At 63.7% G+C, this 53,167-nt stretch carries 69 protein-coding genes and 1 tRNA gene (1 of these 70 cut by a window edge); 60 read left to right on the top strand and 10 right to left on the bottom strand.

Features of this window, described 5'->3' with window-relative positions:
• The first annotated feature begins 3 nt into the window (after window positions 1–3).
• The 30 genes from tuf to H2509_RS12490 all read left to right on the top strand — a co-directional run bounded on the left by tuf (window position 4) and on the right by H2509_RS12490 (window position 18,798).
• Complete coding sequence (gene tuf / locus H2509_RS12345; protein WP_182164923.1) at window positions 4–1,179, top strand: elongation factor Tu; 1,176 nt, start codon at window positions 4–6, stop codon at window positions 1,177–1,179.
• A gap of 63 nt (window positions 1,180–1,242) precedes the next feature.
• Window positions 1,243–1,551, top strand: a complete 309-nt coding sequence (gene rpsJ / locus H2509_RS12350; protein ID WP_067216522.1) for a 30S ribosomal protein S10 — start codon at window positions 1,243–1,245, stop codon at window positions 1,549–1,551.
• Window positions 1,552–1,574: 23 nt separating this feature from the next.
• Window positions 1,575–2,294: a 50S ribosomal protein L3 gene (gene rplC, locus H2509_RS12355; protein WP_182165787.1), complete on the top strand. Its 720-nt coding sequence runs from the start codon at window positions 1,575–1,577 to the stop codon at window positions 2,292–2,294.
• On the top strand, window positions 2,294–2,914 hold the full coding sequence (rplD, locus tag H2509_RS12360; RefSeq protein WP_182165789.1) for a 50S ribosomal protein L4: 621 nt from the start codon (window positions 2,294–2,296) through the stop codon (window positions 2,912–2,914). Before rplC ends, rplD begins: the two co-directional genes overlap by 1 nt.
• Window positions 2,911–3,204: a 50S ribosomal protein L23 gene (locus tag H2509_RS12365; protein ID WP_182165791.1), complete on the top strand. Its 294-nt coding sequence runs from the start codon at window positions 2,911–2,913 to the stop codon at window positions 3,202–3,204. Before rplD ends, H2509_RS12365 begins: the two co-directional genes overlap by 4 nt.
• A 15-nt stretch (window positions 3,205–3,219) precedes the next feature.
• On the top strand, window positions 3,220–4,053 hold the full coding sequence (rplB, locus tag H2509_RS12370) for a 50S ribosomal protein L2 (RefSeq protein WP_182165793.1): 834 nt from the start codon (window positions 3,220–3,222) through the stop codon (window positions 4,051–4,053).
• Between the two features lie 12 nt (window positions 4,054–4,065).
• Window positions 4,066–4,344, top strand: coding sequence for a 30S ribosomal protein S19 (gene rpsS, locus H2509_RS12375; RefSeq protein ID WP_182165795.1), 279 nt, complete (start codon window positions 4,066–4,068; stop codon window positions 4,342–4,344).
• A 2-nt stretch (window positions 4,345–4,346) separates the two neighbouring features.
• Window positions 4,347–4,727 (top strand): 50S ribosomal protein L22, encoded by a 381-nt coding sequence (gene rplV, locus H2509_RS12380; RefSeq protein ID WP_182165804.1) that lies wholly within the window; start codon window positions 4,347–4,349, stop codon window positions 4,725–4,727.
• Entirely contained in the window at window positions 4,727–5,455 is a 729-nt protein-coding gene (rpsC, locus tag H2509_RS12385) for a 30S ribosomal protein S3 (RefSeq protein WP_182165806.1), read from the top strand. The genes rplV and rpsC overlap by 1 nt, the downstream gene beginning before the upstream one ends.
• Window positions 5,456–5,501: 46 nt before the next feature.
• Window positions 5,502–5,915 carry a 50S ribosomal protein L16 gene (gene rplP, locus H2509_RS12390; protein ID WP_182165808.1) on the top strand — a complete coding sequence of 138 codons (414 nt, stop codon included), beginning with the start codon at window positions 5,502–5,504 and terminating at the stop codon, window positions 5,913–5,915.
• Between the two features lie 22 nt (window positions 5,916–5,937).
• Window positions 5,938–6,132 (top strand): 50S ribosomal protein L29, encoded by a 195-nt coding sequence (gene rpmC, locus H2509_RS12395; RefSeq protein ID WP_182165810.1) that lies wholly within the window; start codon window positions 5,938–5,940, stop codon window positions 6,130–6,132.
• A gap of 10 nt (window positions 6,133–6,142) precedes the next feature.
• Window positions 6,143–6,385, top strand: a complete 243-nt coding sequence (rpsQ, locus tag H2509_RS12400; RefSeq protein ID WP_182165812.1) for a 30S ribosomal protein S17 — start codon at window positions 6,143–6,145, stop codon at window positions 6,383–6,385.
• 56 nt (window positions 6,386–6,441) lie between these two features.
• The gene (gene rplN, locus H2509_RS12405) at window positions 6,442–6,810 is read left to right on the top strand and encodes a 50S ribosomal protein L14 (protein ID WP_182165814.1); all 369 of its coding nucleotides are present in this window, start codon (window positions 6,442–6,444) and stop codon (window positions 6,808–6,810) included.
• Window positions 6,810–7,127 carry a 50S ribosomal protein L24 gene (rplX, locus tag H2509_RS12410; RefSeq protein WP_182165816.1) on the top strand — a complete coding sequence of 106 codons (318 nt, stop codon included), beginning with the start codon at window positions 6,810–6,812 and terminating at the stop codon, window positions 7,125–7,127. Before rplN ends, rplX begins: the two co-directional genes overlap by 1 nt.
• Window positions 7,120–7,677, top strand: coding sequence for a 50S ribosomal protein L5 (gene rplE, locus H2509_RS12415; RefSeq protein ID WP_182165818.1), 558 nt, complete (start codon window positions 7,120–7,122; stop codon window positions 7,675–7,677). The genes rplX and rplE overlap by 8 nt, the downstream gene beginning before the upstream one ends.
• Window positions 7,678–7,709: 32 nt before the next feature.
• Complete coding sequence (gene rpsN, locus H2509_RS12420; protein WP_182165820.1) at window positions 7,710–8,015, top strand: 30S ribosomal protein S14; 306 nt, start codon at window positions 7,710–7,712, stop codon at window positions 8,013–8,015.
• Window positions 8,016–8,027: 12 nt separating this feature from the next.
• Window positions 8,028–8,426, top strand: coding sequence for a 30S ribosomal protein S8 (rpsH, locus tag H2509_RS12425; protein WP_182165822.1), 399 nt, complete (start codon window positions 8,028–8,030; stop codon window positions 8,424–8,426).
• Window positions 8,427–8,473: 47 nt separating this feature from the next.
• On the top strand, window positions 8,474–9,007 hold the full coding sequence (gene rplF, locus H2509_RS12430; RefSeq protein ID WP_182165824.1) for a 50S ribosomal protein L6: 534 nt from the start codon (window positions 8,474–8,476) through the stop codon (window positions 9,005–9,007).
• 11 nt (window positions 9,008–9,018) lie between these two features.
• Entirely contained in the window at window positions 9,019–9,381 is a 363-nt protein-coding gene (rplR, locus tag H2509_RS12435) for a 50S ribosomal protein L18 (protein ID WP_182165826.1), read from the top strand.
• Window positions 9,382–9,422: 41 nt separating this feature from the next.
• A complete protein-coding gene (gene rpsE / locus H2509_RS12440; RefSeq protein WP_182165828.1) occupies window positions 9,423–9,986 on the top strand; it encodes a 30S ribosomal protein S5 in 564 nt (187 codons plus the stop codon).
• 42 nt (window positions 9,987–10,028) lie between these two features.
• Window positions 10,029–10,223, top strand: a complete 195-nt coding sequence (gene rpmD / locus H2509_RS12445) for a 50S ribosomal protein L30 (protein ID WP_182165830.1) — start codon at window positions 10,029–10,031, stop codon at window positions 10,221–10,223.
• A 19-nt stretch (window positions 10,224–10,242) separates the two neighbouring features.
• On the top strand, window positions 10,243–10,719 hold the full coding sequence (gene rplO, locus H2509_RS12450; RefSeq protein WP_182165832.1) for a 50S ribosomal protein L15: 477 nt from the start codon (window positions 10,243–10,245) through the stop codon (window positions 10,717–10,719).
• 39 nt (window positions 10,720–10,758) lie between these two features.
• Window positions 10,759–12,093: a preprotein translocase subunit SecY gene (secY, locus tag H2509_RS12455; protein WP_182165834.1), complete on the top strand. Its 1,335-nt coding sequence runs from the start codon at window positions 10,759–10,761 to the stop codon at window positions 12,091–12,093.
• Window positions 12,090–12,695 (top strand): adenylate kinase, encoded by a 606-nt coding sequence (locus tag H2509_RS12460; RefSeq protein WP_182165836.1) that lies wholly within the window; start codon window positions 12,090–12,092, stop codon window positions 12,693–12,695. Before secY ends, H2509_RS12460 begins: the two co-directional genes overlap by 4 nt.
• Before the next feature lie 159 nt (window positions 12,696–12,854).
• Window positions 12,855–13,223: a 30S ribosomal protein S13 gene (gene rpsM / locus H2509_RS12465; protein ID WP_182165838.1), complete on the top strand. Its 369-nt coding sequence runs from the start codon at window positions 12,855–12,857 to the stop codon at window positions 13,221–13,223.
• 180 nt (window positions 13,224–13,403) lie between these two features.
• The gene (gene rpsK, locus H2509_RS12470; RefSeq protein WP_182165840.1) at window positions 13,404–13,793 is read left to right on the top strand and encodes a 30S ribosomal protein S11; all 390 of its coding nucleotides are present in this window, start codon (window positions 13,404–13,406) and stop codon (window positions 13,791–13,793) included.
• A 37-nt stretch (window positions 13,794–13,830) separates the two neighbouring features.
• A complete protein-coding gene (locus H2509_RS12475) occupies window positions 13,831–14,898 on the top strand; it encodes a DNA-directed RNA polymerase subunit alpha (protein WP_182165842.1) in 1,068 nt (355 codons plus the stop codon).
• Window positions 14,899–14,979: 81 nt separating this feature from the next.
• The gene (gene rplQ, locus H2509_RS12480; protein WP_182165844.1) at window positions 14,980–15,408 is read left to right on the top strand and encodes a 50S ribosomal protein L17; all 429 of its coding nucleotides are present in this window, start codon (window positions 14,980–14,982) and stop codon (window positions 15,406–15,408) included.
• Between the two features lie 617 nt (window positions 15,409–16,025).
• Window positions 16,026–17,471: a DegQ family serine endoprotease gene (locus H2509_RS12485; RefSeq protein ID WP_182165846.1), complete on the top strand. Its 1,446-nt coding sequence runs from the start codon at window positions 16,026–16,028 to the stop codon at window positions 17,469–17,471.
• Between the two features lie 19 nt (window positions 17,472–17,490).
• Complete coding sequence (locus tag H2509_RS12490; protein ID WP_182165848.1) at window positions 17,491–18,798, top strand: replication-associated recombination protein A; 1,308 nt, start codon at window positions 17,491–17,493, stop codon at window positions 18,796–18,798.
• Here the strand turns inward: H2509_RS12490 and H2509_RS12495 are convergent, their stop codons facing one another.
• Window positions 18,799–19,308, bottom strand: a complete 510-nt coding sequence (locus H2509_RS12495; RefSeq protein WP_182165850.1) for an L-2-amino-thiazoline-4-carboxylic acid hydrolase — start codon at window positions 19,306–19,308, stop codon at window positions 18,799–18,801. It lies immediately after the preceding gene.
• Between the two features lie 197 nt (window positions 19,309–19,505).
• Here H2509_RS12495 and H2509_RS12500 point away from each other — a divergent pair, with 197 nt between their 5' ends.
• From H2509_RS12500 to H2509_RS12525, 6 genes are all read left to right on the top strand, one after another.
• On the top strand, window positions 19,506–21,938 hold the full coding sequence (locus H2509_RS12500; RefSeq protein WP_182165858.1) for a patatin-like protein: 2,433 nt from the start codon (window positions 19,506–19,508) through the stop codon (window positions 21,936–21,938).
• 91 nt (window positions 21,939–22,029) lie between these two features.
• Entirely contained in the window at window positions 22,030–22,410 is a 381-nt protein-coding gene (gene crcB, locus H2509_RS12505) for a fluoride efflux transporter CrcB (protein ID WP_182165860.1), read from the top strand.
• Window positions 22,411–22,539: 129 nt separating this feature from the next.
• The gene (locus H2509_RS12510; protein WP_182165862.1) at window positions 22,540–23,550 is read left to right on the top strand and encodes an RluA family pseudouridine synthase; all 1,011 of its coding nucleotides are present in this window, start codon (window positions 22,540–22,542) and stop codon (window positions 23,548–23,550) included.
• Window positions 23,551–23,562: 12 nt separating this feature from the next.
• Window positions 23,563–24,231 carry an HAD-IA family hydrolase gene (locus H2509_RS12515; protein ID WP_328805076.1) on the top strand — a complete coding sequence of 223 codons (669 nt, stop codon included), beginning with the start codon at window positions 23,563–23,565 and terminating at the stop codon, window positions 24,229–24,231.
• The gene (locus tag H2509_RS12520; protein WP_182165864.1) at window positions 24,231–25,010 is read left to right on the top strand and encodes an ATP12 family chaperone protein; all 780 of its coding nucleotides are present in this window, start codon (window positions 24,231–24,233) and stop codon (window positions 25,008–25,010) included. The genes H2509_RS12515 and H2509_RS12520 overlap by 1 nt, the downstream gene beginning before the upstream one ends.
• Before the next feature lie 98 nt (window positions 25,011–25,108).
• Complete coding sequence (locus H2509_RS12525) at window positions 25,109–26,641, top strand: acyl-CoA carboxylase subunit beta (RefSeq protein WP_182165866.1); 1,533 nt, start codon at window positions 25,109–25,111, stop codon at window positions 26,639–26,641.
• Between the two features lie 509 nt (window positions 26,642–27,150).
• On the opposite strand, the gene H2509_RS12530 is transcribed toward H2509_RS12525, so the two are convergent.
• The 4 genes from H2509_RS12530 to H2509_RS12545 form a co-directional block, all read right to left on the bottom strand.
• Window positions 27,151–27,468, bottom strand: coding sequence for a hypothetical protein (locus tag H2509_RS12530; RefSeq protein ID WP_209001942.1), 318 nt, complete (start codon window positions 27,466–27,468; stop codon window positions 27,151–27,153).
• Between the two features lie 29 nt (window positions 27,469–27,497).
• Window positions 27,498–27,710, bottom strand: coding sequence for a hypothetical protein (locus H2509_RS12535; RefSeq protein WP_235974905.1), 213 nt, complete (start codon window positions 27,708–27,710; stop codon window positions 27,498–27,500).
• A gap of 185 nt (window positions 27,711–27,895) precedes the next feature.
• Window positions 27,896–28,255, bottom strand: coding sequence for a dihydroneopterin aldolase (gene folB / locus H2509_RS12540; protein WP_182166099.1), 360 nt, complete (start codon window positions 28,253–28,255; stop codon window positions 27,896–27,898).
• Between the two features lie 153 nt (window positions 28,256–28,408).
• Entirely contained in the window at window positions 28,409–28,873 is a 465-nt protein-coding gene (locus H2509_RS12545) for a hypothetical protein (protein ID WP_182165870.1), read from the bottom strand.
• 236 nt (window positions 28,874–29,109) lie between these two features.
• Between H2509_RS12545 and H2509_RS12550 the strand changes: the two genes are divergently transcribed.
• The 4 genes from H2509_RS12550 (at window position 29,110) to H2509_RS12565 (ending at window position 32,739) form a co-directional block, all read left to right on the top strand.
• A complete protein-coding gene (locus tag H2509_RS12550; RefSeq protein WP_182165872.1) occupies window positions 29,110–31,122 on the top strand; it encodes an acetyl-CoA carboxylase biotin carboxylase subunit in 2,013 nt (670 codons plus the stop codon).
• A gap of 377 nt (window positions 31,123–31,499) precedes the next feature.
• On the top strand, window positions 31,500–31,910 hold the full coding sequence (locus tag H2509_RS12555) for a type II toxin-antitoxin system death-on-curing family toxin (RefSeq protein ID WP_182165874.1): 411 nt from the start codon (window positions 31,500–31,502) through the stop codon (window positions 31,908–31,910).
• Between the two features lie 53 nt (window positions 31,911–31,963).
• Window positions 31,964–32,389, top strand: coding sequence for a gamma-glutamylcyclotransferase family protein (locus tag H2509_RS12560; protein ID WP_182165876.1), 426 nt, complete (start codon window positions 31,964–31,966; stop codon window positions 32,387–32,389).
• A 74-nt stretch (window positions 32,390–32,463) separates the two neighbouring features.
• Entirely contained in the window at window positions 32,464–32,739 is a 276-nt protein-coding gene (locus tag H2509_RS12565) for an acylphosphatase (RefSeq protein WP_182165878.1), read from the top strand.
• A gap of 1 nt (window position 32,740) precedes the next feature.
• Here H2509_RS12565 and lipB read toward each other — a convergent pair whose 3' ends face one another.
• Window positions 32,741–33,442, bottom strand: a complete 702-nt coding sequence (gene lipB, locus H2509_RS12570; RefSeq protein ID WP_182165880.1) for a lipoyl(octanoyl) transferase LipB — start codon at window positions 33,440–33,442, stop codon at window positions 32,741–32,743.
• A gap of 129 nt (window positions 33,443–33,571) precedes the next feature.
• On the opposite strand from lipB, the gene H2509_RS12575 reads away from it, so the two are divergent.
• The 11 genes from H2509_RS12575 (at window position 33,572) to H2509_RS12625 (ending at window position 41,202) form a co-directional block, all read left to right on the top strand.
• Window positions 33,572–33,838 carry a FliM/FliN family flagellar motor switch protein gene (locus tag H2509_RS12575; RefSeq protein WP_182165882.1) on the top strand — a complete coding sequence of 89 codons (267 nt, stop codon included), beginning with the start codon at window positions 33,572–33,574 and terminating at the stop codon, window positions 33,836–33,838.
• 162 nt (window positions 33,839–34,000) lie between these two features.
• Window positions 34,001–34,085: transfer RNA gene (locus tag H2509_RS12580), tRNA-Leu, on the top strand.
• Window positions 34,086–34,343: 258 nt separating this feature from the next.
• Window positions 34,344–35,627: an adenylate/guanylate cyclase domain-containing protein gene (locus H2509_RS12585; RefSeq protein ID WP_182165884.1), complete on the top strand. Its 1,284-nt coding sequence runs from the start codon at window positions 34,344–34,346 to the stop codon at window positions 35,625–35,627.
• Between the two features lie 174 nt (window positions 35,628–35,801).
• Entirely contained in the window at window positions 35,802–37,250 is a 1,449-nt protein-coding gene (gene mgtE / locus H2509_RS12590) for a magnesium transporter (protein ID WP_182165886.1), read from the top strand.
• Between the two features lie 29 nt (window positions 37,251–37,279).
• Window positions 37,280–37,705 (top strand): VOC family protein, encoded by a 426-nt coding sequence (locus tag H2509_RS12595; RefSeq protein WP_182165888.1) that lies wholly within the window; start codon window positions 37,280–37,282, stop codon window positions 37,703–37,705.
• 23 nt (window positions 37,706–37,728) lie between these two features.
• A complete protein-coding gene (locus H2509_RS12600; RefSeq protein WP_182165890.1) occupies window positions 37,729–38,343 on the top strand; it encodes a GH25 family lysozyme in 615 nt (204 codons plus the stop codon).
• A gap of 86 nt (window positions 38,344–38,429) precedes the next feature.
• Window positions 38,430–38,849 (top strand): MerR family transcriptional regulator, encoded by a 420-nt coding sequence (locus tag H2509_RS12605; protein ID WP_182165892.1) that lies wholly within the window; start codon window positions 38,430–38,432, stop codon window positions 38,847–38,849.
• Entirely contained in the window at window positions 38,849–39,322 is a 474-nt protein-coding gene (locus H2509_RS12610) for a PaaI family thioesterase (RefSeq protein WP_182165895.1), read from the top strand. Before H2509_RS12605 ends, H2509_RS12610 begins: the two co-directional genes overlap by 1 nt.
• A complete protein-coding gene (locus H2509_RS12615) occupies window positions 39,319–39,738 on the top strand; it encodes an acyl-CoA thioesterase (protein ID WP_182165897.1) in 420 nt (139 codons plus the stop codon). Before H2509_RS12610 ends, H2509_RS12615 begins: the two co-directional genes overlap by 4 nt.
• A gap of 25 nt (window positions 39,739–39,763) precedes the next feature.
• On the top strand, window positions 39,764–40,030 hold the full coding sequence (locus H2509_RS12620; protein WP_182165899.1) for a hypothetical protein: 267 nt from the start codon (window positions 39,764–39,766) through the stop codon (window positions 40,028–40,030).
• Window positions 40,027–41,202 (top strand): isovaleryl-CoA dehydrogenase, encoded by a 1,176-nt coding sequence (locus H2509_RS12625; RefSeq protein ID WP_182165901.1) that lies wholly within the window; start codon window positions 40,027–40,029, stop codon window positions 41,200–41,202. The genes H2509_RS12620 and H2509_RS12625 overlap by 4 nt, the downstream gene beginning before the upstream one ends.
• A 770-nt stretch (window positions 41,203–41,972) precedes the next feature.
• On the opposite strand, the gene H2509_RS12630 is transcribed toward H2509_RS12625, so the two are convergent.
• Together H2509_RS12630 and H2509_RS12635 are read right to left on the bottom strand one after the other, a co-directional pair.
• The gene (locus H2509_RS12630; protein WP_182165903.1) at window positions 41,973–42,767 is read right to left on the bottom strand and encodes a hypothetical protein; all 795 of its coding nucleotides are present in this window, start codon (window positions 42,765–42,767) and stop codon (window positions 41,973–41,975) included.
• A 6-nt stretch (window positions 42,768–42,773) separates the two neighbouring features.
• The gene (locus H2509_RS12635; RefSeq protein WP_182165905.1) at window positions 42,774–43,130 is read right to left on the bottom strand and encodes a hypothetical protein; all 357 of its coding nucleotides are present in this window, start codon (window positions 43,128–43,130) and stop codon (window positions 42,774–42,776) included.
• A gap of 233 nt (window positions 43,131–43,363) precedes the next feature.
• Between H2509_RS12635 and H2509_RS12640 the strand changes: the two genes are divergently transcribed.
• On the top strand, window positions 43,364–43,978 hold the full coding sequence (locus tag H2509_RS12640) for an ATP-dependent Clp protease proteolytic subunit (protein ID WP_182165907.1): 615 nt from the start codon (window positions 43,364–43,366) through the stop codon (window positions 43,976–43,978).
• Window positions 43,979–44,159: 181 nt separating this feature from the next.
• On the opposite strand, the gene H2509_RS12645 is transcribed toward H2509_RS12640, so the two are convergent.
• Window positions 44,160–44,531 (bottom strand): globin domain-containing protein, encoded by a 372-nt coding sequence (locus H2509_RS12645; RefSeq protein WP_182165909.1) that lies wholly within the window; start codon window positions 44,529–44,531, stop codon window positions 44,160–44,162.
• A 128-nt stretch (window positions 44,532–44,659) separates the two neighbouring features.
• Between H2509_RS12645 and H2509_RS12650 the strand changes: the two genes are divergently transcribed.
• The 3 genes from H2509_RS12650 (at window position 44,660) to H2509_RS12660 (ending at window position 47,831) form a co-directional block, all read left to right on the top strand.
• Window positions 44,660–45,481 (top strand): aldo/keto reductase, encoded by an 822-nt coding sequence (locus tag H2509_RS12650; RefSeq protein WP_182165911.1) that lies wholly within the window; start codon window positions 44,660–44,662, stop codon window positions 45,479–45,481.
• A 7-nt stretch (window positions 45,482–45,488) separates the two neighbouring features.
• Window positions 45,489–46,289 carry a YdcF family protein gene (locus tag H2509_RS12655; RefSeq protein ID WP_182165913.1) on the top strand — a complete coding sequence of 267 codons (801 nt, stop codon included), beginning with the start codon at window positions 45,489–45,491 and terminating at the stop codon, window positions 46,287–46,289.
• 297 nt (window positions 46,290–46,586) lie between these two features.
• On the top strand, window positions 46,587–47,831 hold the full coding sequence (locus H2509_RS12660) for an adenylate/guanylate cyclase domain-containing protein (RefSeq protein WP_182165915.1): 1,245 nt from the start codon (window positions 46,587–46,589) through the stop codon (window positions 47,829–47,831).
• Here H2509_RS12660 and H2509_RS12665 read toward each other — a convergent pair.
• On the bottom strand, window positions 47,714–48,472 hold the full coding sequence (locus H2509_RS12665) for a DUF599 domain-containing protein (RefSeq protein ID WP_182165918.1): 759 nt from the start codon (window positions 48,470–48,472) through the stop codon (window positions 47,714–47,716). The genes H2509_RS12660 and H2509_RS12665 overlap by 118 nt on opposite strands.
• Window positions 48,473–48,825: 353 nt before the next feature.
• Between H2509_RS12665 and H2509_RS21080 the strand changes: the two genes are divergently transcribed.
• From H2509_RS21080 to H2509_RS12685, 5 genes are all read left to right on the top strand, one after another.
• On the top strand, window positions 48,826–48,960 hold the full coding sequence (locus tag H2509_RS21080) for a hypothetical protein (protein ID WP_268925985.1): 135 nt from the start codon (window positions 48,826–48,828) through the stop codon (window positions 48,958–48,960).
• A 147-nt stretch (window positions 48,961–49,107) separates the two neighbouring features.
• Window positions 49,108–49,497: a rhodanese-like domain-containing protein gene (locus H2509_RS12670; protein WP_182166101.1), complete on the top strand. Its 390-nt coding sequence runs from the start codon at window positions 49,108–49,110 to the stop codon at window positions 49,495–49,497.
• Between the two features lie 70 nt (window positions 49,498–49,567).
• Window positions 49,568–50,215 carry a glutathione S-transferase family protein gene (locus tag H2509_RS12675; protein WP_182165920.1) on the top strand — a complete coding sequence of 216 codons (648 nt, stop codon included), beginning with the start codon at window positions 49,568–49,570 and terminating at the stop codon, window positions 50,213–50,215.
• Window positions 50,216–50,432: 217 nt separating this feature from the next.
• Complete coding sequence (locus H2509_RS12680; RefSeq protein ID WP_408022677.1) at window positions 50,433–52,034, top strand: carboxyl transferase domain-containing protein; 1,602 nt, start codon at window positions 50,433–50,435, stop codon at window positions 52,032–52,034.
• Window positions 52,035–52,095: 61 nt separating this feature from the next.
• Window positions 52,096–53,167, top strand: partial view of an acetyl-CoA carboxylase biotin carboxylase subunit gene (locus H2509_RS12685; RefSeq protein WP_182165924.1) — the 5' portion only. It continues 875 nt past the right edge of the window; 1,072 of the gene's 1,947 nt are visible here — the first part of the coding sequence; it begins with the start codon at window positions 52,096–52,098; the stop codon falls past the right edge of the window.

Below are 53,167 nucleotides of genomic sequence, written 5' to 3' on the forward strand. Positions count from 1 at the left end.
CCGATGGCGAAAGAGAAATTTGCGCGCAACAAGCCGCATGTGAACATTGGCACGATTGGTCACGTTGACCATGGCAAGACGACGCTGACGGCTGCGATCACGAAGCAGTACGGCGAGTTCAAGGCGTATGACCAGATCGACTCGGCGCCGGAAGAGCGAGCTCGCGGCATCACGATCTCGACGGCGCATGTGGAGTACGAGACGGAAGCGCGTCACTACGCCCACGTGGACTGCCCGGGCCACGCCGACTACGTGAAGAACATGATCACGGGCGCGGCGCAGATGGACGGCGCGATCCTGGTTGTTTCGGCGGCCGACGGCCCGATGCCGCAGACGCGCGAGCACATCCTGCTTGCCCGCCAGGTCGGCGTGCCGGCGCTGGTCGTGTTCATGAACAAGGTTGACCAGGTCGACGATCCGGAGCTGCTGGAGCTGGTCGAGGTCGAGGTGCGCGAGCTCCTGTCGTCCTACGACTTCCCGGGCGACGACATTCCGATCGTTGCCGGCTCGGCGCTTGCGGCGCTGGAAGGCCGTGACGAGGCGATCGGCACGCAGAAGATCGCCGAACTGATGAAGGCGGTTGACGACTACATCCCGACGCCTGAGCGTCCGCGCGACCTGCCGTTCCTGATGCCGATCGAGGACGTGTTCTCGATTTCCGGCCGCGGTACGGTGGTGACGGGGCGCGTCGAGCGCGGCGTGGTGAAGGTCGGCGAGGAAGTGGAAATCGTGGGTATCCGCGACACGCAGAAGTCGACGGTGACGGGCGTTGAGATGTTCCGCAAGCTGCTCGACCAGGGCGAGGCGGGCGACAACATCGGCGCGCTGCTTCGCGGCATCGGCCGCGAGGACGTTGAGCGCGGCCAGGTGCTGTGCAAGCCGGGCTCGGTGACGCCGCATACGAAGTTCAAGGCGGAAGCCTACATCCTGACGAAGGAAGAGGGTGGCCGTCATACGCCGTTCTTCACCAACTACCGTCCTCAGTTCTACTTCCGCACGACCGACGTGACGGGCGTGGTGGAACTGGCCGAGGGCACGGAGATGGTGATGCCGGGCGACAACGTGTCCGTGACGGTCACGCTGATCGTGCCGATCGCCATGGAAGAAGGCCTGCGTTTCGCCATCCGTGAAGGCGGCCGCACCGTCGGTGCCGGCGTCGTCGCACAGATCATCGAGTAATCCACGGACGAGGGGCGCCCGAGGCCCGATCCTGGGGCGCCTTCGTCTTTTGGGGACTGAGACATGAACGGTCAAAACATTCGGATCCGCCTCAAGGCGTTCGACCACCGTGTTCTCGACGCGTCTACGCGCGAGATCGTTAACACGGCGAAGCGGACCGGTGCACAAGTGCGCGGTCCTGTACCGCTGCCGACGCGGATCGAGAAGTACACCGTGCTTCGCGGCCCGCATATCGACAAGAAGAGCCGTGATCAGTTCGAGATGCGCACTCACAAGCGCCTCCTCGACATCGTTGATCCGACGCCCCAGACCGTCGACGCTTTGATGAAGCTCGACCTGGCTGCTGGCGTTGACGTCGAGATCAAGCTGTAAGGCGCTCACAAGGGGACACGCCGATGCGTTCTGGAGTGATCGCACAGAAGGTGGGTATGACCCGCATCTACAACGATGCGGGAGAGCAGGTGCCGGTGACGGTTCTGAAGCTCGAAAACTGTCAGGTCGTTGCCCACCGGACGGAAGAGAAGAATGGCTACACCGCGCTGCAGGTCGGCGTCGGTACGGCCAAGGTGAAGAACACGCCCAAGGCCCTGCGCGGACATTTCGCGACGGCCAAGGTCGAGCCGAAGCGCAAGGTCGCCGAGTTCCGCGTGTCGACCGACAACCTCATCGACGTGGGCGCGGAGATCACTGCCGACCACTTCGTCGAGGGGCAGTTCGTCGACGTCACGGGCACCTCGATCGGTAAGGGTTTCGCCGGTGCCATGAAGCGGCACAATTTCGGCGGCCTTCGAGCGACGCACGGTGTGTCCGTCTCTCACCGCAGCCATGGTTCGACTGGCGGTCGCCAGGATCCGGGCAAGGTGTTCAAGGGCAAGAAGATGGCCGGCCACATGGGTGCCGAGCGCGTCACCACGCAGAACCTCAAGGTCGCCCGGACGGATGTCGAGCGCGGCCTGATCATGATCGAGGGTTCGGTTCCCGGCGCCAAGGGCGGCTGGATCCTGATCCGCGACGCGGTCAAGAAGGCTCTGCCGCAGGGCGTTCCGCAGCCGGGCGCGTTCCGCATGCCGGCTGTTGCCGACAGCGTGGCGGTTGCCGAGAAGGAGAGTGAGTGATGGAACTCGAGGTAAAGACCCTCGACGGCGCCAGCGCCGGTTCGATCACCGTGTCTGACGAGATCTTTGGTCTCGACCCGCGCGTCGATCTGATCCATCGCGTGGTCCGCTGGCAGCTCGCCAAGCGTCAGGCCGGTACCCACAAGTCGCTGGGCCGCTCCGAGGTCACTGGCACGACGAAGAAGTTCGTCCGCCAGAAGGGCACCGGCGGCGCGCGTCACGGCAACCGAAAGGCCCCGCAGTTCCGCGGCGGCGGCAAGGCGTTCGGCCCGGTCGTCCGCAGCCATGAGCACGACCTTCCCAAGAAGGTCCGTGCGCTCGGCCTGAGGCACGCGCTCTCGGCCAAGGCGAAGGCGTCGAGCATCATCGTCGTCGATGCGGTGAATGCGGCGGAAGCCAAGACCAAGGCGGTCAAGGATCGTCTTGCCAAGCTTGGCCTGTCCAATGCGCTCGTCATCGACGGCGCCGATGTGGATGCGAATTTCCGCCTGGCGGCCCGCAATATCCCGGCGATCGACGTGCTGCCCGTCCAGGGCATCAACGTCTACGACATTGTCCGGCGCGACACGCTGGTTCTGACGAAGGCAGCGGTCACGGCGCTGGAGGAGCGGTTCAAATGAGCGACCTCAAGCATTTCGATATCATCCGTTCGCCGGTGATTACCGAAAAGTCGACCGTGGCTTCCGAGCAGAACAAGGTCGTCTTCAAGGTCGCGAACAACGCGTCCAAGCCGGAAATCAAGGCTGCGGTCGAGGCGCTGTTCGGCGTCAAGGTCACGGCAGTGAACACGATCGTCCGCAAGGGCAAGGTCAAGCGTTTCAAGGGCCGCATCGGCCAGCAGTCCGACGTCAAGAAGGCGATCGTGACGCTGAAGGATGGCGACTCCATCGACGTGACGACGGGCCTGTGAGGCGGAGTAGGATAGATGGCACTCAAGACCTTTAATCCCACATCGCCGGGCCGTCGCCAGCTGGTGCAGGTGGACCGCTCCGGCCTCTGGAAGGGCAAGCCGGTCAAGACGCTGACCGAAGGCCTGAGCAAGTCCGGCGGTCGCAACAACCTCGGCCGTCGCACGTCGCCGAACCGCGGTGGCGGTCACAAGCGGACCTACCGCCTGATCGATTTCCGCCGCAACAAGCACGACGTCGTCGCGACCGTCGAACGGCTGGAATACGATCCGAACCGGACCGCGTTCATCGCGCTCATCAAGTATGAGGACGGTGAACTGGCCTACATCCTGGCGCCTCAGCGCCTGGGCGAGGGCGACAAGGTCGTCGCCGGCCAGTCCGTCGACGTGAAGCCGGGCAACGCCATGCCGCTTGCCTCGATCCCTGTCGGCACGCTGGTCCACAATGTCGAGCTGAAGCCCGGCAAGGGCGGTCAGCTCGCCCGGTCCGCCGGCGCCTATGCCCAGATCGTGGGCCGCGACCAGGGCTACACCACGCTTCGCCTGATGTCGGGCGAGCAGCGTCGGGTCCTCGGCACGTGCTTTGCGACCGTCGGCGCGGTGTCCAACCCGGATCACGGCAACATCAACCTTGGCAAGGCCGGCCGTTCGCGCTGGCTGGGCCGTACCCCGCATGTCCGCGGCGTCGCGATGAACCCGGTCGACCATCCGCACGGCGGTGGTGAAGGCCGCACCTCCGGCGGCCGTCACCCGGTCACCCCGTGGGGTAAGCCGACCAAAGGCAAGCGCACGCGCAGCAACAAGGCGACGGACAAGTTCATCGTCCGCAGCCGTCACGCGCGCAAGAAGTAAGAGGGACCGACCATGACACGTTCTGTTTGGAAGGGCCCGTTCGTCGATGGCTTCCTTCTCACGAAGGCTGCGAAGGTTCGCGAATCCGGCCGCAACGAGATCATCAAGATCTGGAGCCGGCGCTCGACCATCCTGCCGCAGTTCGTTGGGCTGACCTTCGGCGTTTACAACGGCCAGAAGCACATCCCGGTTCTGGTGTCGGAAGACATGGTTGGGCACAAGTTCGGTGAGTTCTCGCCGACGCGCACCTACTACGGTCACGGCGCCGACAAGAAGGCGAAGAGGAAGTAACGATGGGCAAGCCGAAGCGTGAGCGGGTGCTCGCCGACAACGAGGCCCGGGCAATGACCCGCATGCTGCGCGTTTCCCCGCGCAAGCTGAACCTTGTCGCGGCTTCCATCCGTGGCAAGAAGGTGAGCTCGGCCCTGGCCGACCTGACCTTCTCCCGCAAGCGCATCGCCATTGACGTCAGGAAGACGCTCATGTCGGCGATTGCGAATGCGGAAAACAACCACGATCTCGACGTCGACAGCCTTGTGGTCGCCGAGGCGCATGTTGGCAAGGCTTTCGTGATCAAGCGGTTCCAGGCACGGGCCCGCGGCCGCGTCGGCCGGATCGAGAAGCCGTTCTCGAACCTGACCATTGTTGTCCGCGAAGTCGAGGAGACTGCCTGATGGGACAGAAAATCAATCCGATCGGTATGCGCCTCGGCATCAACCGCACCTGGGATTCGCGCTGGTACGCGGACAAGGGCGAGTACGGCCAGCTGCTGCATGAAGACTTCAAGATCCGCGAGTACATCCTCAAGGAGCTGAAGCAGGCCGCGGTTTCCAAGGTCGTCATCGAACGTCCGCACCGCAAGTGCCGCGTGACGATCCACTCGGGCCGCCCGGGCGTGATCATCGGCAAGAAGGGCGCCGACATCGAGAAGCTCCGCAAGGCGCTTTCGTCGATGACGTCCTCCGACGTGCACATCAACATCGTCGAAGTGCGCAAGCCCGAAATCGACGCGACGCTGGTCGCCGCTTCGATCGCCCAGCAGCTGGAGCGCCGCGTCGCGTTCCGCCGCGCCATGAAGCGCGCCGTGCAGTCGGCGATGCGGCTTGGCGCCCAGGGCATCCGCATCAACTGCGGCGGCCGTCTCGGCGGTGCGGAAATCGCCCGTCTGGAGTGGTATCGCGAAGGCCGGGTGCCGCTGCATACGCTTCGTGCCGATATCGATTACGGCACGGCGACGGCTCATACCGCCTATGGCGCCTGCGGCGTCAAGGTGTGGATCTTCAAGGGTGAGATCCTCGAGCATGATCCGATGGCTTCCGAGCGCCGCGCCAATGAAGGCGGCGATCAGGGGCAGGGTGGCGGCGGACGTCGCGACCGGGGTGATCGCGAGCGTGCTGCCTGATAGGCAGCCGACCGCGTCGAGGCTATAGAGAAACGAGAGAGAAACGATGCTGCAGCCAAAGCGAACGAAGTTCCGCAAGCAGCACAAGGGCCGCATCCACGGCGTCGCCAAGGGTGGTACCGATCTCAATTTCGGCGCCTTCGGCCTGAAGGCGGTGGAGCCGGAGCGCATCACAGCGCGCCAGATCGAGGCAGCCCGTCGTGCCATGACCCGTCACATGAAGCGTGCGGGTCGCGTCTGGATCCGCATCTTCCCGGACGTGCCGGTTACGAAGAAGCCGACCGAAGTGCGCATGGGTAAGGGCAAGGGCTCGGTTGAATACTGGGCGTGCCGCGTGAAACCCGGCCGCGTCATGTTCGAAATCGACGGCGTTTCCGAAGAGATCGCGCGCGAGGCCATGCGCCTGGCCGCGGCCAAGCTGCCGATCAAGTGCCGTTTCGTTCAGCGCATCGCTGAGTGACGCACGTTCCAGGAGAAAAGCCATGAAGGCGACGGACGTTCGGGCAAAGACCGAAGACGAGCTCAAGACCGAGCTCGAGACGCTGAAGAAGGAGCAGTTCAACCTGCGCTTCCAGCGTGCCACGGGCCAGCTCGAAAACACGGCGCGGGTACGGCAGGTTCGCCGTGACATCGCGCGGATTCAAACAATCATGCGCGACAAGCGCGTGGGCGCGTAAGGAGACAGCGATGCCGAAACGCGTGCTGCAGGGCGTCGTCGTCAGCGACGCCAACGACAAGACGGTCACGGTTCTCGTGGAGCGCCGCTTCACGCACCCGCTTCTGAAGAAGACTGTCCGCCGCTCGAAGAAGTATCGGGCGCACGACGAGAATAACCAGTACAAGGTTGGCGACACCGTTCAGATCGAAGAGTGTGCGCCGATCTCGAAGTCGAAAAGTTGGGTCGTGGTCGAAATTCCGGTCGCGAACTGAGGTGAGCTTGCGGTGCTCCGCTCTGGAGCACTGGAAAGAGAACAAGGCAGCCAGTCATGATTCAGATGCAAACAAACCTCGACGTGGCGGACAATTCCGGCGCCCGTCGTGTCATGTGCATCAAGGTGCTCGGCGGCTCCAAGCGGAAGTATGCCAGCGTTGGCGACATCATCGTCGTCAGCGTCAAGGAAGCTAACCCGCGCGGCCGCGTGAAGAAGGGCGACGTGATGAAGGCGGTCGTCGTGCGCACGGCGAAGGACATTCGCCGCGCCGATGGATCGGTGATCCGGTTCGACCGCAATGCGGCCGTTCTGGTCAACAACAACAAGGAGCCGATCGGCACCCGTATCTTCGGGCCGGTTCCGCGTGAGCTTCGTGCGAAAAACCACATGAAGATCATTTCGCTTGCACCGGAGGTGCTCTAATGGCCGCGAAGATCAAGAAAGGCGACACCGTCGTCGTGCTGACCGGTCGTGACAAGGGCAAGACCGGCGAAGTTATCCAGATGCTGCCGGCTGAAGACCGGGCTGTTGTGCGTGGCGTGAACCTGGTGCGTCGTCACCAGCGCCAGACCGCTCAGACCGAAGGTGGCATCATCACCAAGGAAGCGCCGATTCACGTGTCGAACATCGCGATCGCCGATCCCAAGGACGGCAAGCCGTCCCGCGTCGGCTTCAAGATCAAGGAAGACGGCACGAAGATTCGCGTGGCCAAGCGTTCGGGAGATCTGATCGATGGCTGATACGAACTACGTGCCGCGGCTGAAGACGCACTACCTCGACGTGGTGCGGCCGCAGCTCCAGGAAAAGTTCGGGTATTCGAACCCGATGAAGATCCCGTCGATCGAAAAGATCGTGCTCAACATGGGCGTGGGCGAGGCTGTCGCCGACAGCAAGAAGGCGAAGATCGCCGCCGACGACCTGATGGCGATCGCTGGCCAGAAGCCGGTCATTACACGGGCGACCAAGTCCATCGCGACCTTCAAGGTGCGCGAGGGAATGCCGCTCGGTACCAAGGTGACCCTGCGCCGTGAGCGTATGTACGAGTTCCTGGATCGCCTGATCACGATCGCGCTGCCGCGCGTTCGCGACTTTCGCGGCCTGAACCCGAAGAGCTTTGACGGTCGTGGCAACTACGCCATGGGTATCAAGGAGCATATCGTTTTCCCGGAAATCAACTACGACAAGGTTGATCAGATCTGGGGCCTGGACGTGGTCGTCTGCACCACGGCTGAAAACGATGATGAGGCGCGCGAGCTGCTGCGCGCGTTCAACTTCCCGTTCCGCAAATAAGCGACGATACGGGAAAGGAACGAGGATCCACGATGGCGAAGAAGAGCGCGATCGAGAAGAACAAGCGGCGCGAGCGTCTTGTCAAGAAGTATGCCGAGAAGCGCGCGGCCCTGAAGGCGATGGCGAAGGACGAAAGCCTTTCGCTTGAGGAGCGTTTCAACGCACGCCTCAAGCTGGCGAGCCTGCCGCGCAACTCGTCGGCGGTGCGCGTGCGCAACCGCTGCGAGGTTACCGGCCGTCCGCGCGGTTTCTACCGCAAGCTGAAGATGTCGCGCGTTGCGCTGCGCGAGCTTGGCTCGCTGGGGCTCATCCCCGGCCTCGTCAAGTCGAGCTGGTAAGGAGAGACTCCCATGGCGATTTCCGATCCTTTGGGGGATATGATCACCCGCATCCGCAACGCGCAGATGCGCCGCAAGACGAAGGTTTCCACACCTGCGTCGAAGCTGCGGGCGAGGGTGCTCGACGTTCTCCAGAAAGAAGGCTATATCCGCGGCTATTCGACCGTCGAATTCGACGGCGGCAAGTCGGAGCTTGAGATCGAGCTGAAGTATTTCGACGGCGAGCCGGTGATCCGCACCATCGAGCGGATCTCCAAGCCGGGCCGCCGCGTGTATTCCTCGGTCAAGAACATTCCGCACGTCAACAACGGCCTGGGCGTGTCGATCCTTTCGACGCCGCGGGGCGTGTTGAGCGACCACGAAGCTCGTGAGCAGAACGTGGGCGGTGAAGTGCTTTGCCGCGTCTTCTGACGCGGCATCGTGCCTGATTGTAAGATAAAACTGGACAGGTTGGTCATATGTCTCGCATTGGCAAAAAGCCAGTCCCCGTGCCTAGCGGGGTAACGGCAACGATCAACGGCCAGACGGTTGAGGTAAAGGGCCCGAAGGGAACGCTTTCCTTCGTGCTCAACGACCTCGTTCTGGCCGAAAAAACGGATGATGGCATCAAGATCGATCCGCGCGACGAATCGAAGCGCGCCCGATCCATGTGGGGCATGAGCCGCACGATGGTTGCCAATCTCATCCATGGCGTCAGCAGTGGGTTCGAGAAGAAGCTCGAGATCACCGGCGTCGGTTACCGTGCCCAGGTTCAGGGACAGAACCTGCAGCTTGCGCTCGGCTTCTCGCATGACGTTCTGTACCCGATCCCGTCGGGTATCCAGATCCAGTGCCCGAAGCCGACGGAAATCCTGATTTCCGGTATCGACAAGCAGCAGGTCGGCCAGATCGCGGCCGAAATCCGCGAATTCAGGCCGCCCGAGCCGTACAAGGGCAAAGGCGTTCGCTATGCGGGTGAATACATCGCCCGCAAGGAAGGCAAGAAGAAGTAACGGACCTGGTCATGTCGAAGGGCAATTCAAGTTTCGAGCGTCGCCGCGATCGCGTCCGCCGCTCGCTCAAGAAGGTGGCGAACGGTCGTCCGCGCCTTTCCGTGTTCCGTTCGTCGAAGCAGATCTATGCACAGATCATCGACGACGAGCGGGGCCATACCGTAGCCTCTGCCTCAACGGTCGAGAAGGACGTCAAGGGTCAGCTCAAGACCGGCGCGGATTCGGCTGCGGCCGCCGCTGTCGGCAAGCTGATTGCCGAGCGCGCCAAGGCCGCCGGCGTCACCAAGGTCGTGTTCGACCGCGGTGGCTACTTGTTCCACGGCCGCGTGAAGGCGCTGGCCGATGCGGCACGCGAAGGCGGGCTGGAATTCTGACCAGCGTCGGGAGACGCTCTTAAGAACGGAAGACGGATATTATGGCGAGACAGGACAAGCGGGAACGTGAAGAGCACGACAGCGAATTTGTCGACAAGCTCGTTCACATCAACCGCGTCGCTAAGGTGGTCAAGGGCGGCCGGCGGTTCGGGTTTGCCGCGCTCGTCGTCGTCGGCGACCAGAAGGGCCGCGTCGGCTTCGGCCACGGCAAGGCGCGCGAAGTGCCGGAAGCTATCCGCAAGGCAACCGAGGCTGCAAAGCGCAGCATGATCCGGGTCGCCCTGCGCGAAGGCCGCACGCTGCATCACGATGTCGAAGGCCGGCACGGCGCGGGCAAGGTCATTCTTCGTGCGGCTCCGGCCGGTACGGGTATCATTGCCGGCGGCCCGATGCGCGCCGTGTTCGAGACCCTCGGGGTCCAGGACGTGGTTGCGAAGTCGCTTGGCACTTCGAACCCCTACAACATGGTTCGCGCGACGTTCGACGCGCTGAAGCGTGAAGACAGCCCGCGTTCGGTCGCGGCGCGCCGTGGACTGAAGGTTTCGACCCTCCAGGCACGCCGTCGTGATAACGACGAGGCTCCGGCGGCTGCTGCCGAGGCTTGACCTCGGCGGCAACGCACACCAGCTTGAATGAGGGTTTGTTCCATGGCGAACACCGAAAAGACCGTAACGGTCGAGCAGACGGGCAGCCCGATCCGGCGCCCGAAGGATCAGCGCGCGACGCTGATCGGCCTCGGCCTTAACAAGATGCACCGCCGTTCGACGCTGAAGGATACTCCTGAAGTGCGCGGCATGATCCGCAAGGTCCAGCATCTCGTGCGCGTCGTCGACGAGGCGTAAGGGATCCGGGAGAGAAACAATGAAGCTCAACGAACTCCGGGATAATCCGGGCGCTTCCAAGGATCCGATCCGCGTCGGCCGTGGTATCGGCTCCGGCAAGGGCAAGACCGGCGGACGCGGCGTGAAGGGCCAGAAGTCCCGTTCGGGTGTGGCCATCAAGGGCTTTGAAGGCGGTCAGATGCCTCTGCATCGGCGCCTGCCGAAGCGCGGCTTCACCAACATCTTCGCCAAGTCCTACAATGTCGTTTCGCTTGGCCGCGTGCAGCAGGCTATCGAAGCCGGCAAGCTGGATGCGAAGGCCGTGGTGACGGCGGAGGCCCTGAAGGCCGCCGGCGTCGTGAAGCGACTGAAGGATGGCGTGCGCCTGCTTGCCGATGGCGAGCTGAAGGGTGCCGTCCAGTTTGAGATCGCCGGCGCATCCAAGGCCGCGATCGCCGCGGTCGAGAAGGCCGGCGGCAAGGTTACGATCCTGGGAGCTCAGGCCGAGGAGGCCTGAGCTTTTTTCATTCGCGCATTATAATGACCGGAGCACGGTATGGCATCTGCGGCCGAACAGCTTGCGGCTAATCTGAATTTCTCTGCTTTCGCCAAGGCCGAGGAATTGAAGAAGCGTATCTGGTTCACACTGGGTGCGCTTCTTGTGTATAGGCTTGGTACTTATCTGCCGCTGCCGGGAATTAATCCGTCGGCGCTGGCCCAGGCCTTCGGCCAGGCGCAGCAGGGCATTATCGGCCTCTTCAACATGTTTGCCGGAGGCGCCGTCGAGCGCATGGCGATCTTCGCCCTCGGCATCATGCCCTACATCTCCGCCTCCATCATCATTCAGCTCATGACGTCGGTTGTGCCGTCGCTGGAACAGCTGAAAAAGGAAGGCGAGCAGGGCCGCAAGGTCATCAACCAGTATACCCGCTACGGCACCGTGCTGCTGGCGACGTTCCAGGCCTATGGCATTGCCGTCGGCCTGGAGGGCGCGGCCAACGTGGTCGTCGATCCGGGCTGGTTCTTTCGCATCTCCACGGTGCTGACGCTGGTCGGCGGCACCATGTTCCTGATGTGGCTTGGCGAGCAGATCACCTCGCGCGGTATCGGCAACGGCATCTCGCTGATCATCTTCTCCGGTATCGTGGCCGGCCTGCCGACGGCCATCGCCTCGACGCTGGAACTCGGCCGCCAGGGCGCGCTGGCGACGCCGATCATCCTGGCCATCATCATTCTGGCGGTGGTCGTCATCGGCGTGATCGTGTTCATGGAACGGGCGCAGCGCCGGCTGCTGATCCAGTATCCGAAGCGCCAGATGGGCAACCGGATGTTCGAAGGCAATACGTCCTTCCTGCCGCTGAAGCTCAACACGTCCGGCGTGATTCCGCCGATTTTCGCGTCGTCGCTGCTGCTGGTTCCGGCCACCGTCTCGGGCCTTGCGACGCCGGATGCGGCCGGGGGCTGGATCACCACGGTCACGGCGCTGCTTGGCCACGGCCAGCCGCTCTACATGCTGCTCTACGCCGCGTTGATCGTCTTCTTCTGCTTCTTCTACACGGCGATCGTCTTCAATCCGACCGATACGGCCGATAACCTGAAGCGCCATGGCGGCTTCATTCCGGGTATCCGGCCGGGCGAGCGGACCGCGCAATATATCGACTACGTGCTGACGCGGATCACCGTGGTGGGCGCTGCCTATATCGTCATCGTCTGCCTATTACCCGAATTCCTCATTTCCGCTACGGGCGTTCCGTTCTATTTCGGAGGGACCTCGCTGCTGATCGTGGTAAGTGTGACGATGGACACGGTTTCCCAAATCCAGGGCCATCTGCTTGCCCACCAGTACGAGGGTCTGGTGAAGAAGGCGAAGCTCAGGGGGAAGCGTAGATGAGGCTGATTTTTCTCGGACCACCGGGCGCGGGCAAGGGTACCCAGGCTGTGCGCCTGGTCGAGAAATACGGCATTCCGCAATTGTCGACCGGTGACATGCTTCGTGCGGCCGTCGCCGCCGCCACACCGGTCGGTTTGAAGGCAAAGGCTGTCATGGACGCCGGCGGCCTCGTGTCCGACGACATCGTCATTGGCATCGTTGCCGACCGGATCGAAGAGGACGATGCCCGCAAGGGCTTCATCCTCGACGGTTTCCCGAGGACGGTGGCCCAGGCCGAGGCGCTGGACAGGATGCTGGCCGAGAAGGGTTTGAAGCTCGACCTGGTGCTTGAGCTTGTGGTCGATCAGTCGGCGCTGGTGGATCGGATCATCAAGCGCGCGGAAGAAGCGAAAGCTCAGGGCCTGCCGGTCCGCAAGGACGACGATCCGGAGGTCTTCAAGCAGCGGCTTGCCGCCTATAATCGGGACACGGCGGTGGTCGCGCCCTATTACAAGGCCCGTGGCCAGCTGAAGGCGATCGATGGCATGCAGCCGATCGATGCGGTGACGGCGGATATCGCGAAAGCGCTGTCCGGTCTTGACGGAGATGCGCAGAAAAGCTAAGGCTCCGCGCGAAGTCTGAAAGATGGCGTTCCGGCAGGTTGCGCGGAGCGGCATCTTTTTTCGCTTGAAATCATGCCCCGCAAGGGCCGGCCTCCACCGGACGCGGGGAAATACTGGCGCGGCGATCCCGTTGGACGCCGCATGAAATGGAGACGGCCCGTGGCCCGTATCGCAGGTGTAAATATCCCGACCAACAAGCGCGTCGTCATTGCGCTTCAGTACATTCACGGCATCGGCTCGAAGTTCGCCCAGGAAATCATCGAGAAGGTGAACATCGATTCCGCTCGCCGCGTGAGCGAACTGACCGACGCCGAAGTGCTCGCGATCCGCGAGACCATCGATCGGGACTACATGGTCGAGGGCGACCTGCGTCGCGACACCGCGATCAACATCAAGCGCCTGATGGATCTCGGCTGCTACCGCGGCCTGCGTCACCGTCGCGGCCTGCCGGTTCGCGGCCAGCGCACGCACACCAATGCGCGCACCCGCAAGGGTCCGGCGAAGCCGATCGCCGGCAAGAAGAAGTAATCTCGCGCCACGACGCGGCTTCTCTTCGGCTTGCCGTCGAGGGGCCGCCAGCGCAGATGCGGTTTTTGAGTTGACCCGGTCCGGGGCCCTGTAGGGCGGAAATTTCCGGAGCGAGGCTCAAAGTCCGGTGGAGCCGCCGGTGTTACGGCGGTGAAGAGATCGAACAAGGAACTGAAATCAATGGCTAAAGATACCACGCGCGTGCGTCGCCGCGAGCGCAAGAATATTTCGTCGGGCGTCGCGCACGTGAACTCGACGTTCAACAACACGATGATCACCATCACCGATGCCCAGGGCAACACGATTTCCTGGTCTTCGGCGGGTGCGCTCGGGTTCAAGGGCTCGCGCAAGTCCACGCCTTATGCTGCGCAGGTTGCCGCCGAGGATGCCGGCAAGAAGGCCGCCGAGCATGGCGTCCGCACGCTCGAGGTCGAGGTTCGTGGCCCGGGTTCGGGTCGTGAGTCGGCTCTGCGCGCGCTTCAGGCCGCCGGTTTCGTCATCACGTCGATCCGCGATGTGACGCCGATCCCGCACAACGGTTGCCGGCCGCGCAAGCGTCGTCGCGTCTGACCGTATTCACCGTTCCCTTTTTCTCTCATGGCAAAGAATGGCCGGAACCGAGGTTCCGGCGGGAAAGCCGGAGGAAGTTACTGTGACGATCCAGAAAAACTGGCAGGAACTGATCAAGCCGACGAAGCTTGAGATCAAGCTCGGCGCCGACCCGCGTTTCCACGCGTCGGTGGTTGCCGAGCCGCTCGAGCGCGGCTTCGGTCTGACGCTGGGCAATGCGCTGCGCCGCATTCTCCTGTCGTCGCTTCAGGGCGCGGCCGTGACGGCCGTGCAGATCGATGGCGTTCTGCATGAATTCTCCTCGATTCCGGGTGTGCGCGAGGATGTCACCGACATCGTGCTCAACATCAAGGAAATCGCGCTGAAGATGCAGGGCGAAGGCCCCAAGCGCATGGTCGTGCGCAAGCAGGGACCGGGCGTGGTCACCGCCGGCGACATCCAGACGGTTGGCGATATCGAGATCCTCAACCCGGAACTGCAGATCTGCACGCTCGACGAGGGTGCCGAGATCCGCATGGAGTTCACCGTCGATACCGGCAAGGGCTACGTGCCGGCCGACCGCAATCGTCCGGAAGATGCGCCGATCGGCCTTATCCCGGTCGACAGCCTCTATTCGCCGGTCAAGAAGGTTTCCTACAAGGTCGAGAACACCCGCGAGGGCCAGGTTCTCGACTATGACAAGCTGACGCTCAGCGTGGAGACCGACGGTTCGGTGAAGCCTGAGGATGCGGTTGCCTATGCGGCGCGCATCCTGCAGGACCAGCTCTCGATCTTCGTCAACTTCGAGGAACCGCAGCGCGAAATGAAGGAAGAGCTCGTTCCCGAGCTTGCCTTCAATCCTGCGCTTCTGAAGAAGGTGGACGAACTCGAGCTGTCGGTGCGTTCGGCCAACTGCCTGAAGAACGACAACATCGTCTATATCGGCGACCTCATCCAGAAGACCGAGGCGGAGATGCTTCGCACTCCGAATTTCGGTCGCAAGTCGCTGAACGAGATCAAGGAAGTTCTCGCCCAGATGGGTCTGCATCTCGGCATGGAAGTGGCCAACTGGCCGCCGGAGAACATCGACGAGCTCGCCAAGCGCTACGAAGATCATCAGTATTGAGAGACGGCCCGCACCGTCTTGCACCATCAACCGGGCGGCATCGTATAGCGGCCGTCTAGAGAAACCTGGAAGGAGAGGGCCATGCGCCACGCAAACCGCGGCCGCAAGCTCAACCGGACTGCAAGCCACCGCAAGGCCATGTTCGCCAACATGGCTGCGGCGCTCATTCAGCACGAGCAGATCGTCACGACCCTGCCGAAGGCGAAGGACCTTCGCCCGATCGTCGAGAAGCTCATCACCCTCGGCAAGCGGGGCGACCTGCATGCCCGCCGTCAGGCGATCTCCGAAATCCGCGACGTGGAAATGGTGCGCAAGCTCTTCGACACGCTCGGCCCGCGCTACAAGGAGCGCAACGGTGGCTACACCCGCGTTCTGAAGGCCGGTTTCCGCCATGGCGACAACGCCGCGCTGGCCGTGATCGAGCTCGTCGACCGTGACGAGAGCGCCCGCGGCGCCGGCGATCGCGCCCGTCTCGCCGCCGAAGCCGGCGAGGCCGAGGCTGCGGCGTAAGGCTTTGCGCCTTCGGCGTCGGATGGACAAAGGCGGTCTTCGGGCCGCCTTTTTCTTTTGCCCGCCTGACGTCCCGGCCGATGGCGGTTTGGACAAATTGCGGTCATCTTGTCGCTCAAAGGTGGCGATCAAGATATTGATTCCCGGGTGATTCGCCGCTGCGGCCCGGCTTAGACTGGGATTGGTGGCGGGCAGAGCGGATACCGCGTGCGCCGACCTCTCCCGCCCGAAGTCGGATGTTTCCGACTTCGGCATTCTGGCAGCCCAACCGGGGAACACCCCGGTTGGAGGGAGAGGTCGGCGCATTAGCGCCGGGTGAGGGGAAATCGACATCGATGAATTTCAACGGCCTTTATGCACCCTCACCCTAACCCTCTCTCTGAAGGGAGAGGGGATTGCGCCGTCCGCCTAACCTGCTCCGTGCCTTGAATTCAATTTGCCTGGGGGGCACATCAAAAAATCGCGCAGCCGTATCCCAAGTTGGGGGAAATATAGAAACGAGCGACCTTTTAATGGCGTCTGCCGCACGATCAAAACTACACCGGACAGCAGTTGGTAGTTCCCGTCCATTGACGGCCTATCTAAATTGCCGGGCAAAGGAATATGGAGAAATGGCAATGAAAAGGGGCCTGCTGCAGGACGCGCGCAATCTTGTTCTGGCCGGCGCAATCGCGGCGGGCGTGGGAATGCCGGCGACCGCTTCGCATGCCGAGGAGCGAGCCGTGCCGCTTTCCCAGGCGCAGATCACGCTCTCCTTCGCGCCGGTGGTGGAGCACGTGGCGCCGGCGGTGGTCAACGTCTATGCCAGCCGCACGGTGCTGCAGCGCCAGCGGGTGTCGCCCTTCTTCGACGATCCCTTCTTCCGGCGGTTCTTCGGCAACCCGGAAGGTCTGGGCGGGGGGAGGCCGCGCGAACGTGTCGAATCCTCGCTCGGCTCCGGTGTGATCATTTCCGCCGACGGCATCATCGTGACCAACCACCACGTCATCAAGGATGCCGATGAGGTGCGGGTTGCGCTTGCCGACCGCCGCGAGTTCGACGCGGAAATCGTGCTCAAGGACGAGCGGACCGACCTTGCCGTCCTGAAGGTAAAGGACGCGTCCGACAGCTTTCCCTATGTCGATTTCGCCGATTCCGACGAGTTGAAGGTTGGCGACATCGTGCTGGCGATCGGCAATCCCTTCGGCGTCGGGCAAACGGTCACGCAGGGCATCGTTTCCGCCCTGGCCCGCACACGGGTGGGCGTTACCGACTACCAGTTCTTCATCCAGACGGACGCCGCGATCAATCCGGGCAATTCGGGCGGGGCCCTCGTCGATATCCAGGGCAGGCTGGTCGGCATCAACACGGCGATCTTCAGCCGATCCGGCGGTTCGAACGGCATCGGCTTTGCCATTCCCGCCAATATGGTGGACTTCGTCGCCGCCGCGGCGAAGGGAGACGGCGTGGTCCGCCGGCCCTGGCTTGGCGCCAGCGTCCAGGTGGTCAGCTCCGAGATTGCGGAGGCGCTCGGCCTCGACCGTCCGCGTGGCGTGCTGGTCACCGGCATCTACAAGGGCGGCCCGGCCGACCGCGCGGGCCTCAAGGTTGGCGATCTGATCGCGGAGGTCGGCGGTGTCGAGGTGACGGACCCCGACAGCTTCGGCTACCGGTTCGCGACCAAGCCGATCGGCAAGACCACGGCTTTCAAGGTGTTGCGGGAGCATGAGGAACTGACGCTGACCATTGCCCTTTCCCCGGCACCCGAGGCGGTCAAGCGCGATGCCCGCACGTTGGAGGGGTATTCGCCCTTTGCCGGCAGCACGGTGATGAACCTCTCGCCGGCGGTGGCGGAGGAACTTCGCCTCGACGGTCTGGAGGAAGGTGTGGTGATCGCCGGGATCGAGCCCGGTTCCCCGGCCAATCGCGTCGGCCTTCAGGTCGGCGATATCATCCTTTCCGTCAACGACGAGAAGGTGGACAATACGAGACGGCTGGAGCGGCTGGCGAGTGGAGATCCGAGGCTCTGGCGGCTGGAGATCAAGCGCGGCGGGCGCGTGCTGCGGATCGCGCTGCGCGGCTGAGCTTCTACGGGTAAGGCAAATGGGTGATCTGTTCCAGGCAGCCGGTCTCGACAAGGTGGGCCCGCGTCCGCTGGCCGACCGGCTGCGTCCGGCCAAGCTTGCCGATGTGGTCGGGCAGGATCATCTGCTCGGCCCGGAAGGCACGCTGTCGCGCATGCTGGCGACGCGCACCCTCGGGTCCCTCGTCTTCTGGGGCCCGCCCGGCACCGGCAAGACGACGGTTGCCCGGCTGCTTGCCGACGCGACGGACCTGCATTTCGAGCAGATCTCGGCAATCTTCTCAGGCGTCGCGGATCTGAAGAAGGTCTTCGAGGCCGCCCGCGCCCGCCGCCTGACCGGCCGGGGCACGCTGCTCTTCGTCGATGAGATCCACCGCTTCAATCGCGCGCAGCAGGACAGCTTCCTGCCGGTGATGGAGGACGGCACCATCACACTGGTCGGCGCCACGACGGAAAATCCGAGTTTCGAACTGAATGCAGCTCTGCTGTCGCGCGCCCATGTGATGGTGTTCCATTCCCTTGGCGTCGAGGCAATCGGCAAGCTTCTCGCCAAGGCGGAGGAGGTGGAGGGCAAGCCCCTGCCGCTCGACGAGGAGGCGCGGGCCGCGCTCGTGCGCATGGCCGATGGCGACGGCAGGGCGTCGCTGACACTCGCCGAGGACGTCTGGCGGGCGGCGCGGGAAGGCGAGGTCTTTGACGCGGCCCGACTGCAGGAGGTGGTCCAGCGCCGGGCGCCGATCTACGACAAGTCGCAGGACGGGCACTACAACCTGATTTCCGCGCTTCACAAGTCGATCCGGGGCTCGGACCCGGATGCCGCCCTCTACTGGATGTCGCGTATGCTCGATGCCGGCGAGGATCCGCTCTACGTCGCGCGCCGGCTCATCCGCATGGCGGTGGAGGATATCGGGCTTGCCGATCCGCAGGCGCTCGTACAGGCCAACGCGGCACGTGACGCCTATCAGATGCTGGGATCGCCGGAGGGAGAACTGGCGCTTGCCCAGGCGGCGGTCTATCTCGCCACTGCGCCGAAGTCGAATGGCGTCTATGTCGCCTACAAGGCGGCGATGCGTGCGGCCAAGCAGAACGGCTCGCTGCTGCCGCCCAAGCATATCCTCAACGCGCCGACGAAGCTCATGAAGACGGAAGGTTACGGCGAGGGCTACGAATACGACCACGACGCCCCGGAAGGCTTCTCGGGCCAGGACTATTTTCCCGAGGCGATCGGCCGGCAGACCTTCTACGATCCGCCGGAGCGAGGCTTCGAACGCGAGATCCGCAAGCGGCTGGACTATTGGGCGCGACTGCGCCGGGAGCGCGGCGGCTGATCAGGCCGGCTTGTCATCCGCGCCGACACCGAAGTCGTAGCGGAAGGTGCAGCACGGCGCGCCCTGCATGATCGTCTGCTCCCGGGTGAGCTTCGCATCCTCGTTGAAGCCCTCGATGAGTGCGAAATCGCGATTGCAGCTCAGGATCGCGCCGAGCTCGGGTATGCCGAGCGCGCGGTACATCTCCGCGTAACGGCATCGGGTGACGTTGAAATCGAGATGGCGGCCGTCATCGCGCAAGGTCTCGATCTCAAGCGCATTGTCCTTCGTCCAGAATTGCAGCGTTTCCAGGAAAGCGGCCGAGTCGGCGCCGAAATCGTCGGCAAGCGCCTTGCCCTGACGGCGCGCGATCTCGACGATCGTCTTGCGCAGGATCGCATGCACTTCCTCCTTGCCGAAGGCTTCCGCCATCGCCTCGATGACGGGGATCAGGATGCGGGCTTCCGTCTCGCGGCGGGTCAATACGCCGAGGCGTTCGGTAAGGGTGTCTTTCAGCGGCACGTCGGTCATGGTCGGTACTGTCCGGTAGGTCTGTTTCGCCAGCGGCGTTTGCGGGAGCGGACTGTCGCACGGGGCGCTGCATGGCTTCAACCACGACCGGCGATACTCGCCAGACTTTGAAGGCGGCGAAACGTTGCCGGTTTGTCATTGCGGCAGACCCCAAAGGGACGGCATCATGAGAATCACGGTTCCGGGTAGTCCGTCCCATGAAACAGATCGAACTGCGCCTGGCGCTCGTGCTTTATGGAGGCGTTTCGCTCGCCGTCTACATGCACGGCGTGACGCGGGAATTCCTCAATATCGTACGCGCCTCGCGCAAGCTGGAGCGCGAGATTTTCGGCAATGCCTCCGGGCTTCGGGAGGAAATCGATGCGAAAGCCGAACCGGTGACGGCGGCTCTTTATCGCAGCCTGCTTGAAAAATTCACGCCCGAGGTCAGCCTTCGCGTCGTCGTCGACGTGGTCGCGGGCGCTTCTGCGGGCGGCATCAACGGCGTCATGCTGGCGCGCGCGATCGCGCACGACCTCGACATCGACATGCACCGCGATTTCTGGCTGCAGAATGCCGATGTCACCGAGCTTTCCAACGAGCCTGTCGGCCTGACGCGCTATCTCAAGGGCTCGATTGCGCCGGTGATCGACCGCCTTGTCGCCATGGGCCTGAAATCCGAGACCACCGACCCGGAAACGCGCGAGAAGCTGCGCCAGTTCGTGCAGGCCCGCTGGTTCACGCCGCCTTTTTCGGGAGAGCGTTTCGTCGGCTGGATGCTCGATGCGGCAGCCGCCATGGGCACGGCGGTCGGCGACAATGACGAAGCGGCCGGCAGACGCGGCACCCTCATCCCGCAGGGCCAGAGGCTCGACCTGTTCGTGACGCTGACCGATTTCCACGGCCAGCGCCGGCGCTTCGACATCGACAATGCGGGGGTGATCGAGGAGAAGGAGCACCGCCGCATCCTGCGGTTCAAGGCCCGCCACCGGGCGGCGGGCGATGTGACGTCCGAGTTCACCGATCCCTTTATCCCGGCGCTTGTCTTCGCCGCACGGGCGACGAGCTCCTTTCCCGGCGCCTTTCCGCCGATGACGGTCGGCGAGATGGATCACGTCTTCCTGGAGCGCGGCGAGCCCTGGTTCAACGAGGCCGATCCCCTGGAGCGTCGGCGCATCCTCCTCGACAAGCTCGCCGGAGACCGGGATACCGATCCGGCCGCCCGCGTCTTCGTGGACGGCAGCGTGGTGATGAACAAGCCGTTCCAGCCGGTGATCGATGCGATCGCCAAGCGCCCGGCCTCGCGCGAGGTGGTGCGCCGGCTCGTCTATGTCGATCCGCTGCCGGCCGACATCAACACGGCCGAAGCGGTGGACGGACCCGACGTGCCGGGCTTCTTCCGCGTCATTTTCGCTTCGATGGCGCATATCCCCCGCAACGAACCGATCGGCGACGCGCTCCAGCATGTGGCGGAGCTCAACCGCGAGGTTCACCACGTGGCCGACGTGATCGCCGCGGCGGAGCCGGTGGTCGAACGCGAGGTCGCCGAGATCATCCGGCTCGACCCGCGCACGCCGCCGACCGTCAACGAACTGACCCGCGCGCGGATGGAGGCGAACGAGGCGGCGCATCGCGCCGCCGGCTACACCTATTTCGGCTACCAGCGGCTGAAGCTCAGGGTCGTCACCGAAAGCCTTTCCATCCTGGTTTCGCGGCTGGCGGCTCTGGGCGGTGCCGAAATCGGCGAGCAGGAAGTAGCGGCACGCATCGCCGCATGGCTGGAAAAGGGGCTGGAAAAGACCTCCCGGACGAGCCGCACCTCGCCGGAGATCGTCATGTTCCTCCGCCATCTCGATGTGGACTATCGCATCCGCCGCCTGCGCTTCGTGATCCTTCGGCTGAACCGCCTGTATCGCGGTGGGGAATGGCAGGCCGGCAACGGCTCCGTGGCGATGGACGAATTGAAGACCACGCTCTACGAGCAGGTCGACCACCTGACGCGGCGCTGGTCACGCGAGTTCTACGGCGAGGAGACGTGCCGGGTTGCCGCCGAATTCGCCCGGTCCAGCGCGGACGACGGGGCAACCCTTGCGAATTTGCTGGAGCTTCTTGGTCAACGCATGGGGCTGTCGGATCTCGATCGGCTGAGCGACGACGTCTTCTCGGTGATGGCCTACAACTACCTGCCGCCGGAGCGTCGCGCGCAGCTGACGAGCGCCTATGTCGGCTTTGCCTTCTACGATCTGGTGACCTTGCCGGTCCTGCGGCGCCCCGATGCGGTCGAAGTGAACGAGATCCGTATCGACCGCATCAGCCCCAGCGATCCGCATACGCTGCGTCCGGGCGGGCTGACATTGAAGGGCACGACGCTGAGTGCTTTCGGCGCCTTCTTCAATCGCCGCTGGCGCGAGCACGACTATCTCTGGGGCAGGCTCAATGCCGCGGATCGTCTGGTGACGCTCGTGCTTTCCGCCGCCGGGCCGGAGAAGCAACTGGATGCGTCCGTCTGCGAGAGCCTGCGGCACGAGCTTTTCCTGGCGATCCTGCGGGAAGAAGCTCCCCATCTCATTGCCGATCCCGATCTCGTGCCGTCGCTGATTGCCGAAGTGGAAGCGCGGCTCGCCGAATGGCCTGTCGGTATCGCCCTGTGATCCGGGTCCCGCAAGCCGGCTGCATCCGCCGGTTTTCGCCCGAGCGCTTTGATGGTAAATGGAGATTCGGGCGCAAGATCGGGCGAGGGGCATGCAGCATCTGTTGCTGGTGATGTTGGGTGGCGGCATTGGCGCGGGGCTTCGCCACCTCGTCGGCATGGTCAGCCTCAAGCTGCTCGGGCCGGGCTATCCCTATGCGACGCTGACCGTGAACCTCGTCGGCTCCTTCGCCATGGGCGTCTTCATCGGCTGGCTCGCCGCGCGCTCAAGCGGCGATCAGGCCGTGCGCTATTTCTTCGCGACCGGCGTGCTCGGCGGGTTCACCACCTTCTCGGCCTTCTCGCTGGACTTCGCCACGCTCTGGGAACGGGGGCAGCAGAGCCTCGCCATCTCCTATGCCGGCCTTTCGGTCGCGGGCGCGTTGCTGGCCATCTTCGCGGGGTTGAGCGTCGTGCGGTTGTTTGGCCACTAGAATCTTTCAAATCCTCCGAAACATCCCTATACCGGACACGGAAATTCCGACCCTTCCGAAACCTTGCCACCCTGCGTGATGCGGGCTGCGCGGAAGCGTCGATCGCCTAATCGGGGACTTCCGGCGCAAATGGCTGGCATCGAAAACAAGACCATCACCGCGGATGAGGCTGGCATGCGCCTCGACCGCTGGTTCAAGAGCCACTATCCGGACCTCGGTTTCGGCCACCTGCAGAAGCTTCTGCGCACGGGGCAGGTGCGCGTCGACGGCAAGCGCGTGGATGCGGCGACCCGCGTGGCGCCGGGGCAAAGCGTGCGCATCCCGCCGCTCCAGACCGATGCGAAGGTGGAAGCTCAGGACAAGGCCAATGCCAAGCCCCGCTCGCGCAAGCTCGACGCCGACGACCGCCGCGCCGTGGAGGCGATGATCCTCTACGAGGATCGCGAGGTGATGGTGCTGAACAAACCCGCCGGCCTCGCGGTACAGGGCGGCTCGGGCCTGTCGCGCCATCTCGACGGGATGCTGGAGGCCTTTCGCGACGAGAAAGGCAACAAGCCGCGTCTCGTCCATCGCCTCGACCGGGAAACCTCCGGCATCCTGCTTCTGGCCAAGACGCGCCGCGCCGCGCAGGAGCTTTCCAAGTCCTTCCGCGCGCGCCAGACGCGCAAGATCTACTGGGCGCTGGTTGCCGGCGTGCCGCGACCGCGCCAGGGCCGCGTGTCGACCTATCTCGCCCGCGACGAGGGCATGGAGCGCATGCGCATCGCCCGCCACGGCGAGGATGACGCGCAGCATTCCGTCTCGCTCTATTCGGTCGTCGATCAGGCAGGCCCGAAGGTTTCCTGGGTGAGCCTGCGCCCGATCACCGGCCGTACGCACCAGCTTCGCGCGCATGCGGCCCATATCGGCCATCCGATCGTCGGCGATCCAAAATATTTCAACGTCGAGAACTGGGAAGTCCCGGGCGGCGTGCAGAACAAGCTGCACCTGCATGCCCGCCGGATCGTGATCCCCCATCCTGCCGGCAATGGTTCGATCGATGTATCCGCGCCCCTGCCGCCGCATATGCAGCAGTCCTGGAACCTGCTTGGCTTCGACGCCTCGCAATATGACCCGGATATCAACGAGCCGGAGGATTGAGCCCTGTACCTTGTGATTTTCGATTGCGACGGCACGCTCATCGACAGCCAGAACGTGATCTATTCCGGACTGGAACATGCTTTTCGGCAGGAGGGCATCCCGGTTCCCGACCGCAGGACGGCACTGTCGATCGTTGGCTTATCGCTTGAGGTCGCGATTGCCGAACTCGTCGGCGAGGCTCACCTTGGCCGCGTGCCGCATATGGCCGATACTTATCGCAATTTCCAGCTTGGCCTGCGGGCGGAAGGCGTGGTCGATCCGCTCTATCCGGGCGCACGCGAGGCGCTGGACGCCTTGTCGGCGCGTGAGGATGTGCTGCTTGGCGTGGCGACCGGCAAGGCGCTGCGTGGCGTCGTGCACATGGAAGAAAGCCATGGTCTGGTCGGACGCTTCGTGACGCGCCAGACGGCGGACCGCGCGCCGTCCAAGCCCCATCCGGCGATGATCTTCCAGGCGATGGAGGAAACCGGCGTGGAGCCGTCGCGAACCGTGATGATCGGCGACACCAGCTTCGACATGGAAATGGCGAAGAACGCCGGCGTCGCCTCGATCGGCGTGACCTGGGGTTATCATGACGAGGCCCGTCTGCGGGCGGCCGGCGCCGGGCAGGTGATCGGCCATTTCGATGCGCTGGAGAGCACGATCTCCGGGCTCTTCGGCTGGAACAGGGAGGCTGCGTGATGCGCGATATCCTCGAGGACCTCTCCGGCGAACCGCCCATCGATCCGGTGGAGCGGGCCAAGGAACTGTCGCGGCGCGAATTGCCGAAGCGCTTCTACGAAAAGGTGAGCGTGGAGGAACGCGACGGCGGCCACGCCATCCTGCTCGACGGTCGCCCGGTCAGGACGCCGGCGCGCCGGGTGCTGGCCTTGCCGGGCGCGCGGCTCGCGCAGGCCGTGGCAGGGGAATGGGAACGCCAGGAAAAGGTCATCGACCCGGCGACCATGCCTTTGACGCGGATTGCCAATTCCGCCCTCGACGGCGTTGCCGACCGTCTCAAGGACGTTGCCGACACCATCGCCGAATATGCCGGCAGCGATCTGCTGTGCTATCGCGCCGACAGCCCGGAAAAGCTGGTGGGCCGGCAGAATGCGGCCTGGGATCCGGTGCTTGCCTGGGCCGAGACGCGTCTCGGGCGTCCGTTCAGCCTTGCCTGCGGCCTGATGCCGGTGGCCCAGGATGCGGCACTGCTTGCCGCTTTCCGGGCGGCGCTGGACGAACGCGGCCCGCTGGAGATAGCGGCGCTTCACACCGTAACGACCTTGACCGGCTCGGCGGTTCTTGCTCTGGCGCTCGGCGAGGGGGCCTTCGAGGCGGAGGCCGTATGGTCGGCCGCCCATGTCGACGAGGACTGGAATATAGAGCAATGGGGCGAGGATGCCGAGGCGGCCGCCCGGCGCGCCGCGCGCCATGCCGAATTCGCCGCCGCCGCGCTTATCCTCGCGGATGCGCGGGTCTGATATCGTCTTTCGATTACGTCCATCCTTAGACTAGGTTACGGGTTCCGGCCGTGCGTGCTACGACCGCAGTTGGAAGTTATGCAAGAGGTAGAGCGGCGATGAAAGAGGTCCTGGCCGAACTGGAACGCCGGCGTGCGATCGCGAGAGTGGGCGGCGGCGAGAAACGCATCGAGGCGCAGCACGGGCGCGGCAAGCTGACGGCGCGCGAGCGTATCGAAGTGCTTCTGGACGAAGGCTCTTTCGAAGAATTCGACATGTTCAAGGTGCATCGCTGCACCGACTTCGGCATGGGCGACAGCCATATTCCGGGCGACGGAGTGGTGACCGGATGGGGCACGATCAACGGCCGCACGGTCTACGTTTTCTCCAAGGATTTCACGGTTTTCGGCGGATCGCTTTCGGAAACCCACGCCCAGAAGATCATGAAGATCCAGGATATGGCGCTGCAGAACCGTGCGCCGATCATCGGTCTCTTCGACGCCGGCGGCGCGCGCATCCAGGAAGGCGTTGCCGCTCTCGGCGGCTACGGCGAGGTGTTCCAGCGCAATGTGCTTGCCTCCGGCGTCATCCCGCAGATCTCCGTCATCATGGGGCCTTGCGCGGGCGGCGACGTCTATTCGCCGGCGATGACCGATTTCATCTTTATGGTCCGCGACACGTCCTACATGTTCGTGACCGGGCCGGACGTGGTGAAGACGGTGACCAACGAGACGGTGACGGCCGAGCAGCTCGGCGGCGCATCCGTCCACACCACCAAGTCGTCGATCGCCGACGGTGCCTTCGACAACGATGTCGATGCCCTGCAGCAGATGCGCCGGCTGGTCGACTTCCTGCCGATGAACAATACGGCCGACCTGCCGGAGCTTGCCTGCTACGACGATCCGGCGCGGGTGGACATGAGCCTCGACACGCTCATTCCGGACAATCCGAACAAGCCCTACGACATGAAGGAACTGATCCTGAAGACGGTCGACGAGGGCGACTTCTTCGAGATCTCGCCGTCGCATGCGGGCAATATCATCACCGGTTTCGGCCGCGTCGAGGGCCGCACCGTCGGCATCATCGCCAACCAGCCGATGGTGCTTGCCGGCGTGCTGGACAGCGACGCGAGCCGCAAGGCCGCCCGGTTCGTCCGCTTCTGCGACTGCTTCAACATCCCGCTCGTCACCTTCGTGGATGTGCCGGGCTTCCTGCCGGGCACCGCGCAGGAATATGGCGGCCTCATCAAGCACGGCGCCAAGCTGCTGTTCGCCTATGCCGAAGCGACCGTGCCCAAGATCACGGTCATCACCCGCAAGGCCTATGGCGGCGCCTACGACGTCATGAGCTCCAAGCATATCCGCGGCGACATCAACTACGCCTGGCCAAGCGCCGAAATCGCGGTGATGGGGGCCAAGGGGGCGGTCGAGATCCTCTATCGCGCGGAACTGGCCGACAAGGACAAGATCGCCAAGCGCACCAAGGACTACGAGGACCGCTTTGCCAATCCCTTCGTCGCGGCCGAACGGGGCTATATCGACGAGGTGATCCTGCCGCACTCGACCCGCCGCCGCGTGTCGCGCGCGCTGGCCCTCCTGCGCGGCAAGCAGCTGCAGAACCCCTGGAAGAAGCACGACAACATTCCGCTGTGAGCATTGTCCGGGGGGCGCTCGTCACCCACTCTGCCATGCCCACCTGGATGGGCATCCAGTAACCGCCGAAATCCGCGATCTTGCCACTAAGGCATGTGTCTACTGGATCCCCGGTCGAGCCGGGGATGACAGCCGAGTGCGGGGCAGGCGGCTGCCCCAACCCTCAACCGTCGGAGGACGCACAGCCTCTCCCCTCGTCATCGCCGGGCTTAGACCCGGCGATCCATTGAGCGACGGCGAAATATGCTGGCGCCGCATGGATACGCGGGTCGAGCCCGCGTATGACGAAGCGAGGGGTTGCGGCGGAGAAGTAGCCACACACTCTGTCATGCCCGGCTCGACCGGGCATCCGGTAATCATTGTGGCCGGAGATTCAGCCGCTGACACGAGCGATTACTGGTTCCCCGCCTGCGCGGGGATGACAGCCGCCAACAGGGCGCTTTCCGACCGGATGGGATCATCCTGTCGATAAGAAATCGCCCCAGAATCAAACGCCTAGGGCAATTCGATCAGTCATCCCAGAACGGGAAGAGGGGCTCCGCGCATTCGTATCCGACGATGCATTTCGGGTGGTCCTTCGTCGGGGCGGTCTTGGGACGAAGCTGTTCCCAGGGGTCGCAATAACCGACATTCGAGACGAAGCGGAAATAGGTGTACTGGCCGGTGGTCATGACGACGGCGCCATATTGGCGAACCAGGTTCTGGGCCGCCGCGCAGCTCATCCGCCGCGTATCGGGTCGGGCGGCTTCAGCGATGCTAAAGGATATCGCGACCGCAATCGCTGCAATGCCGATCATCGCTCCGGCCTTCCTCGAAAACCCAGTCATGCAACCTCCTTTCGGCCGCGCGGGCTCAGCTAATCGTTGCCCCGGGTCGGCCGTCCGCGGCAGCCGTAACCGACGAAACATTGCGCATTGTCACGGGTCGGGGCGAATTCAGGCTTGAGCGCGGGGTTCAAATCGACGCAATAGGCGGCACTTGCGACGAAACGGGAATAGAGCCCGTTCCCGGTCGTCAGCACCACCGCGCCGGACGACTTGACCAGGGCCTGCGCCTGGGAGCAGGTCAATTTTCGGGTATCGGCTTTCGGTGCGGCGAAAGCGGCTGGCACGGTAGAAAGCAAAGCGGTGGCCGCAAACGCTGCCCGGCGAAGATGCTTGCCCATCCGGAACCCCGATAGGTCTGACCGTATCCAAGATAGGGCGAAACGGCTTCCGTTTAAACCTAACGTAAGTTTTCGGGTGGCGCCCCGCTTCAGCGCTCCCTGGTGATCTCGACGCTGACGCGGCCGGATGCGATGGGCAGCGGCGCGCCGGGCTTGTGCACGCGTACCCGTACTTTCTGGATGCGGGCGTCGGCGGCCAGTACCGTTTCCGCGATGGCGCCGGCCAGTCGTTCGATCAGGTAGAAGCGCGATTTGGTAACGGTTTCCTCGACCGCTTTCGTCAGCGAGCCATAGCAGACCGTATCGGCGTATTCGTCGGTGCGGCTGGCCTTGTCGAGATCCAGCCAGCAGGTCAGGTCGACGTGAAAGCGCTGGCCGAGGCGGGCCTCCTCCTCGTGAAGGCCGTGAAACGCATAAAATGCGAGGTCTTCCAGATGGATGGCGTCCATTGCCGTCATGCCTTGCCGAAATCAGTGCTTTTTCTGTCGCATCCTGTCCGATCTTGCCCATATCGGGCCGGATCGTGCCTCGTCTTTAGGCTCGACAGGGTGCGCGCGCAAGGGCTGCCACCATCGCAAACAGGGCGGAGAGCAAGCCGCCGGCTATTTCCCGGTGCAGACCGCGTGGCCCAGAACGCTTGGAGCGGTGGTCAGGCCGAAGGCGGCATAGCGATCGTCGTCGAAAGCGACTTGAAGGGTGCGACCGCTCCTGAGCTTGCCCCAGATCCAGGTCATCTGGTCTGCGCAATAGGGACAGTTCATGCGTATGTTGCCTTCGCTGTCGGCGCGCAGCTTCAAGAGCGCGCCATCGAAGACGACATGGATGAGCTGATCGGCAGGCGCCGAGCGGCCGTCGATGTCGATGTCCAGGATCGCCGCGTAACCGTCTTGCATCTTCTTGCACCAGATCGTGAAGCTGGAACTCGCCTGGATGTGGACGCGGAAACGCTCGACGCCGGAGACCGTGTTGTGTTCCCAGAAGCCGAGGGGATCGTCCTCGGCGGCAGCGCAGGTAGAGGCAAAGGCCAGGGCCAGAAACAGGCCGGCAAGGATCGGTCGCTTGATCATCGTCTCCCCGGTCTCGTGAAGCCGGGAGAGTGTTGCCGCACTTTCCTAATATTTCATGTTTCGTACCTTTGAACATTGCGAGGCGGGCCGGTTTCCCGTGCTCGTCCCTTTGACCAGTTGCGGGGCCTTCGGGCAGGGCCTAAAAAGCGAAAGACCCTCCGGCAGTACCACATCGCATGATCTGGCGAGCGGGCCGAGGGGGTATCGTTTTCGCCATTTCCGGGAGCGCCTGTCGCATGTTTTCCAAGATCTTGATCGCCAATCGCGGAGAAATTGCCTGCCGCGTCATCAAGACCGCGCGGCGCATGGGCATCAAGACGGTTGCCGTCTTCTCGGATGCCGACCGCGACGCGATGCATGTGGAGATGGCCGACGAGGCGATCCATATCGGTCCGCCGCAGGCCGCCCAGTCCTATCTCGTCATGGACAAGATCATCGCCGCCTGCAAGGCGAGCGGCGCGGAAGCGGTTCACCCCGGCTACGGTTTCCTGTCCGAGCGCGCGGCGTTTCCCGAAGCGCTGGCGGCGGAAGGCATCGTCTTCATCGGCCCGAACAAGCGCGCCATCGAGGCGATGGGCGACAAGATCGAATCGAAGAAATTCGCCAACGAAGCCAGGGTCTCGACGGTGCCGGGCTATCTCGGCGTCATCGAAACGGCCGATGAGGCGGTCACGATCGCCGAGGAGATCGGCTATCCCGTCATGATCAAGGCTTCGGCTGGCGGTGGCGGCAAGGGCATGCGCGTCGCCTGGAACGCTGCGGAAGTGCGCGACGGCTTCGTGCGCTCGAAGTCGGAGGCGGCATCCTCCTTCGGCGACGACCGCGTCTTCATCGAGAAGTTCATCCAGAACCCGCGCCACATCGAAATCCAGGTGCTGGGCGACAAGCACGGCAATGCGATCTATCTGGGCGAGCGCGAATGCTCCATCCAGCGCCGCAACCAGAAGGTGATCGAGGAGGCGCCGTCGCCGCTGCTCGATCCCGAAACGCGCCGCAAGATGGGCGAGCAGGCGGTGGCGCTCGCCAAGGCGGTCGACTACGATTCCGCCGGTACCGTCGAATTCGTCGCCGGGCAGGACAAGTCCTTCTTCTTCCTCGAGATGAACACCCGCCTGCAGGTGGAGCATCCCGTCACCGAACTGATCACCGGCATCGACCTGGTCGAGCAGATGATCCGCGTCGCGGCCGGTGAGAAGCTGTCCATCACGCAGAGCGATGTGCAGCTGAACGGCTGGGCGGTCGAGAGCCGCATCTACGCGGAGGACCCTTACCGCAATTTCCTGCCCTCCATCGGCCGACTGGTGCGCTATCGCCCGCCGGCTGAAGAAACCAGCAATGGCGTGACCATTCGCAACGACACGGGCGTCTCCGAGGGCTCGGAGATTTCCATGTATTACGATCCGATGATCGCCAAGCTGATCACCCATGCGCCGACGCGCGAGGAGGCGATCGACGCGATGGGCGACGCGCTGGACGGCTTCGTGGTCGACGGCATCCAGCACAACGTGCCGTTCCTGACGTCGCTGATGAAGCACCCGCGCTGGCGCTCCGGCGCGCTGTCGACCGGCTTCATCGCCGAGGAATATCCCGACGGTTTCGCACCCGCTCACCCGGACGATGCGGCGAAGCGGGTGCTGGCCGCCGTGGCGCTGTCCATGGAAGCGCTGCGCCGCGAGCGCCTCGACCATCTACCGGGGCGTCTTCGCCCGCATTCCGGCGCGGTGCGGGAGGACTGGGTCGTCCGTCTCGATGACAGCTACCTGCCGGCGAAGATCGTCACCGGCTATCCCGGCACGCCGGTCGAGCTCGATATCTCGGTCGATGGCGGCGCGGTGGAAACGGTGGTTGCCGACTGGCGTCCGGGCGACGGATTGTGGCAGGGCCGCGTTGGTTCTCAGGAAGTGACCGTGCAGGTGCGCCCGATCCAGAACGGCTACCGGCTCGACTGGCAGGGCTACTCCGTGGTCGCAAAGGCGATGACGCCCCGGATCGCCGAGCTCGACAAGCTGATGCCGGTCAAGCTGCCGCCCGATACTTCCAAGATGCTGCTGTGCCCGATGCCGGGCCTGGTCGTGTCCGTCAATGTCGCAGTCGGCCAGGAAGTGAAGGCGGGCGAAACGCTCGCCGTGGTCGAGGCGATGAAGATGGAAAACGTGCTGCGCGCCGAGCGCGACCTCGTCGTTTCCGCGATCAACGCCACTGCCGGCGACAGCCTTGCCGTGGACGCGGTGATCATGGAGTTTGAGTAAGCGATCGGTCTGATTGTTATGCCGGAAGGATTTGCTGAACACATGCGGCGCCCGGACCGTTCCGAATAGGTATGCCCTGTGTCTGCAAGGGTTGTCGATGAAATGTGACCAATGTTGCGTTTTGCGGCACTGTTCCCCATGATCGCAAATGGCATTCTGGGAGTCCGTCATGGTGAATATAGTGGACGGCGCAAGGAACGGTCGGCGGGACGGTGCCCGCCGCCACGGCGATAAAGATCATCCTGAGCGGCCTGAATTTTCCGCGAAGGAAGCTGCGCGCCGCCGAGAGACAGGACAGCGGCAGCGTGCCGTCGAGGATATCGCGAGAGGGGCCGCCGAACGCCACGCTGAGACGCTGAAAAGGCTTGGCGAATAGAATGGATGAGCCGGTGTGGCTCGAACTAGCGGATCTCGATCGATTGGCGAAGGTTGTGGGCGAACTATTCCCCCGTCATTCCGTGACGCCTTACCCTGCGAAACGCAACGATCTTGCTGGCGGCGTCGCGCGAGCCCGGAACAAGTGGCTCTATGATCGGCAAGACGACATGACGGTCCTTGCGGCGGAATATGCTTTCGGGATCGGCAAGGCGCATGCATTCGTTGATGGCAACAAGCGGATCGCCTTCCTCGCCGCGGTTACCTTTCTGGAGCTGAATGGCATCGGTCTTCGCGAACCGGAGTCCGGATTTTTTGCCGAGCCCATCGAAAACCTGGTATCCGGCCGGATCACGACTGAGGAGCTGGCTAGCCACCTCGAACGCCACGCGGAATGGATTGGACAGGATTAGGCAGTCTTTACTCCGATGTTTTGTCTGAATTTCGTCTCGGAGAATGACGCCCCATGCCGCTTTATTTTTCCTATGGTGCGAATATGAGCCGGGAGGAAATGGCTTCCCGCTGTCCGGGCGCGGAAGCGCAGGGCGTGGCTCTGCTGCGGGGGTGGCGGTTCGTCATCTCCGGTGACGGCTGGGCTTCGATAGAGCGCCGGCCGGGTTCGACGGTTCATGGCGTGCTGTGGGAGCTGGCACTCGGCCATGTCCGCGCGCTCGACCGCTACGAGGGCGTGCAGCGCGGCTGGTACGAGAAGGTGCATATGCCGATCGCACGTCCCGGCGGTGGCGGCAGGGCGCTCGTCTATATCGGTACGAACCGGACACAGGGCAGGCCAAACCCCTCCTATTTCAACGGCGTCGTGCTGCCGGCGGCGCGCGCGTGGGGGCTGCCGGAGGTTTATGTGGCCGAACTGGAAAGCTGGAACAGGCGTTGATGCGCAAAGAGGCTGCGCCGCCGCCGTCCAGAGGTTAGACTGACGCTTTCCTTCCGCGCGATACGGACCGCGACATGAGATCGGTGCATGTATCCATATCGGGTCGGGTGCAGGGCGTCGGCTTTCGCGCCTGGCTCGCGCGAACGGCAGCGGCGCAGGATCTGAGCGGCTGGGTGAGGAACCGGCGCACGGGAGAGGTCGAAGCCGTGCTCTGCGGCTCCGAAGGCGCCGTCGAGGCGGTTCTCACCGCCGCCCATGTCGGTCCCGCCGGCGCCAGGGTGGACGAGGTTCTGATCCTGGGCGACGCGGCACCCGTCGATGGTGCGTTCGAGGTGATTGCGACGGTGTAGCCTATACCCGGATCGTCGGCCCGAAGCGCTGCTCGAACTCCGCCCTCAGGATCGAATCGACTTCCGCCATGGTGACCGGCAGGCCGAGATCGACGAGGCTGGTGACGCCGTGCTGGTCGATGCCGCAGGGCACGATGCCGGAGAAATGCTCCAGTTCGGGCTCCACGTTCAGCGAAATGCCGTGGAAGCTGACCCAGCGGCGAACGCGGATGCCGATTGCCGCAATCTTGTCCTCGATATCTCTGCCCTTGTCCGGACGGCGGACCCAGACGCCGACACGATCCTCCCGCCGCTCGCCGCGGACATGGAAATTCCACAACGAGCCGATGATCCAGTCCTCGAGTGCCGCGATGAAGGCGCGTATGTCCGGCTGGCGGCGCTTCAGGTCGAGCATGACATAGGCCACGCGCTGGCCCGGCCCGTGATAGGTGTATTGTCCGCCGCGCCCGCTCCTGAAGACGGGGAAGCGGTCGGGCGCGAGCAGGTCCTGCGTCTCGGCGCTTGTGCCTGCCGTATAAAGGGGAGGGTGCTCCAGCAGCCATACCCGCTCGGCTGTCTTGCCCTCCGCGATCGCCGCGACGCGAGCCTCCATCTCGGCTACAGCCTCCTCATAGCCGACGGGTTCGTCGGAAATGACCCACTCGACCGGCGGGAGATCGTCGGAGCCGAGGAAATTGATCGGGAGCGAGGCGCGGTCGTTCATCGAAGTCTGTCGTTTTGCGAGAGGGTTAAGTCTTTGTTAACCAGAAGCAGGGCGAACTGGGTACCCGACACTGCAGCGCATCGTGCCCGGGACGATGGCAAGACCATCCAATAGCGGCGGAAAGAATGAATGGCCACCTTCGATAACATCTCGGTCGAAATATCCGTCGTTCTCGGCAAGTCGGAAATGCCGATCCATCAGTTGCTGCGCATGGGCCGCGGCGCCGTTATCGAGCTGGCGGCACATGAAGACGACGACGTCGAAATCCTTGCCAACAACGTTCCGGTGGCGCGCGGGCAAGTGGTGCTGCAGGGCGACCGGATCGGCATCTCGGTGACCGAAATCCTGCGCCGCGGCGTTGAGAAGCGCCCGACGCGCGGCGAGGGACCGATCTGAGAATTTGCCGCCCGTCCGGCAGTGTCCTTTCGCGGCAATTGCAAGCCGTTGCCGGTTTTCTTCCACCATGTGAATATCTTCGCTCGCGCCCCTTGCGCGGCAGAATCCGATTTGCTAGAGGAAGGCTCCGCCGCGCCGAGGGGTGCGGGCGGAAGGAAAATCGCGGTCGTGGCGGAATTGGTAGACGCGCAGCGTTGAGGTCGCTGTGGGGCAACCCGTGGAAGTTCGAGTCTTCTCGACCGCACCATTCCTGAAATCCCTCGCTTCAAAAAGCCTCCGAGTGGCAATGCCCTCGGAGGCTTTTTGCGTTTACGGCTTGCAACGGGGCGGCAGTTGACAGCGCGCGATGGCGGAAGGAACCTGATGATCGAGTTCCGGGCATTCTCAACTGGCGTTGCCGGGGACTTGATGACAGGTGCGGATATCTGCGGTTTCGCGCCACGCAACCGGCCTCAGTAGTTGTCGATGATCCAGTAGGCGTGCCCGCCAGTGCCACGAGGCGCAAATGCCCTACCCGATGCCCGAAAACGAAACCGAGAGAAACGAGGCCGTTCGTTCTTACCACATCATGAACTCGCCGCCGGAAGTCGCCTATGATGAGATTGGCGAACTTGCCGCGGAGATTTGCGAATGTCCCGTCTCCTATGTCGGGTTCATCGAGGACGACCGTTTCTGGATGAAGGCGAAATACGGGCTGCCGGATGACCTGGAGGGTTGTCCGCGCGAAATCGCCTTCTGTTCAGTCACGATCTGCGGTGCCGACCTCGTGGTCTCACCCGACTTGCAGCAGGACGAGCGTTTCAAGGAGTTCTATTTCGTCGTCAACGATCCGCATTTCCGCTTCTATGCCGCCATGCCGCTGGTGACGCCTGAGGGCTATTCGCTGGGAACCATCTGCGTGATGGATTTCAAGCCGCATCAGCTGACCTTCGAGAAGGCGGAAAGCCTTCGCAGGCTGGGTCACCAGGTGGTCGGATTGCTGGAGCACCGCCGCCGGATCTTGGAACTCGATCGCGCGATGGCGCAACTCGACCAGGCACACCGCGATCTGGCGGATGAGAAAAGGCGCTCGGAAGAACTGTTGCACCGCATTCTCCCCGAGCCGATTGCCCGCGAACTTAAAGAGACCGAAAAGGTGGAGCCGAAATTCTTTCCCTCCGCCACCGTCATGATCGCCGATATCTGCGGGTTCACGAATTTCACGCGGCATACGGAGCCGGCGGCGTTGCTGGCGCTGCTGAACAGGTACTACTCCGAATTCGACCGGGCGATTGCCGCGTTCGGCCTTGAGAAGGTGAAGACGATAGGCGACGCCTATCTTGCGGTGGCGGGGGTTCCGGAGCCTGTGAAAAATAGCGCGGCAAGGGCCTGCGCCGCTGCGCTTTCGATCATGGAAGCCTGCCGCAGGATTCGCCGGGAGCGCGAAAGGCTTCACCTGCCTTTCTTCGACCTGCGGATCGGGCTCCATTGCGGCCCGCTGATCGCCGGAGTGGTGGGCACGAGCCGCTTCAGTTACGACATCTGGGGAGACGCGGTGAATCTGGCCGCGGCCTGCGAGGCCGCCAGCCAGCCGAACCGGATCAATCTCTCACAGGAGGTATGGGGGCATGTAAGCCCCTGTTTCGAAGCGGAGGAGAGGGGTGGTGTCCTCTGCAAGGACGGTATGGCGTTCCCGATGTATTTCCTGAGCAGGTTGAAGCGGGAATATTCATCCGATGAGGAGGGCCTCCTCGCCAACCAGGCGATGTTTGCAGAGCTTCATCTGAACCGGGCCGGATCGGGCGCCTGAGGCGACTGGTTTCAACCGAATCTCGGCCGGGCAATTCTCCATGCGAGCGGCCCCGTTTCCCACCGGCGTTACCCGCCCGCGAAACCTCGGGAAGTCAGCTTCAAATTCGGAGAATTCGTTTGTCCCGTGAAAGGCGGGCCGCTAAGTGTGGCCGGTACCACACGCGAATCCTGAATGTCGATCGACCTTGAGCAAGCGGAGGGGACCGTGACGGAGACCGACATCGTCGACGCGCCGGCTGACGCGCCCGAGGCGATCCCCGTCCGTGACGAGGAGGGGCGGATCGACGCCGCCTTCCTGCAGAAGGTCGAAGACGCGATCGAGGCGGGCGACGAGACCGCCGTCCGGGAGCTTGCCGGCGACCTGCACGAAGCCGATCTCGGCGATCTTCTGGAAGCGCTGGGCGAAAACGACCGGCCACGGCTGGTCCAGCTGCTTGGCGGCGACTTCGACTTCGCGGCGCTGACCGAACTCGACGAGGCGGTCCGCGTCAAGCTCATCGACCAGCTGCCGGCCGAGGATGTCGCCGAGGGTATCGGCGAGCTCGATTCGGACGACGCCGTCTACATTCTGGAGGATCTGGAGCCGGAAGAGCAGGCGGCGATCCTCAACCAGCTTTCCTTTTCCGACCGCATCCAGCTGCAGCGTTCGCTAGACTATCCGGAGGAATCGGCCGGCCGTCTGATGCAGACGGACTTTATCGCCGTGCCGCCCTTTTGGACCGTCGGCCAGACGATCGATCACCTGCGCGAAGACCACGACCTGCCGGATACGTTCTACGAGATCTACGTGGTCGACCCGGCCTTCCGCCTGCTCGGCGCCGTGGCGCTCGACAAGCTGCTGCGCACCAAGCGCTCCCGCAAGATCGCAAAGATCATGACCGAGGAACGCCAGGCGGTGGCGGCCACCGAGGATCGGGAGGAGGTGGCCCGCCTCTTCGAGCGCTACAATCTCGTCTCGGCGGCGGTGGTCGACGAAGGCGAGCGCCTTGTCGGTGTGCTCACCATCGACGACATCGTCGATGTGATCCAGGAAGAAGCGGAAGAAGACCTGCGCGCGCTGGCCGGTGTGGGCGACGAGGAAATCTCCGACACGGTGATGGTCATCGCCCGCTCGCGGCTGACCTGGCTGATCGTCAACCTCGCGACCGCCGTCCTCGCTTCCGTCGTCATTTCGCTGTTTGAAAATACTATTGAGGCGATGGTGGCGCTGGCCGTGCTGATGCCGATCGTCGCTTCCATGGGCGGCAATGCCGGCACCCAGACGATGACGGTCGCCGTGCGCGCCATCGCCACGCAGGAACTCGGCTCGCGCAATTTCTGGCGGGTGCTCAGGCGCGAGGTGCTGGTCGCCATTCTCAACGGCGTGGCGCTGGCCCTGCTGATGGGCCTCGTTGCAGGGGTCTGGTTTGCCAACCCCGGCCTGGGCCTCGTCATCGGGACGGCAATCATCGTCAACCAGCTCTTCGCCGGCCTGGCCGGCCTGATGATCCCCATTATCCTGGAGCGGCTGGAAGTCGATCCGGCAATCGCCTCCAGCGTCTTCGTGACGACGGTCACGGACGTGGTCGGCTTCTTCGCCTTCCTCGGCATTGCCGCCCTGTGGTTCGGTCTGCCATTCTGATCCTTCCCGCGAACCCGAGGGAGGAGCGAATGTCCGCACCACCGCCGATCGGCGGCATTCTCGAAACTTCCGTCTATGTGGAGGACCTGGAACGGGCGCATGCCTTTTACAACGGCGTGCTCGGCCTCAAGCGCATGGTCGAGGGCGAGCGGCTCTTTGCCTATGACGCGGCGCCCGGCGAGACGCTGCTGGTCTTTCGCCGCGGTTTCACCGCAGAGGATATCGCAACGCCCGGCGGCGTGGTGCCCGGCCACCACAGCGAGGGACCGAGCCACTTCGCCTTCAAGATCGCGGGGCGGGATCTTCAGCCGTGGCGGGACTATCTCGCGGCGGCCAGTATCGATATCATCAGTGAGGTCGTTTGGCCGGCGGGAGGCACCAGCCTCTATTTCCGCGACCCCGACAACAACGTGCTGGAACTTGCCGCCCCGCCGCTTTGGCCGAACTATGTCTGAACCGGAACCACGGAGCAGGCGTCATGACGAAGATCGGCATCGATGTCTCCCACCATCAGGGCGAGATCGACTGGCACGCGGTGGAAAGTGACGGCGTCGCCTTTGCCTATATGAAGGCGACCGAAGGCGGCGATTTCTGCGACCCGCGCTTTGCCGAGAACTGGCAGGGCGCACGGATCGCCGGCGTGCCGCGCGGGGCCTATCACGTCTTCTCCTACCGCCGGCCGGGCATCGTGCAGGCGGAAAACTTCATCGGCACGGTGCCAACCGCCATGCTGGCAACATTGCCGCCGGCGCTGGACCTGGAAATCCTCGGCAGTGAGGACGACCTGCCCACCCGCGCCGAACTGCTGGCGGAAATCCGGGCCTGGCTCACGGTGGTGGAGGCGCAGGCAGGCCGTCCGGCGATGATCTACACCACGCGTGATTTCCACCGGCGCTACCTGCAGGGAACCGATATCGCCGAAGGCGGTACCGCGCGTCCCCTGTGGCTGCGCTCCATCGGCACGGAGCCTGACTTCTGCGCCGACTGGACGATCTGGCAGTTCGACGACAAGGGGCAGGTGAAAGGCATCGACGCTCATGTCGACCGCAACCGCATCTGCGAGCGTGTCTCGGTGATGGAACTGGTGGCTTAAGGTGTCATCCATATGATTATAAACGTATAAAATTATTCTATTGACTAAAACGTAAAGGTAAATCACTGTTTCCGGCGGAGGATCGGATGCAGCCCTATTACACGATATCGCAATTGACGCAGGAATTCGGGATCACCACCCGCACCTTGCGCTTTTACGAGGCCGAGGGGCTGGTGAAACCGGTGCGGCGGGGTCGGCAACGGCTGTTTCGGCCCGGCGACCGCACACGGATCAAGCTGATCCTGCGCGGCAAGCGGCTGGGTTTTTCGCTCGCCGAAATCCGCGACATCATCACCATGTACGACAAGGCGCCGGGCGAGGCGGGGCAGATATCGCTGCTGCTTCAGCGCATCGAGAGCCGCCGCGCCGAACTCCTGGACAAGCGCAAGGACATCGACCTGACGCTCGCGGAACTCGACGAGGTGGAGGAAGGTTGCATGGCCCGTATCCGGGAACTCGGACTGAGCCAGGATGCGTTTGCGCGCGGAAGCAGGGAAAAGGCGTGATGGCAGCGTTCGAACCGCGCGACGGCAACTGGCGGGCGAGAGTGGAGGACAGCTTCGCCCGGCAGGCGTTCATGGAGCATATCGGCGCACGGTTGACGCATCTGGCGCCGGGCGAGGTCGACATCGAGGCGACCTACGATTCCACACTCACCCAGCAGCATGGCTTCTTCCATGCGGGCGTCACCACGACGATCGCCGACAGCGCGGCGGGCTATGCCGCCTATTCCTTGTTCGAGGAAGGCTCCAGCGTGCTGACGACGGAACTGAAGATCAACCTGCTGGCGCCCGCGATGGGCGACAGGCTGGTCGCGCGCGGCCGGGTGATCAAGCCGGGCCGCACGCTGACCATCTGCCGGGGCGACGTCTACGGCATCACGGACGGACGCGAGAGGCATGTGGCGACCGCGCTATTCACCATGATGCAGATGGCCGGAATGTCGGATGACGGCAGAGCCGGGGAGGGGCGGAGATGACCGGCGGCGAACTGACCTACAAGGGGGCGGTCTACCCCTGGCATTGCGACCATATGGGGCACATGAACGTCGCCTGGTACGTGTCGAAATTCGACGAGGCGACCTGGAATTTCTTCTCTTCGCTGGGCCTGACCCGCAGCGCGCTGACCTCGGCGGAGCGCGGCATGGCGGCGGTGGAGCAGCATATTTCCTACAAGCGCGAGCTGATGGCCGGCGACGTGGTCGAGATCCGCACGCGGATCGTCGAGCTGAAGGACAAGGTCATCCGCTTCGTTCATGAAATGACCAATGTCGAAACGGGCGCGGTGGCGGCGACGACCGACCTGACCGCCGTTCACCTCGACACGCGGTTGCGCAAGGCGGTGGCCTTTGCGCCTGAAATCGCGGAGCGGGCGGGCCTGCTGTTCGCGGCGTGAGAGGAACGTTTCGCGGAGAAATTGAATGTCGGGTGCCGGAACTGACAGGCCGCCAGAGGCAGAAGAACCACAGAGCCAATGGGAGGCTGGTGTGGAGCGGAATAACGCCGCTCTGCAGCGCGGCCCTGTGGAGGACGCTGCCGTCGACACGCCTTTTCAGAATTGGCGAAGCGTCAACGCGACAGCCATCCAGGCCTACAACCTGGAAATCCAGGTCAACGGCACATTTGCCGAACGTCTACGTGAAGCCGCTCAGGCGATACCGGAAAATAGAAATTCAGGTGCAACATGATCCCGAACCAGCAACCGGCCTTCAATTTCAACCTCGGCGAGACCGCCGACCTTCTGCGCGACACTGTGCAGTCCTACGCGCAGGACAATATTGCGCCGCTTGCCGACCGCATTGACCGCGAGGACTGGTTCCCGCGCGAGGAGCTTTGGCCGGCGATGGGCGAGCTTGGCCTGCACGGCATCACCGTGGAGGAGGAGTGGGGCGGCTCGGGCCTCGGCTATCTGGAACACTGCGTGGCAATGGAGGAAGTGTCGCGGGCATCCGCCTCGATCGGCCTGTCCTACGGCGCTCATTCCAATCTCTGCGTCAATCAGCTTCGCCGCTGGGGTACTGAAGAGCAGAAGAAGCGCTACCTGCCGAAGCTGATCTCGGGCGAGCATCTCGGCGCGCTCGCCATGTCGGAGCCGGGTGCCGGGTCCGACGTCGTTTCCATGAAGCTGAAGGCCGAGAAGAAGGGCGACCGCTACATCCTCAACGGCTCGAAGATGTGGATCACCAACGGGCCCGACGCCGACACGATGATCATCTACGCCAAGACGGACCCGGATGCCGGCCCGCGCGGCATCACCGCCTTCCTGGTGGAGCGCGACTTCAAGGGTTTTTCCGTTGCCCAGAAGCTCGACAAGCTCGGCATGCGCGGCTCGCTGACCGGCGAACTGGTGTTCCAGGACTGCGAGGTGCCGGAGGAAAACGTGCTCGGTGCGGTCGGCAAGGGCGTCAACGTGCTGATGTCCGGCCTCGACTACGAGCGCACGGTTCTTGCCGCAGGTTCCATCGGCATCATGCAGGCGGCGATGGACGTGGTGATCCCCTATATCCACGAGCGCAAGCAGTTCGGCCAGGCGATCGGCACCTTCCAGCTCGTGCAGGGCAAGGTTGCCGACATGTATGTGCAGATGAACGCCACCCGCGCCTATGTCTATGCGGTGGCGCAGGCCTGCGACCGGGGCGAGACGACGCGCGAGGACGCCGCCGGCGCGATCCTCTATGCGGCGGAAAACGCCACCAAGGTGGCGCTTGACGCCATCCAGCTGCTCGGCGGCAACGGCTACATCAACGAGTATCCGACCGGCCGCCTGCTGCGCGACGCCAAGCTCTACGAGATCGGCGCGGGCACGAGCGAAATCCGCCGCATGCTGATCGGCCGCGAGCTGTTCAACAAGACGGCGTGAGGCGCTTGTCGGAGCGCTTGCTCGCTCTTGCAAGGAGCGGGCTTTCGCCCGCGCCGATGTCCGGATGCCGGATCGGTGCTCGGCTGCGCCTTGCTTGTCCGGCATGACGGTTGAGGGTTGGGCAGGGCCCTTGCCACAAACTTCGGTGTCATCCCCGGCCTGGCTGGGGATCCAGCAGACACAGGCCTCGGTAGCTCGGTTCCCGGCGCCGGTGGCTACTGGATGCCCACCTTCGTGGGCATGACAGCCTCGGCAATTGCTTTACTGCCGCGACCTCTCTGTTCGTCATGCGCGGGCTTGACCCGCGCATCCATGCGGCGTGCGCGTCCTTTGCCGCCGCCCATTGGATCGCCGGGTCTCGGCCCGGCGAAGACGAGGGGAGAGGTGGTGTGTTCATTCGACGGTCCTGAGTCAGGCAGACCGGTTGCGTCAAACTCAGGTGTCATCCCCGCGCAGGCGGGGAACCAGTAACCGCCTGCAACAGTGACTGGATCTCCGGCCTTTGTGGTTACCGGATGCCGGTCAGGCCGGGCATGACAGAGCTTGCGGGCACGTTGGCGCAAGCATGACAGCGTGTGCAACTGCTTTACCGCCGCAACCTCTCTGTTCGTCATGCGCGGGCTTGACCCGCGCATCCATGCGGTGTGTGCATCTCTTGCCGACGCCCGTTGGATCGCCGGGTCTCGGCCCGGCGAAGACGCGGGGAGGGGTGGTGCGTCCATTCGGCGGCCTGGTCTGGCAGTCGGCTGTCCGCTCCGTCGATCGATCCGCTACTCTGTCCGTTCGCAGGGTGCGCCGACCTTGACTGTCAGATGCGCCGTGTCGGTGACGAAGGAGTGGTCGCTTGCGACCTCCACCTCATAGGTATCGATGCCGGGCAGCGGCTCGAAATTGAAGATCGGCCTTGCATTGCTGTTGAGGAAGGACGTCGCCTTGAAGGCGATGAGATAGTGCCAGACCTTGGCGATATCGCCGGGATCGTTGCGGAACAGTCCGGTGTCGGCCGCACTGACGGTCAGGCTGCCGGCGCGCCTGGCATGGAAATCGCCGCCGAGCATTTCGTTGATTTCCTTCGCCCGGTCTATCGGCGCGATCTCGGCAGGTGCCTGGCGATACGCGGCGCGCAGGTCCGGGAAGCGGACGTCCGTGCCCTCGGGAATGGCGAACTCCCGCAGTTCCTCCTCTTTCTCAAGCTTCACCCAACCGCTGTTGCGGAAGGCGTGCACCATCGTGTCCGCGTCGCCCTGCGGAGCCGTGATGCGCACAATGAAGAAGCCGCTGTCGCCCACCCGCTCGGGAAAATAGTGGTTGAGATAGAGAAAGACACGCTTGCGCCGGCTGACCGATATGCAACTGGCGGCCTGCTCCGGCAAAAGCACATAGGGCTTGCTCTGAGCCTTGCGGGTCGTCGGCGCATCGACGACGGCAACGGAGGCGAACGGCGTGTTCTCCATGAAGGTGGTGCGGTGCTGCCTGACCGCGGCATGGCCTTGCGCGGGCAAGAGCGCCGCAAGTGCGAGGCACACTGCCGCCGGAAGGAAACGGGTTATCCGGGATGGGCTCATGGTGCGTCAATCCCTGAAGATCAAGGGCGGAACGAGGCTCGCGACGATCAGCAGGCAGGAAATGACATAGGCGTGGGAGAACAGCAGATCGAAGCGAAAGGCGATGATGTTGGTGGCCCAAAGGGGGTATGCGATCAGGCAGACGAAGGCGACCTGATAGATGTCCGTCATCATCCGGATTTTGGTGAGATAGAAGTAGGTAAGTAAAAATAACAGGGCGGCGAAGGACAGGATCACCCATTCCGGCGCCGTGTCCGGCACAAGGCCGTTGATCGCCAGAAGCGCACCGGCAATTTCCGCCGGAATGAGCTTGACGACCTTGTCGATCTGGGAATCGTTTTGACGGTCAATCTGTGTGGTCATAAATGATGCTCCCCCAAGCGGAACTTTACTTTTCGTCGCAATCAGAGGTCAAGAAGGCAAAGGGTTGAACCGATAAATTGCTGAAGTCCTGAAATGCGCTTGGTGGATCGCGGCACTCCGTTTCCCTTTCGCAAGATCGCCCTTTGCGAGCCGCGCCTTGATCGCATAAGTATGGGGTGAGATTCCCGTCGCCTCCGGGCGGCGATGCCCGTCCACAGGAGCAGACCCTCGACATGAAGAATACCGAAAGCCGCGTGCCAGCCCGCCTCGACGAAGAAGAGGAAGAAAAGACCAAGACGCCGCAATCGATCCAGGTGGACAAGCATCTCTTCGAGGCGCGCACGGTGCTGATCACCGGCCCGATCACGCAGGAACTGGCGCGTGACGTTTCCGCCCGCCTGCTGGCGCTGGCGCAGGTTTCCAACGATCCGATCACCGTGATCGTGTCCTCGCCCGGCGGCCACGTGGAATCGGGCGACATGATCCACGACACGATCCGCTTCATCTCGCCGGAAGTGCGAATTCTGGGCATGGGCTGGGTGGCGAGCGCCGGCGCGCTCATCTACATCTCCGTGCCGAAGGAGCGGCGCTACTGCACGCCGAACACTCGCTTCCTGCTGCACCAACCGTCCGGCGGCGCCGGCGGCCAGGCGACCGATATCGAGATCCAGGCGCGCGAAATCCTGAAGATGCGCGACCGGCTGAACAAGCTTTTCGCCGAGGCGACCGGCCAGCCGATGGAGCGGATCGAAAAGGACACCGACCGCGACTACTGGATGGGGCCGGAAGAGGCGATCGAATACGGCCTCGTCGGCCGCATCGCCAATTCGGTGCGCGATCTGGACTGACAGGCGCGTCCGGTCAATGCGAAGGGCGGAAGCGGGCTGCCGCTTCCGCCCTTTTTTGCAGGCTCGCCACCCCCGCCGGGCGGGGCTTCCGTTCGGCCTGTGCCCGATGCCGGATGACGCGGCAGGGGCGAAGCCCCGTCAACCGGACGGGGGCGGCGAAGGCTGTATCGCAAGCCCGAAGTCAGGCCTCGATGACCTGCGGCGAATTCAGCACGAAGGGGCGAACCCGCTCCAGCACGTAGCGCGCCTCGATGGCGATGCGGGCATTGGTGCCGTCGTTGCTGAAGATCGAAACGAGGTGGTCGACGAAACGGTCGTAGCGCGGCGTGTCGAGGAAAAGCCCGCCATGGGCTTCGCCAAGCGCGCGGCCCTCATAGGTGGGCGAGCCGGCGAAGATATAGACAAGAAACTCCGTCAGGCCTTCGCGCGGGCAGGTTCTCAGCGGCGAATGCGGCTGACCGGCGAACAGGCTGTCCTCCCTGAGGCGGCGCAAAAGCGAGGATACCGCCGCTTCGATTGCCGGCCTGCCGCCAAGTCTGAGATACAGGGTCATCGCGCTCCCTCCGTTGTGCGATCGACGCCAACAGGAATAGACTTCGGAGGGGCTTCCGGTCTGTGACCCCGATCACGTTAGGCATTTTTACCGGTGCGCGTCGGGATAAATCCGAAGAGGAATGAGAGATGAAAACCGTCAAGGTGAAGGACACCGCGATTCCCGCGCTTGGTCTCGGCACCTGGCGCCTTTCGGGTGAAGTCTGCCGCGATATCGTCAAGGCGGCGCTCGAAGAGGGGTGGACGCATTTGGATACGGCGGCGATCTACCAGAACGAAGCCGCGGTCGGCACGGGCCTGCGCTCGGCTTCCGTGGATCGAGGGGCGATCTTCGTGACAACGAAGGTCTGGTACGACGACCTCGATCCCGAACGCATGATCCGCGCCTGCGAGGAAAGCCTCGACCGGCTGGGACTGGACTATGTCGATCTCTACCTCATCCATTGGCCGAACCCGAAAGTTCCTTTGAAGGAGTCGATCGCGGGGCTGATGGAACTGAAGGAGCGCGGCTGGATACGCGCGGCGGGCGTCTCCAACTTTCCCTCCCGCATGGCGGCGGAAGCACAGGAGCACGCCGAAGGAGAACTGGTGGCGAACCAGGTCGAGTACCATCCATTCCTGTCGCAAAAGGAGGTGCTGGAGGTCTGCCGCGGCACCGGTATGGCCCTGACCGCCTATTCGCCGATCGCGCGCGGGCAGGTGAGCGAGGCGCAGGTGATCCGCGACATCGCGAAAAAGCACGGGCGGACGGAAAGCCAGGTGGCATTGCGCTGGCTGATCCAGCAGGAAGGCGTCGTGGCCATCCCCAAGACGTCGCAGCGCAGGCGGCTTGCCGAAAATCTCGGCGCGCTCGATTTCGAATTGACGGAAGCAGAGATGGAGGAGATCTCGGCGCTGGGCAGCCGCGAAGGCCGCCAGACGAACCCCGACTGGTCGCCCACGTGGGACTGAGCCTCAGGTGTTCGCAGCGCTTGCCAAGCTCGGGTTCTTCCTGCTCAGGCCGTCGAATTTCCTGGTCCTGCTGCTGGTTGCCGGGCTTTGCCTGCTGCCGGTCGGGCTCCGACGCTTCGGCCTGACGGCAATCGCCGTTGCTGCGCTGGGCCTTTTCGTCGGCGGCTTCTCGCCGCTCGCCAACTGGCTGATGCTGCCACTGGAAGAGCGCTTTCCCACACCGCACAGCCTGCCGGAAAGGATCGATGGCATTGTCATGCTTGGCGGGGCGATCGATACGCTGTCGAGCGCGGGCAGAAGCTTTCCCGGTATCGAGAGGCCGGCGGAGCGGGTGATGGTCATTCCGAGGCTTGCCGCGCGGTTTCCCGAAGCGCGCATCCTGCTGTCCGGCGGCACGGCCGGACGCGAGCCGGACGAAGGCGAGGCTGCGATCGCCAGGAGGCTCCTGGTGGAGTTTGGTGTCGATCCGGCCCGCATCGAGATCGAGGGGCGGTCGCTCGATACCTGGCAGAATGCCAATGAGTCCCATGCCTTGGCCAAGCCGAAACCCGGCGAGACATGGCTGCTCGTCACTTCGGCCGCCCATATGCCGCGCGCCGTCGGTACCTTCCGAAAGGCCGGATGGGAGACGATCATTGCCTATCCGGTCGATTGGGAGACAAGCGGTCCGCAAGACAGGGCACGCTGGTTCCGTTCGGCCTCGATGGGTTTGACGCGGCTCGACCAGGCTGTTCGCGAGTGGATCGGCCTTGCCGCCTATTGGCTGTCCGGGCGAAGCAGCGCGATTTTCCCGGCACCCGGCGAATAGGGCGCGATTTTCTCCGCTTTACCGCCTTTTCGGAAACCGGATTGCAAGACCTTTCCTGCTATCGGCAGTACACTGTGTCCGTGTGGCGGAAACAGTTCGTTCACGCCGAAGTCAGCGGTTTTTGTTGCACTGCAACCTTCCAAGTTTGTGACCGCCGCCTTATCTAGCCTTTGCCGGGTAAGGATAGACGGTCCGCCCGGCCTATTGCCGCTGATACTGGTTTTGAATTTTGATCTTGAGCGGCCTGCATCCGGAATGCCTGATCCGGTTACGGGACGCTGCTGGGGAACGGACGAAATGACTATCAACGCATCCCTGATTGTCGCCGATGTCGTGGAATGGCTGCATGACGGGGCGATCTATATCGACAATCCGGTGCGACTGATCGGTCAGCTCGGAAACCGCCTGCGCCAGGCGGGCGTGCCCGTCGACAGGCTTGCGACGAGCATCGGCATCCTGCACCCGATCGTGCGGGCGGAAAGCGCGCTGTGGACCTCCGACGGCGAGACGGAACTGCGCCGTTACAAGGCCTCTCCGGACCTTGAAAAGGCCTATGACGCAAGCCCCTTGAAGGTGGTCTACCAGAACAAGCAAACGGTGCGTGCCCGGGTGACGCCGCAGAAGGAGCCGGGCGAGTTCGGCATCGTCGCGGACCTGCGGCCGGCCGGCTACACCGATTATGTCGCCCTGCCGATGCCGTTTTCGGACGGCTCGACGAAGGTGCTGACAGCGGCGACCAAGGAGCCCGGCGGCTTCACGGCCACGCATGTCGCGGTGCTCGAGACGGTTGTGCGTCCTTTGGGCATGCTTTGCGAGTTGCAGACGCTGAAGCGCTCGGCGCGTACCATGCTCGACACCTATGTGGGCCGGCGCGCGGGCAAGCGCGTGCTGGAAGGCACGATCAAGCGGGGCGAGGGCGAGACGATCTCCGCCGTGGTCGGCTTCGCGGACCTGCGCGGCTTCACGCGCCTGTCCAACAACCTGCCGGCGGAACAGCTCGTCGAGCTGCTGAACAGCTATTTCGGTGCCATCACCAGCGCCGTCGAGGAACATGGCGGCGAGGTGCTGAAATATATCGGTGACGAGGTGATGGCCGTCTTCCCGTATACATGTGAAGCGACGGCGCGCGAGGCCTCGCGCCAGGCGCTGCTGGCCGCCCGCGACGCGGTGGAGAAGATCGCGCTCGTCAACCGCAAATGCTCGGATGCGGCCCGCAAGATCCGTGTCGGTATCGGTCTGCATGCGGGCGACGTGTTCTTCGGTAATGTGGGCGGCGAATCCCGGCTCGACTTCACCGTGATCGGTCCGACCGTCAATCTCGCGTCACGGATCGCCGGCCTGTCGCGCGATCTGGAGCTCGATATCCTGGTCTCCGAGCATATCGCCGACATGATGCACTGCCATGCCGGCTTCAGGGGACACCATCAGGTGAAGGGGTTCGACGAGCCGGTGTCGATCTTCGTGCCGACGCTGAAGATGCTCGGCGAGGACGGCAGTTGGTGCGCGGAAAGCGCGGCCGATCTCGCCCTGGAAAAGAACTGACGGCGGATCAGCACGAGCAGGATCGCGAGCGTCGTCACCGCGAACAGGCGCGGGTCGACGAACCAGCCGAGATAGCCGATAGCGAAGAACAGGGCTCGCTGGCCGCGATTGAAATGGCGGCCGGCCTGCACCATCAGGTCGCCGGCCTCGGCGGCGAAAAGCCGTGCGTTTTCCCGTGTTTCGGCGGTTGCCTCGGGCGTCGCTCCCACCAGAATCGTGGTGTAGTTGAAGAGGCGGTAGGACCAGCCGAACTTGAAGAAGGCGTAGGCGAAGATCACGGTGAGACCCAGCACTTTCGCCTCCCACAGGACCGGCGCGGAACTCGCCTTGAGGCCCAGGTGGCCGGCGATCTGCAGCACCCGCTCCGTGGAGTTGAGGAAGGCAAAGCAGCCGCCGATCGCCAGCAGGGCGGTGGAGGCGAAAAAGGCTGTGCCCTGCTGCAACCCTCCAAGAATGCCGACATCCATGATGCGCACCGAACGCTCGCTCATCGTCGTCATCCAGCGGCGGCGATGATCGTCCATGGCCGCCGAAAGGGTGGCCGATTTCAGCGGCGAAAGGTCGATCATTGCGTTGAAGCCGAGCCATGCGGCGAGGAACCAGCCGAGGGCGAGATAGTCGGCGGACGAGAAGATGTCCATTTCAGACTCCGGGTCGGCTGAGGATGATGTTTTCAGTCGAGGATAACGCGTCTGCATGGCCGGTAATGCCTCAAGTGCGGCCACGCCACGGGGACTCATGAAAAAGTTGTGAATTGCGGCACTGCAAAAATGCGTGGACGGGAGGCCGGAAATCGTGGATATCCGCGCGCTGTCATATTTCCGCCATGCATGACGTGAGGGGAAGGCTTGCGTTTTTCGCGCTTGCGAAAAGATTGATAAGTCCTTAATTCTCCGCCGCATGACGGACGGCAATGGGCGTTCCAACGGGGCGCCGTCCGCGAGGGACACCCTTCTTGGGGGCAGTCCTTCGATCATCACTGTGAAGGGTTTTCATGGACGAGAATGTTCAGAAGTCCTGCTGGGGTATCGCGGCCTGGACCGTGCTGGCCCTTGGAGGTGCACTGTCGCTCATTCTTCTGTTCGGTGGAGCAGACGCGGCCCAGACGGCCGCAGTCGCGATCCGATAAGCGACCGCCTCATAGATCAGGCTTTTCAAGAGGGTGCGGGAAACCGCACCCTTTTTGATTCAACAGTCCCGAGCGATCTTGAATTCGTCCTCCCGAAGTGGTCTCGTGCCGCAAACGGGATCAGGGAGGCAGGCCGTGCCGTCAGCCATGAAGAAGGGATACAAGGCGCTTCTCGACGAGGCGCTCGGCGAAATCACGACGCTGAGCGTTGAGGAGGCCAGGGCCCGGTTCGGCGGCGACGACGTCGTGTTCGTCGACCTGCGCGACATTCGCGAACTGAAGCGGGAAGGGCGCATTCCCGGCGCGCTGCATGCGCCGCGCGGCATGCTCGAATTCTGGGTCGATCCGGAAAGCCCCTATTTCAAGCCGGTCTTCGGCGAGGACAAGACCTTCGTCTTCTTCTGTGCCGCCGGATGGCGATCGGCGCTGGCGACCAAGGCCGTTCAGGACATGGGACTGGAACCCGTCGCCCATATCGACGGCGGCTTCTCGGCCTGGCGCGATGCGGGCCTGCCGATCGAGAAGGACGAGAGCTGAGGGCTTTCGCTTCAGATAGAAATCCATCACGCCGCGCCGCCGCGCGGACGAAACCTTCATGGAGCCGGACATGCGGATCATCATCGGCAACAAGACCTACTCGTCCTGGTCGCTCAGGGCATGGCTGGCGGTCAGGCTGACCGGCGAGGTGTTCGAGGAAGAACTCGTGCCGCTGGATACGCCGGAATTCGCCGCCACGATGCGCAGCCTGTCGCCGGCAGGCAAGGTGCCGACCCTAATCGACGGCGACATCACGGTGTGGGATTCGCTGGCGATTGTCGAATATCTGGCCGAAACCTACCCCGATGCAGGGCTTTGGCCGAAGGACAGGGCCGCGCGTGCCCATGCCCGCGCGATCACGGCGGAAATGCATTCCGGCTTCATGGCGCTGCGCAGCGGCTATCCGATGAATTTCCGCAGGCACGGGCAGGCGCGCAAGAACCCGCCCGATGCGTCACGAGACATCGAACGGATCAGCGCGATCTGGCGCGAGGCGCGGGAATGCTTCGGCGATGGCGGCGCATTCCTGTTCGGCGCCTTTTCCGCCGCCGACTGCTTCTATGCGCCCGTCGTCAACCGCTTCCTTGCCTACGACCTGCCGCTCGGGCCTATCGAAAAGGCCTATGCGGAAGCGGTCTACGACCATCCATACATGCTCGAATGGCGCGACGCGGCTTCGCGCGAGGAATGGGTGGTGCACTCGGACGAGGTGGAATAGCCGGATTGCCTTCTGACAAACGTTTGTAAATAAAGTGGAATGTTTCCACTGTTGACTAAAACGTAAACGTCATACAGTGTCACGCGAAATCGCGTCACGGCAATGGTGGTTCGCCCTTGCCGCGGAAGCCGTTGACGGGACGCGCGCAAAGTCGGTTGATGAGGGCGGAGCCGGAACCGATCCGGCCCGGAAATGATCGGGGAGGGGTGACGTGGCAATCCTGCAGACGAGCCTGACGTCGCATTCGCCGGAGGCGGAGGCCAATCGCGCTGCGTGGGCAGCCCTGACGGAGGATCTCGGCGCCCGGCGCGCCGAGGCCGCGCTTGGCGGACCGGAGCGGGCGCGCGAGCGGCACCTGAAGCGCGGCAAGCTACTGCCGCGCGAGCGGGTTGCCCGCCTTCTCGACACGGGGAGCCCGTTTCTGGAGCTATCGCCGCTCGCCGCGCAGGGCATGTATGACGACGCGATCCACGGCGCGGGCCTGATCACCGGGATCGGGCGTGTGTCCGGACGCGACTGCATGATCGTGTGCAACGATGCCACGATCAAGGGCGGCACCTACTATCCCATGACGGTGAAGAAGCACCTGCGCGCGCAGGAAATCGCCATGGAAAACCGGCTGCCCTGCATCTATCTGGTGGATTCCGGCGGCGCCAACCTGCCGAACCAGACGGACGTTTTCCCGGACCGCGACCATTTCGGGCGCATCTTCTTCAACCAGGCCAACATGTCGGCGATGGGCATCCCGCAGATCGCCGTCGTCATGGGCTCCTGCACGGCCGGCGGGGCCTATGTGCCGGCCATGTCCGACGAGACGATCATCGTCCGCCGCCAGGGTACGATCTTCCTGGCTGGCCCGCCTCTGGTGAAGGCGGCGACCGGCGAGGTGGTGTCGGCTGAGGATCTCGGCGGGGCCGATGTGCATGCCAAGATCTCGGGCGTGGCCGATCACTATGCTATCGACGACGACCAGGCGCTGGCGCAGGCCCGCCGCATCGTCGCAAACCTCAACACGGTGAAGGCACCCGACATCGCCATCGCCGAGCCGCGCGATCCGCTGGTGGATCCGTCCGATCTCGATCGGGTGGTGCCGGTGGACCTGCGCAAGCAGTATGACATACGCGAGGTGATCGCCCGCATCGTCGACGGTTCGGAACTGGACGAGTTCAAGGCCAATTACGGCACCACGCTGGTCACGGGCTTCGCCCGCATTCACGGCATTCCAGTCGGCATCGTCGCCAATAACGGCATCCTGTTCTCGCAAAGCGCGCTGAAGGGCGCGCATTTCGTGGAACTGTGCAGTCAGCGTCGCATTCCGCTGCTCTTCCTGCAGAACATTACGGGCTTCATGGTGGGGCGCGAATATGAGGCCGGCGGCATCGCCAAGGACGGCGCGAAGCTGGTGACCGCGGTCGCCTGCGCCAGGGTGCCGAAGATCACGGTGATCGTCGGCGGCTCTTACGGCGCGGGAAATTACGGCATGTGCGGGCGCGCCTACGGGCCGCGCTTCCTGTTCATGTGGCCCAACGCGCGCATCTCGGTGATGGGCGGCGAACAGGCGGCAAGCGTGCTGGCGACGGTGCGCCGCGACAATATCGAGGCCGAGGGCGGAAGCTGGAGCGCGGAAGAGGAAGAGGCCTTCAAGGCGCCGATCCGCGCCCGGTACGAGGAAGAGGGGCATCCCTATCACGCTTCGGCGCGTTTGTGGGATGACGGCATCATCCTGCCGCAGGAAACGCGGCGGGTGCTTGGCCTCGCCTTTTCCGCGGCGCTCAACGCGCCCGTTCCCGAAACCCGCTTCGGCGTCTTCCGCATGTAACGGCGGGCAGGACCAAAATTCCGCCCGTCGGACAACAGGCTCAATTTCGAAAGGCTGACACATGCTGAGATCGGTGCTGATTGCCAATCGCGGCGAAATCGCCTGTCGCGTCATCCGGACCGCAAGGCGGCTCGGCATCCGCACCATCGCCGTCTATTCGGAGGCCGACCGGCAAGCGCTGCACGTGCGCATGGCCGACGAGGCGGTGGCGATCGGCCCCGCGCCGAGCGCGGAGTCCTATCTGGTCGCCGATCGGATCATCAAGGCGGCGAAGGAGCGCGGCGCGGAAGCGATTCACCCGGGCTACGGCTTCCTTTCCGAAAACGCTGACTTTGCCGGGCGCTGCGCAAAGGAAGGCATCGTTTTCATCGGCCCGTCGGCGGATGCGATCCGCGCCATGGGGCTGAAGGACGGCGCCAAGGCGCTGATGGAAAAGGCCGGCGTGCCGGTGGTGCCGGGCTATCACGGCGACCGCCAGGATGCGGAATTCCTGAAGCGCAAGGCCTATGAGATCGGCTATCCGGTGCTGATCAAGGCGGTGGCCGGCGGCGGCGGCAAGGGCATGCGTCGGGTGGACAAGGCAATCGATTTCGATGCCGCCCTGGAATCGGCAAGGCGCGAGGCCAAGAGCGCCTTCGGCGATCCGCGCGTGCTGATCGAGAAATTCGTTCTCAACCCGCGCCATATCGAGATCCAGGTTTTCGGCGACAGCCACGGCAATGCGGTGCATCTGTTCGAGCGCGACTGCTCGGCGCAGCGCCGCCACCAGAAGGTGATCGAGGAAGCGCCGGCGCCGGGCATGAACGAGGCGACGCGCGCGGCCATGGGCGCTGCCGCCGTCGCTGCGGCCAAGGCGGTCGGCTATAGCGGCGCCGGCACGGTGGAATTCATCGTCGACGGCTCGGGCGAACTGCGGCCGGACGGCTTCTGGTTCATGGAAATGAACACGCGCCTGCAGGTGGAGCATCCGGTGACCGAACTGGTGACCGGGCAGGATCTGGTCGAGTGGCAGCTTCGCGTTGCCTCCGGCGAGCCGCTGCCACTGGCGCAGGACGCCCTGTCGCTGAACGGCCATGCGCTGGAGGCGCGCCTTTACGCCGAAGACCCGGACAACGGCTTCCTGCCGTCGACCG

The organism is Stappia albiluteola, assembly GCF_014050225.1.
GTDB lineage: Bacteria > Pseudomonadota > Alphaproteobacteria > Rhizobiales > Stappiaceae > Hongsoonwoonella > Hongsoonwoonella albiluteola.

Coding starts and splice junctions, on each gene's coding strand:
- tuf (WP_182164923.1), top strand. CDS start 4: ATGGCGAAAGAGAAATTTGCGCGCAACAAGCCGCATGTGAACATTGGC.
- rpsJ (WP_067216522.1), top strand. CDS start 1,243: ATGAACGGTCAAAACATTCGGATCCGCCTCAAGGCGTTCGACCACCGT.
- rplC (WP_182165787.1), top strand. CDS start 1,575: ATGCGTTCTGGAGTGATCGCACAGAAGGTGGGTATGACCCGCATCTAC.
- rplD (WP_182165789.1), top strand. CDS start 2,294: ATGGAACTCGAGGTAAAGACCCTCGACGGCGCCAGCGCCGGTTCGATC.
- H2509_RS12365 (WP_182165791.1), top strand. CDS start 2,911: ATGAGCGACCTCAAGCATTTCGATATCATCCGTTCGCCGGTGATTACC.
- rplB (WP_182165793.1), top strand. CDS start 3,220: ATGGCACTCAAGACCTTTAATCCCACATCGCCGGGCCGTCGCCAGCTG.
- rpsS (WP_182165795.1), top strand. CDS start 4,066: ATGACACGTTCTGTTTGGAAGGGCCCGTTCGTCGATGGCTTCCTTCTC.
- rplV (WP_182165804.1), top strand. CDS start 4,347: ATGGGCAAGCCGAAGCGTGAGCGGGTGCTCGCCGACAACGAGGCCCGG.
- rpsC (WP_182165806.1), top strand. CDS start 4,727: ATGGGACAGAAAATCAATCCGATCGGTATGCGCCTCGGCATCAACCGC.
- rplP (WP_182165808.1), top strand. CDS start 5,502: ATGCTGCAGCCAAAGCGAACGAAGTTCCGCAAGCAGCACAAGGGCCGC.
- rpmC (WP_182165810.1), top strand. CDS start 5,938: ATGAAGGCGACGGACGTTCGGGCAAAGACCGAAGACGAGCTCAAGACC.
- rpsQ (WP_182165812.1), top strand. CDS start 6,143: ATGCCGAAACGCGTGCTGCAGGGCGTCGTCGTCAGCGACGCCAACGAC.
- rplN (WP_182165814.1), top strand. CDS start 6,442: ATGATTCAGATGCAAACAAACCTCGACGTGGCGGACAATTCCGGCGCC.
- rplX (WP_182165816.1), top strand. CDS start 6,810: ATGGCCGCGAAGATCAAGAAAGGCGACACCGTCGTCGTGCTGACCGGT.
- rplE (WP_182165818.1), top strand. CDS start 7,120: ATGGCTGATACGAACTACGTGCCGCGGCTGAAGACGCACTACCTCGAC.
- rpsN (WP_182165820.1), top strand. CDS start 7,710: ATGGCGAAGAAGAGCGCGATCGAGAAGAACAAGCGGCGCGAGCGTCTT.
- rpsH (WP_182165822.1), top strand. CDS start 8,028: ATGGCGATTTCCGATCCTTTGGGGGATATGATCACCCGCATCCGCAAC.
- rplF (WP_182165824.1), top strand. CDS start 8,474: ATGTCTCGCATTGGCAAAAAGCCAGTCCCCGTGCCTAGCGGGGTAACG.
- rplR (WP_182165826.1), top strand. CDS start 9,019: ATGTCGAAGGGCAATTCAAGTTTCGAGCGTCGCCGCGATCGCGTCCGC.
- rpsE (WP_182165828.1), top strand. CDS start 9,423: ATGGCGAGACAGGACAAGCGGGAACGTGAAGAGCACGACAGCGAATTT.
- rpmD (WP_182165830.1), top strand. CDS start 10,029: ATGGCGAACACCGAAAAGACCGTAACGGTCGAGCAGACGGGCAGCCCG.
- rplO (WP_182165832.1), top strand. CDS start 10,243: ATGAAGCTCAACGAACTCCGGGATAATCCGGGCGCTTCCAAGGATCCG.
- secY (WP_182165834.1), top strand. CDS start 10,759: ATGGCATCTGCGGCCGAACAGCTTGCGGCTAATCTGAATTTCTCTGCT.
- H2509_RS12460 (WP_182165836.1), top strand. CDS start 12,090: ATGAGGCTGATTTTTCTCGGACCACCGGGCGCGGGCAAGGGTACCCAG.
- rpsK (WP_182165840.1), top strand. CDS start 13,404: ATGGCTAAAGATACCACGCGCGTGCGTCGCCGCGAGCGCAAGAATATT.
- H2509_RS12475 (WP_182165842.1), top strand. CDS start 13,831: ATGGCCGGAACCGAGGTTCCGGCGGGAAAGCCGGAGGAAGTTACTGTG.
- rplQ (WP_182165844.1), top strand. CDS start 14,980: ATGCGCCACGCAAACCGCGGCCGCAAGCTCAACCGGACTGCAAGCCAC.
- H2509_RS12485 (WP_182165846.1), top strand. CDS start 16,026: ATGAAAAGGGGCCTGCTGCAGGACGCGCGCAATCTTGTTCTGGCCGGC.
- H2509_RS12490 (WP_182165848.1), top strand. CDS start 17,491: ATGGGTGATCTGTTCCAGGCAGCCGGTCTCGACAAGGTGGGCCCGCGT.
- H2509_RS12495 (WP_182165850.1), bottom strand. CDS start 19,308: ATGACCGACGTGCCGCTGAAAGACACCCTTACCGAACGCCTCGGCGTA.
- H2509_RS12500 (WP_182165858.1), top strand. CDS start 19,506: ATGAAACAGATCGAACTGCGCCTGGCGCTCGTGCTTTATGGAGGCGTT.
- crcB (WP_182165860.1), top strand. CDS start 22,030: ATGCAGCATCTGTTGCTGGTGATGTTGGGTGGCGGCATTGGCGCGGGG.
- H2509_RS12510 (WP_182165862.1), top strand. CDS start 22,540: ATGGCTGGCATCGAAAACAAGACCATCACCGCGGATGAGGCTGGCATG.
- H2509_RS12520 (WP_182165864.1), top strand. CDS start 24,231: ATGCGCGATATCCTCGAGGACCTCTCCGGCGAACCGCCCATCGATCCG.
- H2509_RS12525 (WP_182165866.1), top strand. CDS start 25,109: ATGAAAGAGGTCCTGGCCGAACTGGAACGCCGGCGTGCGATCGCGAGA.
- H2509_RS12530 (WP_209001942.1), bottom strand. CDS start 27,468: ATGACTGGGTTTTCGAGGAAGGCCGGAGCGATGATCGGCATTGCAGCG.
- folB (WP_182166099.1), bottom strand. CDS start 28,255: ATGGACGCCATCCATCTGGAAGACCTCGCATTTTATGCGTTTCACGGC.
- H2509_RS12545 (WP_182165870.1), bottom strand. CDS start 28,873: ATGATCAAGCGACCGATCCTTGCCGGCCTGTTTCTGGCCCTGGCCTTT.
- H2509_RS12550 (WP_182165872.1), top strand. CDS start 29,110: ATGTTTTCCAAGATCTTGATCGCCAATCGCGGAGAAATTGCCTGCCGC.
- H2509_RS12555 (WP_182165874.1), top strand. CDS start 31,500: ATGGATGAGCCGGTGTGGCTCGAACTAGCGGATCTCGATCGATTGGCG.
- H2509_RS12560 (WP_182165876.1), top strand. CDS start 31,964: ATGCCGCTTTATTTTTCCTATGGTGCGAATATGAGCCGGGAGGAAATG.
- H2509_RS12565 (WP_182165878.1), top strand. CDS start 32,464: ATGAGATCGGTGCATGTATCCATATCGGGTCGGGTGCAGGGCGTCGGC.
- lipB (WP_182165880.1), bottom strand. CDS start 33,442: ATGAACGACCGCGCCTCGCTCCCGATCAATTTCCTCGGCTCCGACGAT.
- H2509_RS12575 (WP_182165882.1), top strand. CDS start 33,572: ATGGCCACCTTCGATAACATCTCGGTCGAAATATCCGTCGTTCTCGGC.
- H2509_RS12585 (WP_182165884.1), top strand. CDS start 34,344: ATGCCCTACCCGATGCCCGAAAACGAAACCGAGAGAAACGAGGCCGTT.
- mgtE (WP_182165886.1), top strand. CDS start 35,802: ATGTCGATCGACCTTGAGCAAGCGGAGGGGACCGTGACGGAGACCGAC.
- H2509_RS12595 (WP_182165888.1), top strand. CDS start 37,280: ATGTCCGCACCACCGCCGATCGGCGGCATTCTCGAAACTTCCGTCTAT.
- H2509_RS12600 (WP_182165890.1), top strand. CDS start 37,729: ATGACGAAGATCGGCATCGATGTCTCCCACCATCAGGGCGAGATCGAC.
- H2509_RS12605 (WP_182165892.1), top strand. CDS start 38,430: ATGCAGCCCTATTACACGATATCGCAATTGACGCAGGAATTCGGGATC.
- H2509_RS12610 (WP_182165895.1), top strand. CDS start 38,849: ATGGCAGCGTTCGAACCGCGCGACGGCAACTGGCGGGCGAGAGTGGAG.
- H2509_RS12615 (WP_182165897.1), top strand. CDS start 39,319: ATGACCGGCGGCGAACTGACCTACAAGGGGGCGGTCTACCCCTGGCAT.
- H2509_RS12620 (WP_182165899.1), top strand. CDS start 39,764: ATGTCGGGTGCCGGAACTGACAGGCCGCCAGAGGCAGAAGAACCACAG.
- H2509_RS12625 (WP_182165901.1), top strand. CDS start 40,027: ATGATCCCGAACCAGCAACCGGCCTTCAATTTCAACCTCGGCGAGACC.
- H2509_RS12630 (WP_182165903.1), bottom strand. CDS start 42,767: ATGAGCCCATCCCGGATAACCCGTTTCCTTCCGGCGGCAGTGTGCCTC.
- H2509_RS12635 (WP_182165905.1), bottom strand. CDS start 43,130: ATGACCACACAGATTGACCGTCAAAACGATTCCCAGATCGACAAGGTC.
- H2509_RS12640 (WP_182165907.1), top strand. CDS start 43,364: ATGAAGAATACCGAAAGCCGCGTGCCAGCCCGCCTCGACGAAGAAGAG.
- H2509_RS12645 (WP_182165909.1), bottom strand. CDS start 44,531: ATGACCCTGTATCTCAGACTTGGCGGCAGGCCGGCAATCGAAGCGGCG.
- H2509_RS12650 (WP_182165911.1), top strand. CDS start 44,660: ATGAAAACCGTCAAGGTGAAGGACACCGCGATTCCCGCGCTTGGTCTC.
- H2509_RS12660 (WP_182165915.1), top strand. CDS start 46,587: ATGACTATCAACGCATCCCTGATTGTCGCCGATGTCGTGGAATGGCTG.
- H2509_RS12665 (WP_182165918.1), bottom strand. CDS start 48,472: ATGGACATCTTCTCGTCCGCCGACTATCTCGCCCTCGGCTGGTTCCTC.
- H2509_RS21080 (WP_268925985.1), top strand. CDS start 48,826: ATGGACGAGAATGTTCAGAAGTCCTGCTGGGGTATCGCGGCCTGGACC.
- H2509_RS12670 (WP_182166101.1), top strand. CDS start 49,108: ATGAAGAAGGGATACAAGGCGCTTCTCGACGAGGCGCTCGGCGAAATC.
- H2509_RS12675 (WP_182165920.1), top strand. CDS start 49,568: ATGCGGATCATCATCGGCAACAAGACCTACTCGTCCTGGTCGCTCAGG.